General features: G+C 62.3%; 50 protein-coding genes and 1 tRNA gene (2 of these 51 only partly in view). 39 read left to right on the forward strand and 12 right to left on the reverse strand.

Features of this window, described 5'->3' with window-relative positions:
• The 13 genes from IF189_RS00720 to IF189_RS00780 all read left to right on the forward strand — a co-directional run.
• Window positions 1–67, forward strand: the 3' portion of a protein-coding gene (locus IF189_RS00720; protein ID WP_085712607.1) for an HlyD family type I secretion periplasmic adaptor subunit. 1,301 nt of this gene lie to the left of the window's left edge; only the last 67 of its 1,368 coding nucleotides appear in the window; its start codon lies beyond the left edge, outside the window; its stop codon occupies window positions 65–67.
• A gap of 370 nt (window positions 68–437) precedes the next feature.
• Window positions 438–1,334: a TauD/TfdA dioxygenase family protein gene (locus IF189_RS00725; RefSeq protein WP_064382651.1), complete on the forward strand. Its 897-nt coding sequence runs from the start codon at window positions 438–440 to the stop codon at window positions 1,332–1,334.
• Between the two features lie 18 nt (window positions 1,335–1,352).
• Entirely contained in the window at window positions 1,353–2,378 is a 1,026-nt protein-coding gene (locus IF189_RS00730) for an ABC transporter substrate-binding protein (protein ID WP_134825062.1), read from the forward strand.
• Between the two features lie 5 nt (window positions 2,379–2,383).
• A complete protein-coding gene (locus tag IF189_RS00735) occupies window positions 2,384–3,244 on the forward strand; it encodes an ABC transporter ATP-binding protein (protein WP_134825063.1) in 861 nt (286 codons plus the stop codon).
• 20 nt (window positions 3,245–3,264) lie between these two features.
• Window positions 3,265–4,131 (forward strand): ABC transporter permease, encoded by an 867-nt coding sequence (locus IF189_RS00740; protein ID WP_134825064.1) that lies wholly within the window; start codon window positions 3,265–3,267, stop codon window positions 4,129–4,131.
• A gap of 58 nt (window positions 4,132–4,189) precedes the next feature.
• A complete protein-coding gene (locus tag IF189_RS00745) occupies window positions 4,190–5,107 on the forward strand; it encodes a LysR family transcriptional regulator (RefSeq protein WP_085712612.1) in 918 nt (305 codons plus the stop codon).
• A 102-nt stretch (window positions 5,108–5,209) separates the two neighbouring features.
• Window positions 5,210–6,745 carry an MFS transporter gene (locus IF189_RS00750; protein ID WP_192552667.1) on the forward strand — a complete coding sequence of 512 codons (1,536 nt, stop codon included), beginning with the start codon at window positions 5,210–5,212 and terminating at the stop codon, window positions 6,743–6,745.
• 19 nt (window positions 6,746–6,764) lie between these two features.
• Window positions 6,765–7,835 carry an HlyD family secretion protein gene (locus IF189_RS00755; RefSeq protein ID WP_192552668.1) on the forward strand — a complete coding sequence of 357 codons (1,071 nt, stop codon included), beginning with the start codon at window positions 6,765–6,767 and terminating at the stop codon, window positions 7,833–7,835.
• Complete coding sequence (locus IF189_RS00760; protein WP_134825067.1) at window positions 7,832–9,283, forward strand: efflux transporter outer membrane subunit; 1,452 nt, start codon at window positions 7,832–7,834, stop codon at window positions 9,281–9,283. Before IF189_RS00755 ends, IF189_RS00760 begins: the two co-directional genes overlap by 4 nt.
• Window positions 9,284–9,366: 83 nt before the next feature.
• Complete coding sequence (locus IF189_RS00765; RefSeq protein ID WP_192552669.1) at window positions 9,367–10,146, forward strand: efflux RND transporter periplasmic adaptor subunit; 780 nt, start codon at window positions 9,367–9,369, stop codon at window positions 10,144–10,146.
• Window positions 10,143–11,462 carry an efflux RND transporter periplasmic adaptor subunit gene (locus tag IF189_RS00770; RefSeq protein WP_114880943.1) on the forward strand — a complete coding sequence of 440 codons (1,320 nt, stop codon included), beginning with the start codon at window positions 10,143–10,145 and terminating at the stop codon, window positions 11,460–11,462. The genes IF189_RS00765 and IF189_RS00770 overlap by 4 nt, the downstream gene beginning before the upstream one ends.
• Window positions 11,463–13,559, forward strand: a complete 2,097-nt coding sequence (locus tag IF189_RS00775) for a biotin/lipoyl-binding protein (protein ID WP_192552670.1) — start codon at window positions 11,463–11,465, stop codon at window positions 13,557–13,559.
• An 11-nt stretch (window positions 13,560–13,570) separates the two neighbouring features.
• Window positions 13,571–14,062 carry a GNAT family N-acetyltransferase gene (locus IF189_RS00780; RefSeq protein WP_413038511.1) on the forward strand — a complete coding sequence of 164 codons (492 nt, stop codon included), beginning with the start codon at window positions 13,571–13,573 and terminating at the stop codon, window positions 14,060–14,062.
• Window position 14,063: 1 nt separating this feature from the next.
• On the opposite strand, the gene IF189_RS00785 is transcribed toward IF189_RS00780, so the two are convergent.
• The 7 genes from IF189_RS00785 to IF189_RS00815 all read right to left on the reverse strand — a co-directional run bounded on the left by IF189_RS00785 (window position 14,064) and on the right by IF189_RS00815 (window position 21,911).
• Complete coding sequence (locus tag IF189_RS00785) at window positions 14,064–16,250, reverse strand: lipase family protein (protein WP_192552672.1); 2,187 nt, start codon at window positions 16,248–16,250, stop codon at window positions 14,064–14,066.
• A 12-nt stretch (window positions 16,251–16,262) separates the two neighbouring features.
• Window positions 16,263–17,087, reverse strand: coding sequence for a hypothetical protein (locus IF189_RS00790; protein WP_134825073.1), 825 nt, complete (start codon window positions 17,085–17,087; stop codon window positions 16,263–16,265).
• Window positions 17,088–17,099: 12 nt separating this feature from the next.
• Window positions 17,100–17,873, reverse strand: a complete 774-nt coding sequence (locus IF189_RS00795; RefSeq protein ID WP_134825074.1) for a hypothetical protein — start codon at window positions 17,871–17,873, stop codon at window positions 17,100–17,102.
• Window positions 17,870–18,718 (reverse strand): DUF4123 domain-containing protein, encoded by an 849-nt coding sequence (locus tag IF189_RS00800; RefSeq protein ID WP_134825075.1) that lies wholly within the window; start codon window positions 18,716–18,718, stop codon window positions 17,870–17,872. The genes IF189_RS00795 and IF189_RS00800 overlap by 4 nt, the downstream gene beginning before the upstream one ends.
• Window positions 18,715–20,784, reverse strand: coding sequence for a type VI secretion system tip protein VgrG (locus tag IF189_RS00805; RefSeq protein WP_192552673.1), 2,070 nt, complete (start codon window positions 20,782–20,784; stop codon window positions 18,715–18,717). The genes IF189_RS00800 and IF189_RS00805 overlap by 4 nt, the downstream gene beginning before the upstream one ends.
• A 169-nt stretch (window positions 20,785–20,953) precedes the next feature.
• Window positions 20,954–21,265 carry a DUF6916 family protein gene (locus IF189_RS00810; RefSeq protein ID WP_192552674.1) on the reverse strand — a complete coding sequence of 104 codons (312 nt, stop codon included), beginning with the start codon at window positions 21,263–21,265 and terminating at the stop codon, window positions 20,954–20,956.
• 58 nt (window positions 21,266–21,323) lie between these two features.
• Window positions 21,324–21,911: a phage tail protein gene (locus tag IF189_RS00815; RefSeq protein ID WP_085733413.1), complete on the reverse strand. Its 588-nt coding sequence runs from the start codon at window positions 21,909–21,911 to the stop codon at window positions 21,324–21,326.
• 241 nt (window positions 21,912–22,152) lie between these two features.
• Between IF189_RS00815 and IF189_RS00820 the strand changes: the two genes are divergently transcribed.
• From IF189_RS00820 to IF189_RS00850, 7 genes are all read left to right on the forward strand, one after another.
• On the forward strand, window positions 22,153–23,748 hold the full coding sequence (locus tag IF189_RS00820) for a glycosyltransferase family 39 protein (protein WP_134825077.1): 1,596 nt from the start codon (window positions 22,153–22,155) through the stop codon (window positions 23,746–23,748).
• 138 nt (window positions 23,749–23,886) lie between these two features.
• Complete coding sequence (locus tag IF189_RS00825) at window positions 23,887–24,732, forward strand: sulfotransferase family protein (RefSeq protein WP_085712623.1); 846 nt, start codon at window positions 23,887–23,889, stop codon at window positions 24,730–24,732.
• A gap of 53 nt (window positions 24,733–24,785) precedes the next feature.
• A complete protein-coding gene (locus IF189_RS00830) occupies window positions 24,786–31,169 on the forward strand; it encodes an Ig-like domain-containing protein (RefSeq protein WP_192552675.1) in 6,384 nt (2,127 codons plus the stop codon).
• Between the two features lie 47 nt (window positions 31,170–31,216).
• Window positions 31,217–32,731, forward strand: a complete 1,515-nt coding sequence (locus tag IF189_RS00835) for a TolC family protein (protein WP_134825080.1) — start codon at window positions 31,217–31,219, stop codon at window positions 32,729–32,731.
• Window positions 32,715–33,320 (forward strand): adenylyl-sulfate kinase, encoded by a 606-nt coding sequence (gene cysC / locus IF189_RS00840; protein ID WP_192552676.1) that lies wholly within the window; start codon window positions 32,715–32,717, stop codon window positions 33,318–33,320. Before IF189_RS00835 ends, cysC begins: the two co-directional genes overlap by 17 nt.
• The gene (locus IF189_RS00845) at window positions 33,317–34,102 is read left to right on the forward strand and encodes an aspartyl/asparaginyl beta-hydroxylase domain-containing protein (RefSeq protein ID WP_192552677.1); all 786 of its coding nucleotides are present in this window, start codon (window positions 33,317–33,319) and stop codon (window positions 34,100–34,102) included. Before cysC ends, IF189_RS00845 begins: the two co-directional genes overlap by 4 nt.
• Entirely contained in the window at window positions 34,090–35,064 is a 975-nt protein-coding gene (locus tag IF189_RS00850) for a sulfotransferase family protein (RefSeq protein WP_192552678.1), read from the forward strand. The genes IF189_RS00845 and IF189_RS00850 overlap by 13 nt, the downstream gene beginning before the upstream one ends.
• Here the strand turns inward: IF189_RS00850 and IF189_RS00855 are convergent.
• Together IF189_RS00855 and IF189_RS00860 are read right to left on the reverse strand one after the other, a co-directional pair.
• Window positions 35,030–35,788: a slipin family protein gene (locus IF189_RS00855; RefSeq protein ID WP_114880952.1), complete on the reverse strand. Its 759-nt coding sequence runs from the start codon at window positions 35,786–35,788 to the stop codon at window positions 35,030–35,032. The genes IF189_RS00850 and IF189_RS00855 overlap by 35 nt on opposite strands.
• Window positions 35,789–35,790: 2 nt before the next feature.
• Complete coding sequence (locus IF189_RS00860; protein ID WP_167748719.1) at window positions 35,791–36,342, reverse strand: NfeD family protein; 552 nt, start codon at window positions 36,340–36,342, stop codon at window positions 35,791–35,793.
• 174 nt (window positions 36,343–36,516) lie between these two features.
• Between IF189_RS00860 and IF189_RS00865 the strand changes: the two genes are divergently transcribed.
• Entirely contained in the window at window positions 36,517–36,978 is a 462-nt protein-coding gene (locus tag IF189_RS00865; RefSeq protein WP_085712631.1) for an aminoacyl-tRNA deacylase, read from the forward strand.
• A 128-nt stretch (window positions 36,979–37,106) separates the two neighbouring features.
• Window positions 37,107–37,352, forward strand: a complete 246-nt coding sequence (locus IF189_RS00870; RefSeq protein WP_065257452.1) for a DUF2789 domain-containing protein — start codon at window positions 37,107–37,109, stop codon at window positions 37,350–37,352.
• Window positions 37,353–37,355: 3 nt separating this feature from the next.
• Here the strand turns inward: IF189_RS00870 and IF189_RS00875 are convergent, their stop codons facing one another.
• Window positions 37,356–37,637 (reverse strand): type II toxin-antitoxin system RelE/ParE family toxin, encoded by a 282-nt coding sequence (locus tag IF189_RS00875; RefSeq protein ID WP_096821842.1) that lies wholly within the window; start codon window positions 37,635–37,637, stop codon window positions 37,356–37,358.
• Window positions 37,634–37,912 carry a hypothetical protein gene (locus tag IF189_RS00880; protein WP_007957667.1) on the reverse strand — a complete coding sequence of 93 codons (279 nt, stop codon included), beginning with the start codon at window positions 37,910–37,912 and terminating at the stop codon, window positions 37,634–37,636. Before IF189_RS00880 ends, IF189_RS00875 begins: the two co-directional genes overlap by 4 nt.
• 203 nt (window positions 37,913–38,115) lie before the next feature.
• On the opposite strand from IF189_RS00880, the gene IF189_RS00885 reads away from it, so the two are divergent.
• The 16 genes from IF189_RS00885 (at window position 38,116) to IF189_RS00960 (ending at window position 56,154) form a co-directional block, all read left to right on the forward strand.
• Entirely contained in the window at window positions 38,116–38,544 is a 429-nt protein-coding gene (locus tag IF189_RS00885) for a MarR family winged helix-turn-helix transcriptional regulator (RefSeq protein WP_192552679.1), read from the forward strand.
• Window positions 38,541–40,604 (forward strand): FUSC family protein, encoded by a 2,064-nt coding sequence (locus tag IF189_RS00890; RefSeq protein WP_192552680.1) that lies wholly within the window; start codon window positions 38,541–38,543, stop codon window positions 40,602–40,604. The genes IF189_RS00885 and IF189_RS00890 overlap by 4 nt, the downstream gene beginning before the upstream one ends.
• Entirely contained in the window at window positions 40,601–40,810 is a 210-nt protein-coding gene (locus IF189_RS00895) for a DUF1656 domain-containing protein (RefSeq protein WP_007957657.1), read from the forward strand. Before IF189_RS00890 ends, IF189_RS00895 begins: the two co-directional genes overlap by 4 nt.
• The gene (locus IF189_RS00900; protein WP_085712635.1) at window positions 40,807–41,691 is read left to right on the forward strand and encodes an HlyD family secretion protein; all 885 of its coding nucleotides are present in this window, start codon (window positions 40,807–40,809) and stop codon (window positions 41,689–41,691) included. Before IF189_RS00895 ends, IF189_RS00900 begins: the two co-directional genes overlap by 4 nt.
• Window positions 41,688–43,130 carry an efflux transporter outer membrane subunit gene (locus IF189_RS00905; RefSeq protein ID WP_134825086.1) on the forward strand — a complete coding sequence of 481 codons (1,443 nt, stop codon included), beginning with the start codon at window positions 41,688–41,690 and terminating at the stop codon, window positions 43,128–43,130. The genes IF189_RS00900 and IF189_RS00905 overlap by 4 nt, the downstream gene beginning before the upstream one ends.
• Before the next feature lie 93 nt (window positions 43,131–43,223).
• Complete coding sequence (locus tag IF189_RS00910; protein WP_114880957.1) at window positions 43,224–43,859, forward strand: NADH:ubiquinone oxidoreductase subunit N; 636 nt, start codon at window positions 43,224–43,226, stop codon at window positions 43,857–43,859.
• A 199-nt stretch (window positions 43,860–44,058) separates the two neighbouring features.
• On the forward strand, window positions 44,059–45,570 hold the full coding sequence (locus IF189_RS00915) for a YdgA family protein (protein WP_134825087.1): 1,512 nt from the start codon (window positions 44,059–44,061) through the stop codon (window positions 45,568–45,570).
• A gap of 258 nt (window positions 45,571–45,828) precedes the next feature.
• The gene (gene pgaA, locus IF189_RS00920) at window positions 45,829–48,312 is read left to right on the forward strand and encodes a poly-beta-1,6 N-acetyl-D-glucosamine export porin PgaA (protein WP_192552681.1); all 2,484 of its coding nucleotides are present in this window, start codon (window positions 45,829–45,831) and stop codon (window positions 48,310–48,312) included.
• 12 nt (window positions 48,313–48,324) lie between these two features.
• Complete coding sequence (pgaB, locus tag IF189_RS00925; protein ID WP_192552682.1) at window positions 48,325–50,322, forward strand: poly-beta-1,6-N-acetyl-D-glucosamine N-deacetylase PgaB; 1,998 nt, start codon at window positions 48,325–48,327, stop codon at window positions 50,320–50,322.
• Window position 50,323: 1 nt separating this feature from the next.
• Entirely contained in the window at window positions 50,324–51,679 is a 1,356-nt protein-coding gene (gene pgaC / locus IF189_RS00930) for a poly-beta-1,6-N-acetyl-D-glucosamine synthase (RefSeq protein ID WP_134825090.1), read from the forward strand.
• A complete protein-coding gene (gene pgaD, locus IF189_RS00935) occupies window positions 51,676–52,206 on the forward strand; it encodes a poly-beta-1,6-N-acetyl-D-glucosamine biosynthesis protein PgaD (RefSeq protein ID WP_114880962.1) in 531 nt (176 codons plus the stop codon). Before pgaC ends, pgaD begins: the two co-directional genes overlap by 4 nt.
• Before the next feature lie 103 nt (window positions 52,207–52,309).
• Entirely contained in the window at window positions 52,310–52,870 is a 561-nt protein-coding gene (locus tag IF189_RS00940; protein ID WP_085712643.1) for a YbhB/YbcL family Raf kinase inhibitor-like protein, read from the forward strand.
• Window positions 52,871–52,959: 89 nt separating this feature from the next.
• Window positions 52,960–54,651 (forward strand): vWA domain-containing protein, encoded by a 1,692-nt coding sequence (locus IF189_RS00945; protein ID WP_192552683.1) that lies wholly within the window; start codon window positions 52,960–52,962, stop codon window positions 54,649–54,651.
• Window positions 54,651–55,262, forward strand: coding sequence for an RNA polymerase sigma factor (locus tag IF189_RS00950; RefSeq protein ID WP_192552684.1), 612 nt, complete (start codon window positions 54,651–54,653; stop codon window positions 55,260–55,262). The genes IF189_RS00945 and IF189_RS00950 overlap by 1 nt, the downstream gene beginning before the upstream one ends.
• The gene (locus IF189_RS00955) at window positions 55,259–55,864 is read left to right on the forward strand and encodes a hypothetical protein (RefSeq protein ID WP_192552685.1); all 606 of its coding nucleotides are present in this window, start codon (window positions 55,259–55,261) and stop codon (window positions 55,862–55,864) included. The genes IF189_RS00950 and IF189_RS00955 overlap by 4 nt, the downstream gene beginning before the upstream one ends.
• Before the next feature lie 20 nt (window positions 55,865–55,884).
• A complete protein-coding gene (locus IF189_RS00960; protein WP_225739936.1) occupies window positions 55,885–56,154 on the forward strand; it encodes a hypothetical protein in 270 nt (89 codons plus the stop codon).
• Between the two features lie 66 nt (window positions 56,155–56,220).
• Here the strand turns inward: IF189_RS00960 and IF189_RS00965 are convergent.
• Window positions 56,221–56,297, reverse strand: a tRNA-Arg gene (locus IF189_RS00965).
• A 444-nt stretch (window positions 56,298–56,741) separates the two neighbouring features.
• Between IF189_RS00965 and gabD the strand changes: the two genes are divergently transcribed.
• Window positions 56,742–57,671: the 5' portion of an NADP-dependent succinate-semialdehyde dehydrogenase gene (gene gabD / locus IF189_RS00970; RefSeq protein WP_085712649.1), read on the forward strand. Its footprint extends 513 nt past the window's final position; 930 of the gene's 1,443 nt are visible here — the first part of the coding sequence; it begins with the start codon at window positions 56,742–56,744; its stop codon lies off the right edge, out of view.

A 57,671-nucleotide genomic window follows, 5' to 3' on the forward strand; every position in this document is an offset into this window, starting at 1 on the left:
GACCGTGCTGAGTTACCTGCTCAAGCCGATCATCCGGGCGCGGGCCGAGGCGTTGCACGAGCGGTAAGTCTTTATTGGCCTGACTGGCCCCATCGCGAGCAGGCCCGCTCCCACAAGGCTCTCTGGTGGAACACGATTATGTGTTCACTGCGGAACCTGTGGGAGCTGGCTTGCCAGCGATGGGGCCAGTTTGAACACTGCATCACTGTCAGTAAGTGACACAAATAGTCACTCACCATCCAGTCCATTCCTTAACAATCGCCATATCGTTATTCGCTAACGGTATTTAAATTCCGCTTCTTATAGCTATAAAGTCAGCCTCCTGCGTACCTGCCGACCAATCGGCGCGCCGCACGACACGAACCCACACGCAATCCAGCGTGAGTTTCTGATCGACGCGCGCGCCCTTGAGCGTGCCGTGCGTGGGAGATTGATTGATGTCCGCAGCTACTGCTACCCCAAGCGCCGCGACTGCCGCGCCGCAAACCTTCGAGATCCGCCCGTTCAGCGGTGCCGTCGGTGCCGAAATCATCGGCCTCGACCTGACCCGTCCGGTCAACGACGAGGACTTCGCCCGCATCCACCGCGCGCACCTAGATCATCACGTCGTGGTGTTCCGCGACCAGCGCATCACCCCGCAACAGCAGATCGACTTCAGCCGCCGTTTCGGCGTGTTGCAGATCCACGTGCTCAAGCAGTTCCTGCTGGCCAATCACCCGGAAATCCTCATTGTTTCCAACATCGTCGAGAACGGCCAGAACATCGGCCTCGGTGATGCCGGCAAGTTCTGGCACTCGGACCTTTCCTATAAAGAACTGCCGAGCCTCGGCTCGATGCTGCATGCCCAGGAGCTGCCGTCCGAAGGCGGCGACACCCTGTTCGCCGACATGCACAAAGCCTGGGACAGCCTGCCCGACGCGTTGCGCAAAGCCGTCGAAGGCCGCTCGGCTGCGCATTCCTACACCGCGCGTTACAGCGAAACAAAATTCGAAGGCAACTGGCGCCCGACCCTGACCCCGGAGCAATTGGCTCAGGTCGCGGAAGTCGTGCACCCGGTCGTCCGTACCCACCCGGAAAACGGCCGCAAGGCGTTGTTCGTCAGTGAAGGCTTCACCACCCGCATCGTCGGTCTGCCGGAAGACGAGAGCAAACAACTGCTCGACGAGCTCTACGCCCACAGCGTGCTGCCGCAGAACATCTATCGCCATCAATGGCAGCCCCACGACCTGGTGTTCTGGGACAACCGTTCGCTGATCCACCTTGCCGCCGGCTGCCCGGCGCATCTGCGCCGCAAGCTGTATCGCACCACCATCCAGGGCGACGCGCCTTTCTGATTTGCCGGAGATCCGATCATGTCCAAACGTCTTCCATTCGCGCCGCTGGCGGCGGCCATCGGTCTCGGTTTCAGCCTGATCGCCGGCAGCCTGGTGGCGCCGACCGTGGCCCACGCCGAAGGTGAAATCCGCATCGCCGAACAGTTCGGCATTGTCTATCTGTTGCTCAACGTGGTGCGCGATCAGGGGCTGATCGAGAAGTACGGCAAACAGGAAGGGCTCGACATCAAGGTCGACTGGACCCAGTTGTCGGGCGGCGCGGCGGTCAACGATGCGCTGCTTTCCGGTTCCATCGATATTGCCGGCGCCGGCGTCGGGCCGTTGCTGACGATCTGGGATCGCACTCACGGCAAACAGAACGTCAAAGCCGTGGCCTCGCTGGGCAACTTCCCGTACTACCTCGTCAGCAACAATCCCAAGGTCAAAACCATCGCCGATTTCACCGAGAAGGACCGCATCGCGGTGCCGGCGGTCGGCGTTTCCGTGCAGTCGCGCTTCCTGCAATACGCGGCCGCCAAGCAGTGGGGCGACAAGGAATTCAATCGCCTCGACAAGTACACCATCGCCGTCCCGCACCCGGACGCCACCGCCGCGTTGATCGCCGGGGGTACCGAGCTGACCGGGCATTTCTCCAACCCGCCATTCCAGGATCAGGCGCTGCAGAACCCGAACGTGCACGTGGTGCTCAATTCCTATGACGTGCTCGGGCCGAACTCGCCGACTGTGTTGTTCGCCACCGAGAAATTCCGCAACGAGAACCCGAAAACCTATAAAGCCTTCGTCGAAGCCCTGACCGAAGCCGCGCAATTTGCGCAGAACGACAAAGGTGCGGCGGCGGACACCTATATCCGCGTGACCAAGGCCAAGATCGACCGCGCCGAGCTGCTGAAAATCATCGACAACCCGCAGTTCGAATTCAGCGTCACACCGAAAAACACCTACCCGCTCGCCGAATTCCTCTACCGCGTCGGTGCGATCAAGAACAAACCCGAATCGTGGAAGGACTACTTCTTCCAGGACGCTAAACCGCTGCAAGGGAGCTGATCGAGATGAACGCCCCTTTGCAAGGCCACGCGGCCAGCAACCCGATCGCCACGGCGCAGGCGCTGTTGGCGGTCGATCAGGTCAGCCTCGAATACCGCACGCCACAACGTGTCGTGCGTGCCACCCATCAGGTCAGTTTCGAAGTCGATCAACAGGATCGCTTCGTGCTGCTCGGACCGTCCGGTTGTGGTAAATCCACCTTGCTCAAAGCCGTCGCCGGATTCATTGCGCCGTGCGAGGGCGAGATCCGTCTGCAAGGTCAGCGCGTCGACGCGCCGGGGCCAGACAGGATCGTGGTGTTTCAGGAGTTCGATCAACTGCCGCCGTGGAAAACCGTCAAACAGAACGTGATGTTTCCGCTGCTGGCTTCGCGCACCTTGAAGAAAAAGGAAGCCGAGGAGCGTGCGCTGCACTATCTGGAAAAGGTCGGTCTGGCGGCATTCGCCGATGCTTATCCGCACACCTTGTCCGGCGGCATGAAGGCGCGGGTGGCGATTGCCCGGGCGCTGGCGATGCAGCCGAAAATCCTGCTGATGGATGAGCCGTTCGCCGCGCTGGACGCCCTGACCCGTCGCAAGATGCAGGAGGAGTTGCTGCTGCTCTGGGAGGAGGTGCGTTTCACCTTGCTGTTCGTCACCCACTCGATTGAAGAAGCGCTGGTGGTGGGCAATCGCATCCTGCTGCTGTCGCCGCATCCGGGCCGGGTGAGGGCGGAAGTGCACAGTCATCAATACGATCTGCAAAGCCTCGGTGGCGTGGCGTTTCAGGAATCGGCGCGGCGTATTCATCGGTTGTTGTTCGATGAAGGGCAGTCGCCGGAAACCGAGCGCCAGCACGATTTCAACGACATTCGCATCGCTTATTGAGCCACCCGGAGGATCGCCCGATGAGCCATTCATCATCCGTACGTCAAGAATTCGAAAACGATCTGCAACCGCTGACCAGCGTCCCGGTGGAGCGCGAGCTGCCGGTGGGCCAGCGCCTGTGGCAGCAGGGCTGGCTGCGTAAAAGCGTGATCCTGATTTTGCTCGCCGTGCTCTGGGAAGTGGTTGCCCGGGTGCAGAACAACGACCTGCTGCTGCCGAGTTTCTTGCAGACCAGTCATGCGCTGTACGACGGCCTGCTCAGCGGCGAACTGCTGGGCAAGGTGTGGATTTCGCTGGTGGTGTTGCTCAAGGGTTACCTGATCGGCATCGTCCTGGCCTTCGCCCTGACCACGCTGGCGGTCTCGACCCAGTTCGGCCGGGACTTGCTGAGTACCCTGACCTCGATGTTCAACCCGCTGCCGGCGATTGCGTTGTTGCCGCTGGCGTTGCTGTGGTTCGGCCTGGGCCAGAACAGCCTGATTTTTGTGCTGGTGCATTCGGTGCTGTGGGCGCTGGCGCTGAACACTTACGCCGGGTTTCTCGGCGTCTCGGAAACCTTGCGCATGGCCGGACGAAACTACGGTTTGAAGGGCATGCGCTTCGTGCTGTTCATCCTGATTCCGGCGGCGCTGCCGTCGATCCTCGCCGGACTGAAAATCGGCTGGGCCTTCGCCTGGCGCACCCTGATCGCCGCCGAACTGGTATTCGGCGCCACCAGCGGCAAGGGTGGCCTGGGCTGGTACATCTTCCAGAACCGCAACGAGCTGTACACCGACAAGGTGTTTGCCGGTCTGGCGGTGGTGATCCTCATCGGTCTGCTGGTGGAGAATCTGGTGTTCGACACGCTGGAGCGGGTGACGGTGAAGCGCTGGGGCATGCAGCGCTGAATATTTGATCTGCTAGCATTGCGTGCGAATCAATCCTGATCAGTCACGAGTGCTCAGCATGCAACTCCCGGACATGAACCTGTTGGTCGCCCTCGACGCCTTGCTCGACGAGGGCAGCGTGGTCGGCGCCGCGCGGCGGATGAACCTCAGCCCGGCGGCCATGAGCCGCACGCTGACGCGGATCCGCGAAGCCATCGGCGATCCGATTCTGGTACGTGCCGGTCGCGGTCTGGTGCCGACGCCCAAGGCGCTGGAGTTGCGCGAGCAGGTGCGCGATGTGGTCGAGCAGGCGGCGTTGCTGTTTCGCTCGGCGGATGCCGTGGAACTGGGCACGTTGCGCCGGCGTTTCAGCATTCGCGCCAACGACTTTTTCGTTGGCGTGTACGGCGGTAAGCTGTTCGACACCCTCGATCAACTGGCGCCGCACTGTGAGTTGCGCTTCGTTCCCGAGGGTGACGGCGACGATGAAGCCCTGCGCGAAGGGCGGATCGACCTGAGTGTCAGCAACACCCGTCCGGTGACGCCGGAAGTCAAAATACAGAACCTGTTTTCCACCCACTTCGTCGGTCTGGTGCGGGAGGATCATCCGCTGCTGGATGGCGAGATTACGGCCGAACGCTATGCCGGGTTTTCCCATATAAGCATGTCCCGTCGGGGCATCGCCCGTGGTCCAATCGACACGGCGCTGAACGCTTTGGGCCTGGAACGGCGGGTGGCGGTGATCGCGCCGAGCTTCCACGCGGCGATGTTCGCCCTGCCGGACTCAGACCTGATCCTGCCGGTGCCCAAGGAAGCGTTGCTCAGCGTGCGACGGCTGGGCTTGAAACTGCGTTCGTTCGACCTGCCGATCCCGTTGCCGACACTGATGCTGACCCAGGCCTGGCACCCGCGTTTCGACAAGGACCCGGCGCACCGCTGGTTGCGGGAAACCCTGAAGACTTGCTGCGACGAAACCTGGCTGGCGGCGCAGCCCTGACGATTGCGTCTGATGCACTTATAAACTGCCAAGAAGTCAATTTTCGTCAGCACTAAGCCCTACTACCATGCTCCGGTATTTTTCCCTCCGGAGTTTGCCTGCATGACATCCCTGACGGTCACGGCGCCGATTGCCGCTGCCGCTCCGATGGCAGCCGCGCCACCGGTGTTCGGGGCGCGGATCATCATCGGCCTGGTCGGCGTGCTGCTGGCGGTGCTGGTGTCGGGTCTCAACGAGATGGTGACCAAGGTCGCCCTGGCCGACATTCGCGGCGCCTTGAGCATCGGCTACGACGAAGGCACCTGGCTGGTCGCCAGTTACACCGCGACCTCGGTGGCGGCCATGGCGTTTGCGCCGTGGTGTTCGGTGACCTTTTCCCTGCGCCGCTTCACTCTGTGCGCCATCGGTCTGTTCACCCTGCTCGGGGTGCTCTGTCCGTTCGCCCCGAACTACGAAAGCCTGCTGCTGATGCGCATCCTGCAAGGCCTGGCCGGCGGTGCGTTGCCGCCGATGCTGATGACCGTTGCGCTGCGGTTTCTGCCAGCCAATTTCAAACTGTACGGCCTCGCCGGTTATGCCCTGACCGCCACGTTTGGCCCAGGTCTCGGTACACCGCTGGCCGGGTTGTGGACCGAATACGTCGGCTGGCAATGGACGTTCTGGCAAATCATCGTGCCGTGCCTGATCGCCATGGCGATGGTGGCGTACGGCATTCCTCAGGATCCGCTGCGGCTGGAGCGTCTCAAGACCTTCAACTGGAAAGGCCTGCTGCTGGGGTTTCCGGCGATCTGCATGCTGGTGATCGGTCTGTTGCAGGGCAATCGTCTGGATTGGTTCGAGTCGAATCTGATTTGCGCGCTGCTGGGTGCCGGTTCGCTGCTGCTGGTGGCGTTTCTGATCCATGAATGGTCGCAGCCGATTCCGTTTTTCAAGTTGCAGATGCTCGGCATCCGCAACCTGTCGTTCGCCCTGATGACCCTGGCCGGGGTGCTGGTGGTGTTGCTGGCGGTGGTGCTGATTCCATCGAGTTATCTGGCTCAGGTGCAGGGTTACCGGCCGGTGCAGACCGCGCCGATCATGCTGCTGGCGGCATTGCCGCAATTGGTCGCGCTGCCGCTGGTGGCGGCGCTGTGCAACCTGCGCTGGGTCGATTGCCGCTGGGTGCTCGGGATCGGGCTGAGCATGCTGGTGCTGTCCTGCCTGGGCGGATCGCAGCTGACCTCGGTGTGGATTCGCGACAATTTCTACGTCCTGCAATGGCTGCAGATTTTCGGTCAGCCGATGGCGGTGCTGCCGTTGCTGATGCTCTCGACCGGCAGCATCCAGCCCCAGGACGGGCCGTTCGCTTCGGCCTGGTTCAATACCGTGAAAGGCCTGGCGGCGGTGGTCGCCACCGGGGTCATTGAGGCGCTGACCACCGCGCGCCTGCATTTTCACTCGACGATGCTGGTCGATCGCCTCGGCAACTCGCCGCTGGCCGCAAGCAACGACCCTGGCCTCGCCCATCGCCTGCACGAACAGGCGGTGGTGCTGACTTCTTCGGATCTTTATCTGTGCATGGCCGGCGTCGCGGTGGCGCTGATCCTGCTGATTTTCTGGCTGCCGACGCGGATCTATCCGCCTCGCGCGCCGACCTGACTGAAACAGAAGGTTTTTTATGACGACTCAAGCAAAGCAAAAACTCGCGGTGGCCGTGGCGGCCGCGCTGGCGGTCGGTGTGCTGGTGTATCTGGCGATGCCCGGCCTGTTCGGCAAGCGCACCCAGCAGAACACCAACGACGCGTTCGTCTCCGCCGACTTCACCTTGGTAGTACCGCGTGTGGCAGGGTTCATCAAGGAAGTGCTGGTGGATGACAACCAGCAGGTCAAGGCCGGGCAATTGCTGGCGCTGATCGATGATCGGGATCTGCGCGCGGCCGCCGAAGCCGCCGACGCGCACACCGTGGTCGCCCGCGCCCAATTGCAAAACGCCAAGGCCACCCTGGAGCGGCAGACCTCGGTGATCGCTCAGGCGCAGGCGTCGGTGGTCTCGGCCAAGGCTGAAATGGCCTTCGCCCAACAGGAATTGAACCGCTACAACCATCTGGCTGGCGTCGGGGCCGGCACCGTGCAGAACGCGCAACAGGCACGTACCCGCATCGATCAGGCGACTGCGCGGCTGGACACCGCTACGGCCAAACTGGCGGCGGAGCGCAAACAGGTCGAGATTCTGACGGCGCAGCGCGATGCCGCCGAAGGCAGCCTGAAACAGGCACAGGCGGCGCTGGAAATCGCCAGTTTCGAGCTGTCCTACACGCGCATCACTGCGCCTCAGGACGGCATGATCGGCGAACGTGCCGTGCGGGTCGGCGCCTATGTGACGCCGGGCAGCAAACTGCTGGCGGTGGTGCCTTTAAAGCAGGCCTATGTAGTCGCCAACTTTCAGGAAACCCAGCTCACCGATGTGCAACCCGGACAGGACGTTGTCGTGCGGGTCGACAGTCTCGGCGGCGAAGCCCTGAGCGGTCGCGTCGAAAGCATCGCCCCGGCCACTGGCGTCACCTTCGCCGCCGTCAAACCGGACAACGCCACCGGCAACTTCACCAAAGTCGTGCAACGGATTCCGGTGAAAATCCTGCTGGAGCCGGGACAGCCTTTGGCCGAGCGCCTGCGGGTAGGCATGTCGGTGGAGGCGAGCATTGATACCAAAAGCTCGGCGACATCGGTGCGTGAGGTGACGCAGCGATGAAGCGCATTCAGTCCATGACGATTGTCCTGAGCCTTTCGGCGCTGGCGGCCTGCACCGTCGGCCCGGACTTTCAGAAGCCCGAAGCCACCCAGATTGCCGAGTGGGCCAAACCCGGCAAATCCGCACCCAGCCAGGCCGTCAGCGAACCCCTGAACGAGCGCTGGTGGGAAGTCTTCCACGACGCGCAACTTTCCGCCCTGACCCAGCGCGCCGTGAGCAGCAACCTCGACCTGAAACTGGCCAGCAGCCGTCTGCAACAAAGCCGCGCCGCACGTCAGGTGATCACCGCCGACCGTTATCCAACGACCGCCGCCACCGGCAGTTATGCCCGCAAACGCAACAGCGGCGAAGGCTTGAACGACCCGTCCGGGCACAACGGCGATTCCGCTTTCAACCTGTGGGATGCCGGTTTCTCTGCTTCCTGGGAGCTGGACTTCTGGGGCCGGGTGCGCCGGGAAACCGAAGCGGCCGATGCCAACCTCGAAGTGGCGGAAAACGACCGTCGCGGCGTGCTGCTGGCGGTGCTCGCGGACACCGCGCAGAACTACATCCAGTTGCGCGGCGTGCAGAACACCCGCGCGGTCACCGAGCAGAACCTCGATGTCGCGCGGCACAGCCTGAAACTCTCGCAACTGCGGCTCAATGACGGCGTGGCCACCGATCTCGACGTGGCCGAAGCCGCCGCGCAAGTGGCGGCCATCGAATCGCGGCTGCCGGCGCTGGAGCAACGTCAGGCGCAACTGATCAACGCCATCAGCCTGTTGATGGGCGAGCCGCCGCAGGCGTTGGCCAAAGAATTATCCACAGACGCGCCAGTGCCGCAGTCGCCGCCGCAAGTCGCTATCGGCCTGCCGTCGCAACTGGCCGAGCGCCGCCCGGATATTCGCCAGGCCGAAGCCCGGCTGCATGCCGCCACCGCCAACATCGGCGTGGCCAAGGGCGATTTCTATCCGCGCATCACCCTGTCCGGTAACCTCGGCTCGCAAGCCATGCAGCTCAGTGATTTCGGTTCATGGGGCTCGCGCGCCTTCGGCATCGGCCCGCAATTCAGCCTGCCGCTGTTCGACGGCGGCCGCCTGCGCGGCGTGCTGCAACTGCGCGAAGCCCAGCAGCAGGAAGCGGCCATCGGTTATCAACAAACCGTGCTGCGCGCCTGGCACGAAATCGACGATCAACTGACCGCCTACAACGCCAGCCAGCGCCGCCGCGACAGCCTCGCCGAAGCCGTACGCCAGAACCAGATCGCCCTGCGCACCGCGCAACAGCAATACGTCGAAGGCGTGGCCGACTTCGTCAACGTCCTGACCGTGCAAGGCGCACTGCTCGCCACCCAGGAACAATGGGTGGAAAGCTCCACCGGCGTTTCGCTGGCGATGGTCGGGCTGTACCGGGCGTTGGGCGGGGGATGGGAGTCGGTGTATCCGGTGGAGGAGATGGCGCAGCGTTGATTCTCGCACTCGAATGATGGCCTTTCGCTTGACGCTAAACCCCGCTGTCGTAGACTCCGCTCATCCGTCAGGGAGTAACGGTTATGCGGCGTTTTCGTGGTTGGGTTGTCGGATTGACCTTTGTAACGTGTGCAGTTCAGGCGCAAACGCCTGTGCCAGACGATCCGCTGCAGGATAACGCCGGGGTCGCCAATGCCTCGGCCAGCAGCGAAGCACGGGGTGTGTTGCGGGCTCGGGATCAGGCGACACTGGCCAGCGAGTTGTCCGGGCGGATTGTCGAGCTGCCGTTCAGCGAAGGCGAGTCGTTCAAGAAGGGCGATACCCTGGCGAAATTCGACTGTTCGGCCTATCAGGCTCAGTTGAATGCCGCGCAAGCCGCCAGCCGTGGCGCCGGCGAAGAGCTGGCGCACAACCGGCAACTGGCGGCGCTCAATTCCGTCGGGCGTTTCGAAGTGGCCCGGGCCGAGGCCAAGGTCAGCGAGACCCAGGCGCAATCTCAGGTTTATCAAGTCCAGGTCAAACGTTGCAGTGTGGTCGCGCCGTTCGACGGGCAAGTGGTCGAGCGCAAGGTGCAACGCTACGAAAGCGTGTCGGCCGGGGCGCCGCTGCTCGATGTGGTCGACAACCGTACCCTGGAAATCCATTTGCTGGTGCCGTCGCGCTGGATGGCCAAGCTCAAGCCCGGCCAGACCTTCAGTTTCGTTCCCGATGAAACCGGCCAGCCCATCGACGCCACAGTCAAACGTCTTGGCGCGCGGATCGATGAGGGCAGCCAGACGCTGTTGCTGGTCGCCACACTCCCTGAAGCCAAAGGCCTGCTCGCCGGCATGAGCGGCACTGCGCGTTTTCCGGAGCTCAAATGAACGCCCCGGTGAGCGGCGGCGCCGAGCAGGTGTTCGCGCGGTTTCTCGATCTCGAACGGCAGACCCGCGCCGCCCGTGATGCTTCGCAACTGGCCTACAGCCTGGTCAATGACGGGCAGCCGCTGTTCGGCTATCGCCATGCGGCGCTACTGATCGCCGGAAAGGTGCAGGCCGTGACCGGTGTCAGCGCGGTGGAGCCGAATGCGCCGTTCGTGGCGTTCGTCGAGCAGGCGGTGGCGCAGCTGTTCAAGCAGGATGTACTGAAGGTGGCGCGGGTGATCTCGCCCGAAATGGTCAGTGAATCGATCCAGAGCGACTGGCGCAGTCTGTCGGCGCTGCAGGTTTTCTGGCTGCCGCTGATCGACCGCGAGGGTCAGGTGTTCGGCGGCTTGTGGCTGGCCCGCGACGTGCCGTGGAATCCTTCCGAACAGGTGCTGTTGTCGCAACTGGGCGACACCTACAGCCACGCCTGGCTGGCCCTGCAACCGCGCAAGCCGTGGCGGCTGCGCTGGACCCGCAAACGCCAGGTGGCGCTGGTCGCTGTGCTGCTGCTTGGCTTGTTGATCCCGGTGCGCCAGTCGGTGCTGGCCCCGGCGGAAGTGGTGCCCTTGGGTGGACGCGTGGTGGCGGCGCCGCTGGACGGGGTGATCGCCGAGTTTCTGGTCAAACCCAATCAGAATGTGAAGACCGGCGATCTGCTGCTGCGCTTCGAAAGCACCACCCTCAAGGCCCAGGCCGATGTCGCCGAGCGTGCGCTCGGTGTGGCCGAGGCCGAACTCAAAGCCAATTCCCAACGTGCATTCGCCGACGCCGAATCCAGTTCGCGGGTGGATCTGCTGGCCGCCCGCGTCGAGCAGAAACGTGCCGAACGGGATTACGCCCGGGAACTGCTCAACCGCAGCGAAGTGCGCGCCGAGCGCGACGGCATTGCGGTGTTCGCCGACGCCGAGCGCTGGACCGGCAAGCCGGTGCAGACCGGCGAACGGCTGATGGAAATCGCCGACCCGAACCAGGCCGAATTGCGCATCGAGCTGGCGGTGGGCGACGCGATTTCGCTGGAGCCGGGCGCCGACATTGCATTGTTCCTCGACAGCGATCCCTTGCAACGCCACGTCGCCCGACTTGAACGTTCGGCCTATGAAGCGCAGCCCACCGCTGGCGGCCAACTGGCCTATCGGCTGGATGCGAATTTTACCGACGCACCGCCGCGTATCGGTCTGCGCGGCACGGCGAAGATCTTCGGCGACCGCGCGCCGCTGGCGCTGTATCTGCTGCGTCGCCCTTTGGCCGGTCTGCGTCAGAGCGTGGGCCTGTAAATGAACCTGCCGAGCCTGCGTGCCGACCTGCAACTGTCGCCCGCGGCGCCGGCGCTGGACGGCTCGCCGCGCTGGACCCTGGCCGACCCGGTGCGCGGGCGCTATTTCAAACTCGGCACGGCGGCGATGCGCCTGTTGCGCCACTGGTCGCTGGGCGACCCCGAGCAAGTGCTGCGCGCCGCGAACCGCGAACCGGGCTTGCCGCTGGATGGCGTCGAACTGGAGCAACTGCTGACGTTCCTGCGCGGGCATGACCTGATCAGCGCCGTCGACGAACAGCAACGTGCCAGCTATCAGCTCAAGGCCCTCGCGCAACGCCAGAGCCTGTGGAAAATCCTGCTCCATCAATATCTTTTCTTTCGTATTCCATTGTGGCGCCCGGATGCTTTTCTCAATCGAGCGTGGCCGTGGCTGCGGCGCTTCGGGCCAAGGATTTTGCGCTACGGTTTTCCGGCGACCCTTGGGCTCGGGGTGTTTCTGGTGTCGCGGGACTGGCAGCGATTTGTCGGTACCTTTCCGCACCTGTTCAGCCTCGGCGGGGCGATTTCGTTCGGGGTGGCGCTGTTCTTCGCCAAGCTCTGCCACGAGTTCGGCCATGCGTTCATGGCCAAGCGTGCCGGGTGTCGGGTGCAGAGCATGGGCGTGGCGTTCATGGTCTTGCTGCCGATGTTCTACACCGATGTCAGCGATGCCTGGCGGGTCAACGACCGGCGTGCGCGGCTGCTGATCGGTGCCGGCGGGGTGCTGGCGGAATTGCTGCTGGCCTGCATCGCGTTGTTGGTCTGGTCATTGCTGCCGGACGGCCCGGCGCGCACGGCGGCGTTCATGCTTGCCAGTGCGACTTGGATCACCACACTGGTGGTCAATCTCAATCCGTTCATGCGCTTCGATGGCTACTTTCTGCTCAGCGATCTGTGGGAGGTCGACAACCTTCAGGGCCGGGCCTTTGCCTTTTGCCGCTGGCGCCTGCGTGAGTTCTTGTTCGGCTATGGCGCACCGGCGCCGGAGCCTTGGTCGCCGGCGATGCAGCGGCGTTTGCTGATCTGGGGGTATGGCTCGTGGTTATGGCGTGCGGCGTTGTTTTTCGGGATCGCGCTGGCGGTCTATCACCTGTTCTTCAAGGTGTTGGGGATCTTCCTGATGCTGGTGGAACTGGTGTGGTTCATCTTTCTGCCGATCATGAGTGAGTGGCGCCAGTGGTGGAGCCGCCGCGAACAGGCTCACGGCCCGCGCGTGCTGCTCAGCAGCCTGGCGGTACTCGGCCTGTTGCTGGTGCTGATCGTGCCGTGGCGCAGCGCCGTCGAACTGCCGACGATGCTTGAGGGCGGTCGGGCCAGCGCGCTGCATGCGCCGGTGGCGGCGCGGGTCAAAGCGGTGAAGGTTGCGGATGGCCAGAAGGTCGCTCAGGGCGATGTGCTGATCGAACTGGAGTCTCCGGATCTCGACTCGCGGCAGGCCATCGTCCGCCGGGAAATCCAGATTCAACAGTTGCTGATGCGCCGTCAGGCCGGCCGCAGCGAAACCGCCGCCGACGCCGGCATCGTCGAGCAACGTCTCGCCGAAGCCGTGGCGGAATACCGAGGCCTGAGCGCCCGACGCGAACGCCTGCTGCTGCGGGCCCCCCACGCCGGCACTGTGCGCGACTTGTTGCCGAACCTGACGCCGGGCCGCTGGCTGTCGAGCAAGGATGCACTGGCCCGGGTGGTCGAAGACGGCTCGCGCCTGCGTGGTTATGTGGCCGAAGCCGAACTGTGGCGGGTCAAACCGGGGGCCACCGGGCGGTTTATCGCCGACGATCCGATGCACCCGGCGATCACCGTGAAGCTCGATGAAATCGATACCAATGGCGTGGCCTATGTCGATCAGGAAGCCCTGACGTCCGACCATCACGGGCCGATTGCCGTACGCCGCGATCAACAGCAACGGGCGGAACCGGTGCAGGCGCAATACGGCGCGCGATTGACTACGCTGGATCAGCCACCGACGCCGGTACAGCCGTTACGCGGCGTGGTGGTTCTGCAGGGCAGCGGCGAATCGGTGCTCGGCGTGGCCTGGCGTCGGCTGGCGGCGCTGGGGGTCAGGGAAAGCGGTTTCTAGGGAGCATGAAAATGACGGAAAACCTGGCAGCGGACGGATTGGTGGTGCGGCCTTCGCGGGCCACCGACGGCCCCTTTCTGCAAAGCCTGTATCAATCGGCGCGGCCGGATCTGCAATGGGTCGACGGCGAGCAGGAACAGGTGCAGCAAATCGTTGCCCAGCAGTTTCAGGTGCAGGAGCAGGGCATGGGTGAAAACCATCCGAATGCCATGCACTACGTCGTGGAAAAACTCGGCACGGCCATTGGCGCGCTGAGCACCGATTTCGGCCCCAACGAAATCCGCGTGTTGTACATCGCCTTCATCCCTCAGGCCCGGGGCAAGGGCTACGGACGAACCGTGCTGCAAGGCGTACAAAAAGCCGCGCAGCAAGTGCGCTGCCCGGTGGCGACGGTGGTCTGGGCCAACAACCCCCATGCGCGCCAGCATTACCTGGCGCTGGGATTCACGGTGGAAGAGCGCAATCCGGCGGCGGAGCGTCTGGTGTGGTATCCACAGGGTTGAGTCAGATCATCGAGTTGATATCGAAGGTGTGCGGCGCGCCGATCTTGTGGCCGTAGAGCGTCGCCAGCAGCGGGTCGTCTTCGGCAGCGTCCGGCGCCATGGCGAGCTGTTCGGCTGCAGCGTTTTCCGGGTGCAGCTGCCAGCGCGGCAGGCTTTCGGCCAGTCGTTCCGGTTGTTCTGCCAGTTGCCCGTAAACGTCCTGAGTCGTGATGCGCCGATGGCGAAGGATTGCCAGGCGCTCACGTGTCACGCGGATTTTCTCGACTTCACGATTAAGCGCCTCAAGGGTGCCGGACTGAGTGCGCACGTAACTGTCCGGGCGTCCCGGCAGGTTGTTGCGCCGGGAGCGCAATTGGTCGGTGATGCGTTCCAGGGCCGACTCCACCACGGCAAACTCCCGTTCGGTGACCAGCGAACGGCTTGATTCCTGGGCCTCCTGCCAACGCCGCAACACCGCCCAGCACGCCGGAATGTACGCGCCGGTCATCGAGTGGTGCCCGGCGTCGAAAATCTGTTTGAGCAACGTCGGCCGATCCGGCAGACCATGCCGCTGCCGGATCGCCACGTCGCACGCGGCGTGCTGGGTAATGGTGTCGCAACCCGGCTCCCACAGGATCGAAGACACCTGCTGACGCCCGAACTCCACCGGCATGGCGTGCCGCAGGCTGCCATGGTGGTCGTAGGCTTCCCCGGTCCAGTTGGTGATACCGGCGACGAAAACCGACAGGCCTACTGGCACATTGACGAACGTCAGCGCCGCCCCGGTGCCGTAGATGTCAGCCTTGGTGTTCATCCAGCTGCCGGGCACGCTGGGCACCGGGTCGTTATGGTTGACCATGCGGTGATGCACGAGATCGGCTGCGCCCTTCACGAAGTCCGCGTCGCCGGCGCGGGGGGCGCCGTAGGTGTAGAGCTGGATGTTGTAGTTGAACCCGGCTCTTCGGCGCAGCATTTCCGAGAGCAGTAATGTGATCGCACCTCCGAGGCTGTGGCCGCAGATCAGGAGGTTTTGGCCGGTGTAGAACTTTTCTAGGTATTTGACGGTGAAGTCATAGGCTTTCTGCGCTGCTTCATAAAATCCTCGGTGTACCTGGCCGTCGCCTTCCTCGAACGGCACTTGAAGGGCGTCGGCATCACGTAGACCGTCGGCGATTATCTCGGCAGTGCCGCGCACGGCGATCAGGATCAGTTCGTCGTTGTGGGTGATGAAGGCTTGGGTGTCGGTGCTGTCTTTATTACCGATGTCGTCGAGGAAGTGGACGCTGGCCGGGTGTTCCGGATCCCGTTCAGGCGTGTACCTGTTGACTGCATAGAGGTTCGGGTCAAACGGGATGATCTCTAGCCTTCTTGAGTACGGAACATCCTCGTATAGCGGGTAATAGGCTTTGGTCTGAGCGTTGTCGACTTTCCACAGTTCCTCTCCCTTGGCCAGTGCATCGCCGAACCAGTTGCCGGCGCTGGGTTGCAGCGGAAATTTAACGGATCTGGTTTCGGCGGAAGGGACTTTGGGTTCCTGGCCGAAAGGGCAGTAACTCAGGGTTGCCATCAATGCGAGCTGGTACAGGTTGAGTGCACAGAATGCCGGAACTGTGGATAACATCGGCCGCAACGCGCGTAGCGGGCGCACTTCAAGAACGGTGTGACGTTGCGGCATCAGCGCTACGCCAAGTTTTCCGTGTTCGCGCATGATTGCAGCGCACCCGGAATCGAGGGGGTAATCGCGATAAACCTCGGGTGGCAGGTGGGAGGCATGCCTGACAAGATGACGGACTTCGACTTGAAAGTAGTCCGCACCGTCTGCGATCTCGGGTCGCTCACGCGTACGAATGGCACCCAGATTCAAGTAGCGGGTTTTCTCGGCTCGGACTTGGAGCTCGGTGATTTTGAGAGGGTAATACTGCCTTTCCATCATGCGCAGATAAACCTTTTCGTTCCCTTCGTAAGCTTGCTCGAAGAGTAGAGAAATCGGTCCGCCGAAATGGTTATCTACTTTTCCAATTCCTTTGTTATCCAGGCAGCCGGCGTATTTGTATCCCTCCGAGTCGGTTACAACGTAGGCTAAACCGGCATAGGGTTCGCCTGAGCAGTGCTCATCGACCAGCTGAAAACTTGTCCATTTTCCGCCTGTGGGGCAAGTCAACATCCGGCTGCCCAAGGGTGATTCCAAATCCTTTTCCAATAACGTCATGGCGCGATCTCCTTATTCTGCGCAGCCCGGATAGATGGTGCAGATACGGCCATTCGGCATGGTGAAAGTGCTGAAGTCGGTGTAGTTACCGCGGCAGAAAGCATCTTGGTCTTCAAACCTTTCGCCCATGCACCGTTTCCAGCCGTTTGGAAACTGAACCCATGTGTCTCTGAAGTAGGGTTTTTCCTCCCTTGCTAATTCAATTTTCATCCTCACCGTCTTACCCGGTAGTTGATCAAGGCCATAAGCGGAATAAGTCTTGCCTGTCCCACGAACCCCTTGGGCATCAGTTGTTTTGCAATCAAGAATCTTGACGATGCGGCGTTGTGCGCCAGCTGTCCGGAACCACCATTCACATTGACCGTAAAAAGTACTTTCACCTGCCTCATTGAAAGTGCCTTTGTACTGCTCCTCTATGTCGTTCCCCAAAAAGACCATGCCTTCGTCACCCCCAAAATCTCCCCGTGCTTTGTAGTAACTCGCGTTGATCTCCAGCGCGATCCTGCTGATTACCAACGGACACCCCTTAACCGTCTTGCGAATCGTGATCTCGGCATCCGGTTTGTAGTCCGTGCGCCACTTGCTGTTGAACACCGGGGCAAGGTTGTCGCGTCTGTCGAGGGTGCAGGTCTGGCCTTTCTCGGGTACGTAATAAACCGCCGCGACATAGGCAAATCCCGGTGGTAGATCGGCTGTGAATTTGAAGGTGTTGGGCGGCTCGCTCTTACAGCCTGCGATGAAGACGAGGCAGCAGCCCAAAGTTGCACCACGTCGCGCGAGTCTGGTTTTCAGGGAGGTCAGTGCAGGCGAGTACAGATCCTTTTCCAAAGACGTCATGGCGAAATCTCCTTATTCCGTGCAACCCGGATAAATGGTGCAGACCTGGCCATCCGGCATGGTGAAAGTGCTGAAGTCGGTGTAGTTGCCGTAACAAAAGGCGTACTGATCCTCAGCGTTGTCGCCCATACAGCGTTTCCATCCATTTGGTACTTTGACCCATGTGTCGCCGATGGCAGGCTTTTCTTCCTTGGCCAACCTGACTTTCAATTCCATGGTCTTGCCCGGTAGTTGTTCAAGAGTGAAGGCAGAAAATGTCTTGCCCTGCTCTCGGGTTCCTTGGGCATTGGATGAGGAGCAATCAAGAATCTTGACGATACGGCGGTTGGTCCCCACTGTGCGGAACCACCATTCGCACTGGCTGTAAATGAAGCTTTCCCCAGCATCGTTGAAGGTGTTTTTGTACTGTTCTTCCAGCACATCACGAATGATCACCATGCCTTGATCACCGCTGATGTCTCCCCAGTCCTTGCCATACGCAGAGTTGATTTCCAGGGAGATTTTTCTGACCACTAACGGACACCCCTTAACAATCTTGCGAATCGTGATTTCGGCATCCGGTTTGTAGTCCGTGCGCCACTTGCTGTTGAACACCGGGGCAAGGTTGTCGCGTCTGTCGAGGGTGCAGGTATGGCCTTTCTCGGGTACGTAATAAACCGCTGCGACGTAGGCAAATCCCGGTGGCAGATCGGCAGTAAATTTGAAGGTGTTGGGCGGTTCGGTCCTGCAGCCTCCCAGTGCCGCGAAACAGCCGATCAGACCGAGGCTTTTGAGCTGAATCTTCATGAAGGCGTCTCCCCGTTCCAGTGCTTCGAAAGCTGGTAAACCCGATCAAAGTGGTCATCCGGTGTTTCGTCCGGTCGGGCTTGCCAATGGGGCGCGGGATTCGGCGTTTGCAGGCTGTGGATCAGCAGAAACTCCAGCCGCTCCGGTGTCAGCCAGCCCCAGGCTTCGGCCTGGGTCAGTCGTTCACGGAGCCAGATTTGCGGATCCTGAATACACGCCAGCGCGGAATAAGCCTTTACATGTTCGGCCAGCAGAAAGCGGTGGGCATTGGCCAGGCGAATCTCCATGGCTTGTTCGTCAGGCATCGGTAGTTGCAGCCACGGCGGCGTGTCCGGCACGGGGTAGCTGCCCGGCGCAGGGTTGTCGGTCATCTGCCAGTGCGAGCCCTGCCAATGGCAAACGCTGATCGCCGGCCCCAGATACGCCGGCAAAGCCTCGACCGGCAGATGCTCCAGCGCCCGGGTCAGCACCCGGTTGTCGTGAAAGCGGTACAGCGCCTGATGCGGACGGACGCCGACGATCAGCCGCTCCTGCCAGTGCCGGACCCAGCTCTTCAGCTCGCCTTTTCCCAGGCTGGCCAACCACCCCCAATGGCTCTCCGGTCTGTCGAGCAGGGCGTCGAGACGGCGGTCGTCGGGCTGGTCGAAGGTGAAGAGGAACGGGCCGGTGTCGGCCAGTTCGGCGACGGCGGTTTCGCCGTAGACGCTGGCGTATTGCTCGTAACGGCTGCTCTTCAGCCAGCGCTGGCGCATGTCGCGTTCGTTCTGCGAGTCGAGGACCAGGCACAGGAGGCAACCGGCGCGGTGTTGTTCGATCAGCCAGCGTCGTACAAGGGCGTCAGTCATGCGGCGGCCTCCGGGATCGGGCACGCACCTGTGCGGCAGGCTTCGCAGATCGGGCAGAAATCCGCGCCCAGGGTTTTGCTGGCGGCCATCAATGCCTGTTGTGAGGGCGCCACCAATGGCGGCAAAGGCGCAGGCGCCGACAGGTCTTCAATACCGTCGGGCTGCAACAGCGGGGCGCGCAGGAAGGGCGCGGGCACGCCGCCGATCAGCAAGTCGCTGCTGCCGAATAGGCCGCTGTGATCGAGGACAAAATGCTCGCCACCGACTTTCAGACTGATGCTTTTTCCCGCCTCCAGCACCAGATGTTCGCCCGCGCTGAGGCACAGCTGCCCGACGGTTTCGGTTGTCAGTGATTGACCGACCCGGGTGTGGCTGCTGGCGCCGACGTGCAGGTAGTCGCTGGCCTTGAGATGGGTCTTGCGATGACCGGTGACGAGGCGGTGTTCTTCCGCGTGCAGTGCGCTGAAACTGTTGCCCTTGATGGTTTCCCGGCGTTGGTTGCCGATGTCCAGATGACTGTCGTGCTCGACCTTCTGTCGCAGGTCGCGCTGGGCGCGCAGGTAAATCTGCTCCTGGCCTGCGCGGTCTTCGATCATCAGCTCGTTGAAGCCCGTGCTGCCCGGCGAACTGCGGGAACGAAACACACTGCGGGTCTTGTGCGCCGGCAACTCGTAGGGCAACGGGTTGGCGCTGTTCGCCAGGCAACCGCTGATCACCGGACGGTCGGGATCGCCGTGGAGAAAGGTCACCAGTACTTCCATGCCCACGCGTGGGACGATCACGCTGCCGTGGGCATTACCGGCCCAGCCCGAGGCCACCCGCAGCCAGCAACTGCTCTTGTCGTTGTGGCGGCCTTCGCGATCCCAGAAGAACTGCACCTTGACCCGGCCATACGGGTCGCAATGGATGTCTTCGCCTTCCGGGCCGGTGACCACCGCTGTCTGGGTCGAACCGATGCGGGGTTTGCGAAAGCGCAACGGCGGTCGATGGATCGCCTCCCAGGGCGTTGCCGTGAAGTGGTTGCGGTAGCCCTGGATGAAGTCCTTCTCGGGATCGGCTGACGCATGATCAGCGGTCTCTTCCAGCACTTGCGGTTGCTTTCCTTCATGGCGGATTTCGGTCAGCAGCCACAAGTCGTTGAATACCGGATCGGGATGTTCGGTCAGGGACAGAAAATGCCCCGACACCAGCGCCGGTTCATTGCTGTCACCTTCGCCCAGGCAACTATCGGCGCGGTGATGTTCCAGGGCTTGCCGGACCAGCCGCTTGCCGTGCTCGCGATCGAGGTAGCGTCCCGGGTATTCGTAAACCCCGGGATCGGGCTGGAGGTGCCGATCGGGATTGTAGGCATCCGCTTCCAGCAACATTCGCGCCTTTTTAAAGTCGTAGGCGCGGCTGGAGGTGTGGTTGGGTCGGGTTTCGAGCCGGTAGTCGAATCGCTGAATCACCGGCCTGTCGGCCACCATGGCGTTGTGCGGTTTAAAGTGTGTTGGCCGAGAGAGGCGGGGAAACACGGTCTGGTCGTCGCCAAAGACCAGCAGGTGTCGGTCGCGGCTGTGCCGGAAGTGGTAATGCACGCCGTCTTCCTGGCACAGGCGCTGGATGAAGTGCAGGTCGGACTCGTTGTACTGCACGCAATATTCACGATCCGGCAACGGGTGGCCGAGCTGGAACCGGTAGCGATCGGCGTGGATGCCATGCTCTTCGAGAATCTGCGCGATGATTCGCGCAACGCTCAGGTTCTGGAAAATCCGCTGATTGACGCGATGGCGCAGATTGGCCAGGCAAGGAGCGAGGGTCAGGCTGTATCGCGTCAACCGTTCGCCGATATTGCCTCGGCCGATGTGCTGGATCTGTCCGTGTATGCCGTGGCCGTGGTCATCGAAAGCAAGAAAGGCCTGTTGGTGCATCAGGCCTGCAAGATCGGCATCCGGTCTGGTGCCCACCAGCTCGACCTTGAAGGCAAACGGCTCGCTGATGGCTTCGCTGCCGCTGAAGGACAGCACTTGAAAATCGTGTTTAAAGTCGTCGGTCGTAAGGCGAAAGCGTGCGTTGGCATTGAACATCCGTTGTTCCTCGTCCTGTGACGGATTCGGAACAACGCTAACAAGGTGAGCCGGGAAATGATGTCGGACGTTTCCCAATAAAATCGGTTGAAGAGCCCGCCCTACAAGGCCTTGGCTTTGGTCCTACATCTTTTGCCTACAAGGTTTCGCGAAGATTCTGCTGGGGGTATCAGTTGAAGGAAATACAGAAATAGCCCAACTGCGGATCCCGCCCCATCGCCGGCACCCGTGACACGAAAATGTCCACCACCCGGCCGAACTCCGGCAACTCCAGTGCGCACAGGCCGTCGACAAACTCGGTCGGCTCCAGGCTGTTGAATTCGAGGCAGAAGGGCATGCGTTCGCTGTAGCGCATTTTCGCCGACGGGACTTCTTCAAGGTGAGCGAGTTGAATCGGCAACGCCGTGCCATCCGGCAGGTGCAGCGTGCGTTGTTGCCCCAGCAACGGCTGGAGATGTTCGATCTGAACCGATTGCAGCATGGTCTGACTCCAGAGAAAAAACGAAACGTCCGGGGGCTCGGGGCCCCCGGACGATTGCTCAGTTGCGCGACGGAAAGAGGCCGTTCAGGGCAACGCTGAAGTTGAGGACCAGGAAGGGGTTCATGATGCCCAGCGGCTGGCTGCCGCCGGTGGAGGAAATGTCGCCGGTGACGGTGGTGGTCACCCCTTTGAGTGGCACCGGCGTGGCGCCCTGGGCGTCGGAATAGATGTTCGCCGAGCCGGGGCCGCCGCCGGAGGCACCGATGTAGGAATTGGTGGCAGTCGGTACGGTCGCCGGATTGCTGGCGGGTACCGCCAGCGATAAGGCCGTGTTGGCGGTGAGACCGGTCATCGCGTGGGTGTGGTTGGGCATGTTGGCAATGGTGGCGGTGACGCTTTCTGTACCAGCCACCTGACCGATGACGCGCGGCGTCAGACCCAGACCGTTGCCCTGGGCCATTGGCACGCGACCTTGCAGGTTGGGCAACTGAAAGTTGGTCGTGCCGTTGCCGCCGTAGTAAGTGCCCAGCAACGCAAACAACGCGTTGTATTGCGCAATGGAAAGGATCTGTCCATTACACAGGGCCCAGCCACTGGGAGCGAAGTTGAAGGCGAACGGTTGAATCGTACCCATAAAGACTTCCATGGTTCCTCATCCTTCTGTTATGTGGTTGGCGCGCCGCGCGTTAGCCTGTGTTGCCGGGCAGGTCGAAACGTTTTACTGACGCCTTCCATTTGCGCGGGCAGGTCACGCCAAGCCGTAGCGTAGACCCGGATCGGCGGACTTGCCGGACGTCGTCGCGGCCGCGCGTCGGCTTCGGCTCTGGCCTACAGTGTGCGCAATGAATGGCGCTGTTTTTTACTCGGAATACCGTAAGGGAAGGTTGATGGAAGCGCGTCGAGAGACTCCGCTGGGGGATACCCAGGACCCGTTTGCCGCACCGAATGCCGGTGTCCGGCGTCTGCTGCGCTGGGTTCGCCAGCAGTGGCTGATACCGATTTTGCTGTTGGCGACAGCCGTGCGGTTTTATGACCTGACCGCCGCCGCGATCTGGGGCGACGAAGGCTCCAGCCTGCTGCTGGCGCGCTATACGCTGGGCGGTATCTGGGAGCACGCGGCGTTCGATGTGCATCCGCCGTTGTACTTCATGCTGCTGCACGGCTGGATCGGACTGTTTGGCGAAGGGATCCTGTCGATCCGCAGCCTCAGTGCCCTGGCCGGTATCGCCACGGTCGGCCTGGGCATGTGCCTGGTCGATCGCCTGGCGACCCGTCGCGCCGCGATCATCGCCGGGGTGCTGCTGGCGCTGCTGCCGACGGCGGTGCGCTACAGCCAGGAAGTGCGCATGTACTCGCTGCTCGGTCTGCTGCTGGTCGGGACCACCCTGGCGTTGATCTGCTGGGTCAGACGCCCGCAGCGCCGACGGTATCTGGTGATCTATGCGCTGCTGATGAGCGCCGCGTTGTACACCCACTACTTCGCGGTGCTGGCGGCGCTGAGCCACTGGCTGTACCTGGGGCTGATCCGCCTGTTGCCGGGTTATCGCCTGCGGCATATCCAGCGCAAGGACTGGTGGCTGGCCAATCTGGCCATTGTCGCGCTCTACCTGCCGTGGCTGCCGAACCTGCTCGATCTGACGCAACACATGGAAGAGCTCAAGGTCGGTGGCGATGTGGGCTGGGAAGACCCGGTGACCCTGTCCTCGCTGCCGTCGATGATCTGGCTGTGGCTGACCCAGAACGAGGGCGATCATCTTCCGCTGCTGCTGTTCTGCGGCATGCCGCTGGGGATGCTGGCGCTGGCGGGCGTGGCCGTCGCCCGTGACCGCAGCGTGAACCATGGCAGCGTGTTGCTGGCGCTCTATACCGGTGTGCCGTTGTTTCTGGTGTTCGCGGTGTCGTTCATCAGCCCGGTGTTCATCGAGCGCTATCTGACGGCCTATGCGTTGGGCCTGCCGATGCTGGCGGCGCTGGCCATCGACCGCCTGTACAGCCGCGTTCGCGTATTGGCGCTGGCGGTGCTGGTGGCGTTTGTCGGAATCGAAATGGTCGGGGTGAACACCAACGCCACGGTCGATCCGAATGACCAGTTCAACGTGATGGTCGATCACATCAACCACCACTTCGTCAGCGGCGACCGGATCGTCACCAGCGACATGCTCTGGTACCTGAGCTACGTCTACTACAACCGCACGGATGCGCAAATCCGCTTGTATACGCCGCCTGCCGCCGACGGGCGCTCGACGCGTCCGAACCACTACGGTTTCGGCACACTGGTGTCCGATGAGGTTTATCTGGATCGTCTCGCGGATCTGCCGAAGGACAGTTCCCGGGTCTGGCTGATCGGTGACCTGGACCCGGAAGTTGCGGACCCGTTCCTGCCTCTGCCCAAGACCTGGCAGTTGCGTGATCAGTCCAATGCTGGCGGGGCGAAAGCGCGACTTTTCGTTCTGGAAAAGGACGATCGTACCAACGGAGAATGACTTAAACGCTTCACCTTACTGTTCGCGATAAGAAATGGTCTAACAAGTCCGTTTTGCTCTATGTTGATGTCAAAACACTACTAGTCGAAAGGGTATTGTTGGACTACGCTCGTCGGACAAAAGGACTTACAAAGTAAGGTGAAGGGATTGCAGCAGTTCCACTTTATCTCCGGCTTGCCGCGCTCGGGCTCGACCCTCCTTTCTGCGATCCTTTTGCAGAATCCGCGCTTCCATGCCGGCATGACCAGCCCGGTCGGCGCACTGTTTTCCGGTGTCCTTGAACAATGCAGCGCCGGCAGCGAATTCGGCGCGGTGATCGACACCGACATGCGCCGTCGCCTGCTGCGCGGCCTGTTCGATTCCTACTACGCCGACAAGGCCGACAAACCGGTGGTGTTCGACACCAACCGGCAGTGGAGCTCGCGCCTGCCGGCCATCAGCGATCTGTTCCCCAAAGCCAAGGTCATCGCCTGCGTGCGCAACGTCGCCTGGGTGATGGACAGCCTGGAGCGGCTGTACCGCGCCAACCCCTACGAAAACACCAAGCTGTTCGGCGATGCCGTCGAGCGCAACACCGTCTACAGCCGCTGCGAAACCCTGGCCCAGCGCAACCGCCTGGTGGGATTCGCCTGGGCGGCGCTCAAGGAAGCCTATTACGGTGAGCACGCCGATTCGCTGCTGATCGTCGATTACGATTTGCTGACCCAGGCCCCGGAGCGCGTGCTGCGGCTGGTCTACGACTTCATCGGCGAGCCGTGGTTCGAGCACGATTTCGAGCACCTGGCCTATGACGCGCCGGAGTTCGACCAGGCCCTGGGTGTGGCCGGCCTGCACAAGGTCAAACCCAAGGTCGCCCTGCAGTCCCGGCGCACGATTCTGCCGCCGGACCTGTTCAAGCAATACGCCGATCTGTCCTTTTGGCTCGATGGCTCAGCCAGCGCTGCCAATGTGATTCGTATGAAGTCCGACGCCGCGATCAGTTGATCGCGGCGTTTTTCATTGATGCGTTTACAACTGTTCGAGTCCGGGTGAGCAACATGTGGTGGAGCAAGCAAAAGTCGCGGGTAACCGAGGGCCAACGGACGCTGGCTGCGCCGCTGATCATGTCGCTGGAACCGCGCATGCTGTTCGACGGCGCTGTCGCGGCCACCGTGGCCGATACCGCTGCGGCCCAGCCCGACAGCCATCCCACTGCCGATGCGGCCAAGGCGCCGACCGCCGATCATCCGGTGGCGAGCAAGGACACCCACGGCCAGGCCGATGCCACGCCGGCTGCCAGCCCTGTGGCGGTGCCGGGCCAGGCCGTGGTGTTCGTCGATGCCCGGGTCAAGGATGCCGACAGCCTGCTCAAAGGCGTCGCCCCCGGCACGCAAGTGGTCAAGCTCGATGCGAGCAAGGACGGCTTGCAGCAGATCGCCGATTACCTGGATCAGCATCAGGGCATCAGTACCGTGGAAATCATCGCCCACGGCAATGCCGGTGACCTGTGGTTGGGCAACAGCTATCTGTCAGCGGACAACGTCGCGCAGCGCAGCGCGGTGCTGGCGGAAATCGGCAAGGACATGAACGTCGGCGGCGACATCCTCATTTATGGCTGCTACACCGCCGAGGGTGACCGTGGCCTGAGCTTTGTCGATTCGCTGGCGCAACTGACCGGCCGCGACGTGGCGGCGTCGAACAACCGCACCGGTGTGGGCGGCGACTGGGATCTGGAGATCGCCACGGGCAAGATCGAGAGCGCCAACGTGTTGTCGGCCCTGTCGATGAGCGAATACCAGTGGGGCCTGGCCACCTGGACCGCCACCAACAACGCGAACACCGGGGTCGGCTCGCTGCGCGCAGCGCTGGCGTCGGCGCAAAACGGCGACATCGTGACCTTCAGCACCGGCATGACGGTGCAGCTCACCTCGGAATTGCTGATCAACAAGAACATCACGGTCGACGGCGACCTGAACAACGATGGCGTCGCCGACGTCACCCTCGACGGCCAGTACAAGACCCGGGTGGTGGAAATCACTTCCGGCAGCACCGTGACCCTCGACGGTCTGGTGATTACCCGGGGCCTGGTCTCGGGCAACGGTGGCAATGGCGGCTACGGCGCAACCGGGGCCATGGGCGGCGGGATTTTCAACGCCGGCATCCTCACGCTGAACAACGTTTCGGTCACTGGTAACGCGGCAGCGGGCGGTGGCGGCGGCGGGGGAGTCACGGGCGCCAACTACGGCGGCGGTGGTGGCGGTGGCGGTGGCCTCGGCGGTCAGGGTGGTGGTCATGGCGGTACCGCCGGGCCGGGCACCGGTACGCTGGGCGGCCAGGCCGGCAGCGGCGGTGTCGGCGGCTACGGCGGCGGCTACGACGCGACGCACATGGGCGGGCGCGGCGGTTCCACCATCGGCGGCGCCGGTGGTGTCGGCGTGTCCTATTACAGTAACGGCGGCAATGGCGGCACCGCCAACAACGGCACGATTGCCATTGGCGGCGGCGGTGGCGGCTCCGGCTGGGACAAGGTCGGCGGCGTCGGCGGCAACGCGGCCGGCGGCATTTACAACGCCTCCACCGGCACCCTGAAAATCGTCGGCACCTCGGTCATCAGCAACAACATCGGTGCGGGCGGCGGCGGTGGCGGCGGCAGTGGCCAGGGCAGCAACAACTTGAACGGCGGCGACGGCGGACGGGGTGTCGGCGCGATCTGGAACCAGGGCGGCACGGTACTGATCACGGCCTCCAACTTCAGCGCCATCAGCGGTAACGCGGCGGGCAGCGGCTCCGGTGGCTCAGAACTGGGTGGTGGCGTGACGGGCTCTGTGCCCTTGGCCTTCGCGGCGATCTACAACAACGGCGGCACCCTCAACACCGCTTATGTGGAGCCACCGACCGCCACCATCGTGATGTCCGATACCGCGCTGAAAATCGGCGAAACCTCGCTGGTGACCATCACCTTCAGCCGCGCGGTAACCGGCTTCACCAACGCCGACCTGACCATCGCCAACGGCACGCTGACATCGGTGAGCAGCAGCGACGGCGGCCTGACCTGGACCGCGACCTTCACCCCGACCAACAACATCACCGACGCCACCAACCTGATCACCCTCGACAACACCGGGGTGACCGCGATCAGCGACGGCGTGGCGGGCGTCGGCACGACCAGTTCCGTCAACTACGCGATCGATACCGCACGGCCAACCGTGACCATCGTGATGTCCGACACGGCGTTGAAGATCGGCGATACCTCGCTGGTGACCTTCACGTTCAGCGAAGCGGTGACCGGTTTCACCAACGCCGACCTGACCATCGCCAACGGCACGCTGAGCGCAGTCAGCAGCAGCGATGGCGGCATCACCTGGACCGGAACTTTCACCCCGACTGCGAGCATCACCGACACCACCAACCTGATCTCCCTGGACAACACCGGCATCGCCGACCTGGCCGGCAACGCCGGCAACGGCACCACGGATTCGCCCAACTACGTAATCGATACCGTGCGGCCGACCGCGACTATTGTCGTGGCCGACAGCAATCTGGCGGCAGGCGAAACCTCGCTGGTGACCATCACCTTCAGCGAAGCGGTCAGCGGCTTCACCACCGCCGACCTGACGGTGGCCAACGGCACCCTGACCGGCCTGAGCAGCAGCGACGGCGGCATCACCTGGACCGCCACGCTCACGCCGACCAACAACATTACCGACACCACCAACCTGGTCACCCTGGACAACACCGGGGTCGCCGATCTGGCCGGCAACGCCGGCAGCGGCACCACCAACTCCAACAACTATGCCATCGATACCGCGCGTCCGACCGCGACCATCGTGGTGGCCGACAACAATCTGAAGATCGGCGAAACCTCGCTGGTGACCATTACCTTCAGCGAAGCGGTGACCGGTTTCACCAACGCCGACCTGACGATCGCCAATGGCACGCTGACAGCGGTCAGCAGCAGCGACGGCGGCATCACCTGGACGGCCACGTTCACGCCGACCGCCAGCATCACTGACGCGACCAACCTGATCACCCTGAACAATACCGGCATCGCTGACCTGAACGGCAACACCGGCACCGGCACCACCGATTCGAACAATTACGCGATCGACACCCAGCGTCCGACCGCGACCATTGTCTTGTCCGATAACGCGCTGAAAATCGGCGAAACCTCGGTTGTGACCATCACCTTCAGCGAAGCAGTGACCGGTTTCACCAACGCCGACCTGACGATTGCCAACGGCACGCTGAGCGCGGTGAGCAGCAGCGACGGCGGTATCACCTGGACGGCGACGTTCACACCGACCAGCAACATCACCGATGCCACCAACGTCATCACCCTGGACCAGACCGGCGTCTCGGATCTGTCCGGCAACGCCGGCAGCGGCACTGTGGATTCCGGCAACTACGCCATCGACACCCAGCGTCCGACCGCCACCATCGTGGTTGCCGACAGCACCCTCACGGCCGGCGAAACGACGCTGGTGACTTTCACCTTCAGTGAAGCGGTGACCGGTTTCAGCAACGCCGACATCGTGGTTGCCAACGGCACCCTGACGGCAGTCAGCAGCAGCGACGGCGGCATCACCTGGACCGCGACCTTCACGCCGAACGTCGGCGTCAACGACGCCACCAACGTGATCGGGTTGGCCAACACCGGCATCACTGACCTGGCCGGCAACGCCGGCAGCGGCACGACCAACTCCAACAACTACACCATCGACACTGTGGTGCCGACGGCGACTATCATCATCTCCGACCCAAGCCTGAAAATCGGCGAAACCTCGCTGGTGACCATCACCTTCAGCGAAGCGGTGACCGGTTTCACCAATGCCGACCTGACCATCGCCAATGGCACGCTGACAGCGGTCAGCAGCAGCGACGGCGGCATCACCTGGACGGCAACGTTCACGCCGACCACCAACATTACCGACTCGACCAACCTGATCACCCTGGACAATTCCGGGGTTCAAAACCTGTCGGGCAATGCCGGCTTCGGCACCACCGATTCGAACAATTATTCGATCGATACCCAGCGTCCGACCGCCACCATCGTGGTTGCCGACACGGCACTGGGCGTCGGCCAGACCTCGCTGGTGACCATCACCTTCAGCGAAGCGGTGACCGGTTTCACTAACGCTGACCTGATCATCGCCAACGGTACACTGAGCGCAGTGAGCAGCAGCGATGGTGGCATCACCTGGACCGCCACGTTTACGCCGGCGGCAGGGATCACCGACACCACCAACGTCATCACCTTGGACAACACAGGCATCTCCGATCTGGCGGGTAACCTCGGCAGCGGCACCACCGACTCCAACAACTACGCCGTCGACAGCCAGCGGCCGACGGCGACCATTGTCATGACCGACAGTGACCTGCGCCCAGGCGAAACTTCGCTGGTGACCATCACCTTCAGCGAAGCCGTGACCGGATTCGACAATTCCGACCTGAGCGTCGCCAACGGCACTTTGAGCAACGTTTCGTCGAGCGACGGCGGCATCACCTGGACGGCCACGTTCACACCGAACATCGGCATCACCGACCTCACCAACCTGATTGTCCTGAACAACACCGGCATCACCGACCTGGCCGGCAACACCGGCACCGGCACCACCAGTTCGGCCAACTATCAGATCCAGACCCAGGTGCCGACCGCCACCATCGTGGTTGCCGACACGTCGCTCAGGGCCGGGGAAACCTCGCTGGTGACCATCACCTTCAGCGAAGCGGTGAGCGGTTTCGACAACAGTGACCTGACCATCGCCAACGGCACGCTGACCAACGTCAGCAGTGGTGACGGCGGTATCACCTGGACCGCGACGTTCATCCCGACCGCCAATGTCACCGACGCCACCAACCTGATCACCCTGAACAATGCCGGGGTGGCCAACCTGTCGGGCAACAGTGGCGTGGGTACCACCGATTCCAACAACTTCGCCATCGACACCGCGCTCCCGACCGCCACCATCGTGGTCGCCGACAATCGCCTGGGCATCGGTGAAACCACTACCGTGACCATTACCTTCAGCGAGGCGGTTAGCGGGTTCGATCTGTCGGACATCAGCGTCGCCAACGGTGCGCTGTCGAACCTGACCAGCAGCGACGGCGGTGTGACCTGGACGGCGACCCTGACACCGACTGCCGGCATCAACGACGCGACCAACCTGATCGTCCTCGACACCGCCGGCGTTCAGGATCTGGCCGGCAACGCCGGGGCGAGCATTGCCATCTCCAACAACTACATCCTCGATGCGACCCGGCCGACGGTGAACATCGTGGTCGCCAACCCGCATCTGGGCATCGGCCAGACCACCACGGTGACTTTCACCTTCAGCGAGGCGGTGAGCAATTTCGACCTGTCGGACCTGAGCGTGACCAACGGGGACCTGAGCAACCTGAGCAGCAGCGATGGCGGCAAGACCTGGACCGCAACCTTCACGCCGACCGCGAATGTCACCGACCCGAGCAACTTCATTGCCCTGGACACCAGCAACGTAACCGACCTGGCGGGCAACGCCGGCAGCACGGTGGCGGTGTCGAACAACTACGCCCTCGACAGTGAGCGGCCGACTGCCACGGTGGTGGTCGCCAATCCGAACCTGGGCGTCGGTCAGACCTCGCAGGTGATCATCACCTTCAATGAAGCGGTGACCGGTTTCGACCTGTCGGACCTCAGCGTGGCCAACGGCACCCTGTCCAACCTGAGCAGCAGCGACGGCGGCAAGACCTGGACCGCAACCCTGACGCCGAACGTCAACGTCAACAGCGCCAGCAACGCAATCAGCGTCAACAGTGCCGGGGTCAGCGATCTGTCGGGCAACAACGGCAGCGGGATCAGTCATTCCGGCAACTATGTGATCAACACGGTGCCGGCCGTGCCTCCGACCTCTCCGCTGGTGGTGGTATCGCCGGATCCGGAGTTCCGCATCGAAGTTCCGGTCGTTTTGCCGTCGCGGGTCGACGTGCCGCTGCAACCGACCATCTTTGCGCCACCCACCGGTGGCCTCGGTTCACCGCTGACCTTCCCGCCGCTGTTCGAGCAGCGGGTGATCGGCAATGGCATCCGTCCGCTGGGCGACATTTTCATCAACCACGGCGCGTTGAGCCCGAGCTTCATTGCTCAGGTATTCACCAGCAGCGACAGCGGCGGTGATGGTTCCGGCCATGGCTTCCTCGGTTTCGGTGGGGGTGATGGCGGGGTGTTCGGCATCAGCACGCTGTCGAGCCTGTTCAACCAGGACAGCGCCGCCGAGCGGGACTCACTGAACGCTTTCGACAGCCACTCGATCCGGGGCGGCGACGTGTCCCAAGGCCTGCGCGGTGTGTTCGGCGCGCCGACCCTGGGCCAGCAACTGCAAGAGATCAAGGATAGCGAGCAGCACCGGGTGGATAACCTGGCGGCGGCTCTGCAACAGGTCGGCATCAGCGAAATGCCGGCCTGACAACACACAACAACTCAATATGTGCGGGACCTAGGGGCGATCCAGGGATGAAGAAAAGTCAGAAACTGTTCGGCGCCAGCCTGCTGGCGCTGGCGATCAGCGGATGTGCAGTCACCAGTGAACCGATCGAACGCAGCGTCAGCGAACAACGGGCCAAATCTGACCTGCAGACCATGTACAAGGGCCAGGAACCGTTGCGCGGTCCGCTGACCCTGCACCAGGCCATGGCCCGCGCCGTGAAGTACAACCTCGAAGGTCGCTTGAAGATCATGGAGGAAGCGCTGGCCAAACGGCAGCTCGACCTCGCCAGTTTCGACATGCTGCCGCGCATGGCGCTGGACGCCGGCTACGTCGGGCGCAACAACGTCAGCGCCTCCAGCAGCCAGAGCGTACGCACCGGCACCCAGTCCCTGGAACCGTCGACCTCCCAGGACCGCGACCGCAACGTCGCTGACCTGACGATGGTCTGGAACGTCCTCGATTTCGGTGTCAGCTACATCAACGCCAAGCAGCAGGGCGACCAGCGTCTGATCGTGCAGGAACGTCGGCGCAAGGTGATCAACACCATCGTTCAGGACGTGCGCTCGGCCTATTGGCGGGCGATGGCGGCCGAGCGTCTGCTCAAGCAGATCGACAGCCTGATGGCGCGGGTTGACGCTGCCCGGCGCAACAGCGAAAGCATGAGCGAGCAGCGCATCGGCGATCCGGTGCAGTCCCTCGGCTACCAGCGTTCGCTGATCGAAGCCACCCGGCAACTGGAAGAGCAGCGCCGCGCGCTGTCACTGGCGAAGACCGAGCTGGCGACTCTGATCAACCTGCCGATGGGCACCAATCTGACCTTGGCCACCGACGATGGTTATCAGATCCCGGAACTCAAGGTCGATATCGCCAAACTGGAACAGGAAGCCCTGACCAGCCGCCCGGAACTGCGCGAGCAGGATTACCAGACCCGAATCAGCGCCGCCGAAACCCGCAAGGCCATGCTGCGCATGCTGCCGGGCCTGGAGTTTTCCGCCGGCGGGCATTACGACAGCAACTCGTTCCTGGTGAACGACCGCTGGGCCGATTACGGCGTGAAGGTGACCTGGAACCTGTTCAACGTGATCTCCGCCCCGGCCGCCATTGATGTGGCCAAGGCCGGCGAAGAAGTCGCCACCGCACGCCGTCAGGCCATGTCGATTGCGGTGCTGGCGCAGTTGTATGTGGCCAACGCCAACTATCAGGAGGCGCTGCGTCAGTTCAAGACCAACCAGCAACTGTCGGACATCGACGGGCAGATTGTCGGTCAGTTGCGCAACCGTCATCAGGCGGCGGGCATCGGCGAACTGGATCTGATCCAGGGTGAACTGAACAACCTCCAGGCGGACTTGCGCCGTGACCTGTCCTACGCCGATCTGCGCAATGCCTATGGCCAGATCTTCGCCAGTGCCGGCCTCGATCCGCTGCCGGATCAGGTGCAGTCGACCGAAGTGCAGTCGATCGCCACGGCGCTGGCCAACCGCGAAGCGGCGTGGGCGTCGGGTGATATTTCGGTGCCGGTGGCCCATGCCCCCGCGAAGTGACGTGCTGGCGCCGACCGCCAGCATCAGCCGTGCACAACGCGAGGCCCGTAATGGCCATCGCGGCACGGCCGTGTTGCTGACCGGTTTGCCGGCGGCGGGCAAATCGACCCTTGCTCAGGCGCTGCATGCCGAGCTCTTTGGGCGAGGCTTGCAAAGTGTGGTGCTCGACGGCGATGGCTTGCGCGTCGGGCTCAACCGCGACCTGGGATTCACCGATGCCGACCGGCTGGAAAACATCCGCCGCGCCAGTGAACTGGCGGCGCTGCTGGTGGAGAACGGGCAGATCGTGATTCTGGCGATGATCGCGCCGCTGGTGGAGTTGCGCGAGGTGTTCGCCCAACGCTTGGGCGACGACTATCGCGAAGTCTGGTGCAGCGCCGCGCTGGCGGTGTGCGAACAGCGTGATCCGAAAGGGCATTACGCCCGGGCGCGACGCGGTGAGCTTGCCGGGTTCACCGGCGTGTCGGCGCCTTACGAGCCGCCGGCTCAGGCGTCGCTGGTACTCGATACCGGAACGCTGACGGTCGAGGCTTGCCTTGATCGTTTGCTGACCTGGCTCGGCGAATCTGCGGTGTTGCCCAGGACATGAGCCGGCCGGCGTTTTCGCGACTGCCGGTGACGGTGGATCTGCCGCTGCTGTTACAGGCACTGGCGGCGATTGAAAACGATGCCTGGCGCGGGCATTTCAACACGGCCTATTTCGCCGGCGACTGGAGTGGCGTGGCGCTGATTTCCGCTGCCGATGCGTTAACCGAATTGTCCCCCGGCACCGCCGAACCGGTACAGCGTGCGCCTTGGTTGAATGACCACCGCTGGCAGCAGGGGCTGCAGGATCTGCCGCTGGAGATCGTCAGTGCGCGACTGCTGCGACTCGGGCCCGGCGGGCAGATTCATGAGCATCGTGATTACGATCTCGACGGGCCGGACGCCGACCTGCGGCTGCATATTCCATTGCTCAGTCCGCCCGCCGTGGATTTCTGGCTCGACGGATTACGTATGCCGATGTCGGCGGGCGAGTGCTGGTTTCTCGATCTTGCGCGACCGCATCGGGTCGACAATCGCGACAGCGCGGCACGCATTCATCTGGTCCTCGACTGCCGACCCGGCGCCTGGCTGGAGCAGATGATTGCCGACGGTTTGCCGAGTACGCCGCAGCCTGATGCCGAAGATTCGGCGTTGCAGCGGTTTCAGCGTTTGCTGATTGCGGATCCTGCGTTGTCGGCGACCTTGCAGGCGCTGCGCGATCCCGAAGCGTTCATCAGCCAGACACTGGCGCTGGCCGCCGAGCGCGGCTTGTCATTCTCCCGGGAAGAACTGCACGCGGCGATGCGCAACGGCCGCCGGTCATGGAACGAGCAATGGCGAGTCTGAATCTGCACGGCTGGCTGCCGATCCGCATCTGGAAAAGTGCCGGTCAATGGCAGGTGGACTGGTGCTGGTTTGGCGACACGCCGCTGCATCAGCCGTTTTTTCGGGAGGCGGTGGAGCAGGCGCTGCAGTTGCCGTTCAATCAGGCGTTTCGCCGGCAAACTCCGTTGTCGGCACTCACGGATTGGCAGGCGCTCAGCCCCGGCCTGGCGCCAAGCGCCTTCATCCTGCATGCCTCGCGTTGCGGATCGACGCTGATCAGCCAGATGCTCGCCCGCCTCGACGATCACATCGTAATCTCGGAACCACCGCCCCTCGATGCCTTGTTGCGCAGCGATCTGCCCGCCATCGAACGCCGTGTGGCCATTGCCGGGTTGCTCTCGGCCTACGGTCAGCGCCGGCGCGGGATGGAGCAACGATTGGTGATCAAGCTCGACGCCTGGAACATCGGCGAGTGGCCTCTGCTTCACGAGTGCTTCCCTGATACGCCGTGGTTGTTTGTCTATCGCGACCCACTGGAAATCGCCGTTTCACATCTGCGTCGCCCGGGCATGCACATGGTGCCCGGCCTGCTTGGCGAGTGCGTGCTGGACGACGACCTGCCATTCGAGGGGCGCGAAGATTTCATCGCCCGCAGGCTCGGACGTCTGCTGGAGGCGGCGCGCTTGCACTGCGCTGATTTCGGCGGACTGGCGGTCAATTACAACGAGTTGCCCGAGGCGATGACGGGACGTCTGGCGCGGTTTTTTCAGCTGAATGCCGAGCAGTGCGAACAGGCGCTGACAGCTTCGGCACAACATGCGAAACAGCCGTCACAGGCGTTTGTCGCCGATGGCGAAAGCAAACGCCGCGAAGCTTCCCCGCTGTTGCAGGCGCGAGTGGAACGTTGTGCGCGAGCACCTTACGAAGCGCTGGAACGCTTGCGCGCACTCACGACTTGGCCGACAGATCCGCCATCCCCTTGAGCAATTCGATCGGCAACGGGAAGACGATGGTCGAGCTCTTGTCGCCGGCAATCGAACTCAGGGTCTGCATGTAGCGCAATTGCATGGCGCCAGGCTGGCGGCCAAGCATTTCGGCGGCCTGCATGAGCTTTTCCGAAGCCTGCAATTCGCCTTCGGCGTGGATCACCTTGGCGCGCCGTTCCCGCTCGGCTTCGGCCTGTCTGGCGATGGCACGGACCATCGATTCGTTGAGGTCGACGTGTTTGATCTCGACATTGGCGACCTTGATGCCCCAGGCGTCGGTCTGGGCATCGAGCACTTGCTGGATGTCGATGTTCAACTGTTCACGCTCGGCCAGCAGTTCGTCCAGTTCATGCTTGCCGAGTACCGCGCGCAGGGTGGTCTGGGCCAGTTGGCTGGTGGCCACCAGGAAGTCTTCGACCTGGATGATCGCTTTCTGCGGATCGAGCACCCGGAAATACAGCACCGCGTTGACCTTGACCGAGACGTTGTCGCGGGTGATCACGTCCTGCGGCGGCACATCGAGGACGATGGTGCGCAGATCGACCCGGACCATTTGCTGCACCACCGGAATCAACAGGATCAGCCCCGGCCCCTTGACCTGCCAGAAGCGCCCGAGCTGGAACACCACGCCGCGTTCGTATTCACGCAGGATGCGGAACGTCGAGCCGGCCAGGGCAATGAGCAACAGCAGCAGCGCGACAAAACCGATTTGCAGACCCATGATCACTCTCCGAGCGGTGCCGCGTCAGCCGCGGCCACTTGCAGCAACAAGCCCTTGCGCCCGACCACCCGCACCGGTTGCCCGGCGTGCAGCGGCGTGGCACTCGACACTTGCCAGCGTTCTCCTTGCAATTGCACCCAGCCATTGCGGGTGTCGGGCGACTCCACGACGGTCACGGCCGTCACGCTGCCAACGAGGCCGGCGTCGCCGCTGACCGGGTGTCGCGGCCGTGTCTTCAGGGCACGAACCAGCAACGCGATCAGCAGCAGCGCGCTGACCAGCCCGAGGCCGATCATCATCGGCACCGGCAGCTCGGCGTTACTCAGGATCAGCGCGCCGATCACGAACATGACAATGCCGCCCAGGCCAATCACGCCGTAATTGGGCAGCGCGGCTTCGGCGATCAGGAACGCGATGCCCAGGGTGATCAGCCACAGGCCGATGGGATCGACGGCGTGCAACGGGATGTCCGCAGCCAGGGACGATCCGCTCAGCAGCATCAACAGGACAAACGCACAGCGACGGATGTTCACGTGACCCTCCGGGAGAGTCATGGGGTTCTCTTATCAGTCTAGTTGAGCCTGCGGTCGGAGGAATTCTGATCAGTTCCAGCGTCGCCAGTGGGCGGATTTACCTTCATTCGCGGCTTGCCCGACTAGACTTTCCAGAACAGGAACAACGTTCATCATCGCTCGCCGCGCATTGCCCGGCGGGCACCGAGGTGCATCATGCGTATGGCAAGAAAAGTGCAAAGCAGCCTGACCCGGGCGCAATGCCAATACGACGTCGTCTCCCATCCGCACTCGAGCAGCAGCCTGGAAACGGCGCGGGTTTCGGGGATTCCGGCGGAGCGGGTGGCCAAGTCGGTGATCCTCGACGACCACCACGGGCATTACCTGATGGCCGTGCTGCCCGCCAGCCGCCATCTGGACCTGAGCAAAGTGCGCACCAGCGGCGAGTGGCAGATCACCCGCGAAAGTACCCTGGCGCATCTGTTCGATGATTGCGAACGCGGCGCGGTGCCGCCGCTGGGCGATTCCTATGGCCTGGACATGGTCATCGACCCGCTCGTGACCCGGCAGAAAGATATTTACCTGGAGGCCGGCAACCACAACAACCTGCTGCACATGAGCATGCCCGAGTTCCTGAAAATGGTGCCGCATGCCCAGGTGCGGGAGTTGAGTCAGTAGGTTTTTCAGCGTCTGTGCCGACGCCGATTGCGAGCAGGCTCGCTCCCACAGGTTCTGCAATGAATCTGTGGGAATGTGGTTTGCTCGCGAAATGTTTTTATCCACTGAATCTTCGAAGGAGCAGAACAATGGAAAATCCAACACACAGCCTCCCGTCCCTGTTCAAACAACTGGGCCTGCCCAACGACCCGGTCAGCATCGACCAGTTCATCGCCGCCCATTCCCCGCTCAAGCCCGAACTGCACCTGTGCGACGCGTTTTTCTGGACCAAGAGCCAGGCGGATTTCCTGCGGGACGAGATTCTTGACGATGCGGATTGGGCGGAAGTGGTGGATCAACTGGATGTGATGTTGAGGAAGGGGCGGGCGGGGTAGCAGTCATCGTGGTAACGGCCATAATCGAGCGGTATGGACCAATGCCAGAATCCAGGCTGCATCGTGTTCCAATTGATATACGAGCCGATAGCTTTGGTGTGGAATGACTTCTCGCGTGCCGGCAATGATACCGACTGGGCCAATTTCCGGATTCTGAGAAATTCGGGAAACCGCTTCGCTGAAGCGGTTATCCATATCTACAGCGGCTTTTGGGTTTACGGAGTGAAGATAATCCCAAATTTTTTCACGATCCTTTTTGGCGGTTTTCGTCCAGATAATCCTCATTCTTGATTGTCTGCCCGCCTGCGCCTTGCGGCGAATTCTGCTTCTACTTCTTCATTCGACAAGCCATCCCCGTCGCGTATGGCGGCTCGTGCGATATCTACCTTTCGCTGCAGAAACGCCTCGTACTCGCGAGCCTCACGTTGAGTCTGGACAAAGTGGCGCATCATTTCTCGAACGATTTGCGAGGCGGGGCGATGCGTTGCTTCAGCTTCGGCCATGAATTGCTCACGCAACTCCGGCTCCAGCTTCATTGTGAAAACGGCTTGTTTTGACATGCGAAACTCCTCAAAAAGAGATTTTGTACTGAAAAGGTATATACATCGTAAGTTCCATAAATGGAACCAAGTGATCGCTATAGCGACCAGCGGATGTTTTTGTTTCAAAACTTGACTGAATTTCCCTTCAAATGCCATATTGATAGTTAGCAAACTAACAGTGTGTGCATTCCCTCGTGCCGAATACCCTCGACGCTCTCCAGATGAACATCAGCAGTGCCATGGTGGTAGCCGCCAGGCATTGGCGGAAGATCTGCCAGACCACGCTGGTCAACTATGGAATTTCCGAAGCCTGCGCCGTCCCGCTCTTGATGATCGGGCGCCTGGGGGAGAGCGTGCATCAGGTGCAGGTGGCACAGGCGGCGGGGATCGAGAGTCCTTCGCTGGTGCGGCTGCTCGATCAGTTGTGCCACGCCGGCTACGTCTGCCGCACTGAAGACCCGCAGGATCGCCGCGCAAAATGCCTGAGCCTGACTGACACCGGCCGCGAACTGGTGCAGGCGGTGGAAGGCGAGCTGGTGCGTCTGCGTAATGAAGTGCTCGAAGGCATCGACCGGAGTGATCTGGAAGCTACGCTTCGAGTATTGAGAGCTTTCGAAGCGGCCAGTCCGCCAGCGGTGACCCATCCGTGAACGGCTTTTTTTCCGGCATTCCTCCGGCCCGGGACTGGTTCTACGGGGTCCGTACTTTCGCGGCCTCGATGATCGCGTTGTACATCGCCTTGCTGATGCAGATGCCGCGTCCGTACTGGGCGATGGCCACGGTGTACATCGTTTCCAGCCCGTTTCTCGGCCCGACCAGCTCCAAGGCACTGTATCGGGCGATCGGTACGTTCCTCGGCGCCGCTGCGGCGGTGCTGTTCGTGCCGATGTTCGTCCAGAGTCCGTATGTGCTGGTGGTGGTCATCGCGTTGTGGACCGGGATTCTGCTGTTCCTGTCTCTGCATCTGCGTACCGCCAACAACTATGCGTTGATGCTCGCCGGCTACACCTTGCCGCTGATTGCCCTGCCGGTAGTGGATAACCCGCTGGCCGTGTGGGACGTGGCGGAAGCGCGGACTGAAGAGATCTTCCTCGGCATCGCCGTCGCTGCCGTGGTCGGTGCGATGTTCTGGCCACGACGCTTGGCGCCGGTGTTCAACGATGCGATGGGCAAGTGGTTTGCCGATGCGACCACCTACAGCCTGAAGTTCCTCAGCCGCGACGTGAATCCCGAAGAAGTCACTGCCCTGCGCATGGCCATGGTCGGCAGTTTCAACAGCCTCGAATTGATGATCGGCCAGTTGCCGCACGAAGGCGCGCGGCCGCAGACGGTGCGCAACACCAAGGAACTGCGCGGGCGGATGATTCATCTGCTGCCGGTGATCGATGCGCTGGAAGATTCGCTCTACGCCCTCGAACGGCGCACCCCGGAACTGGTGGAAAAGTTCGCGCCGCTGCTCACTGCCACCCGCGAATGGCTCGGCTACAAAGACGCCGATCTCGACCGCTGGCAAGCCCTGCGGGATCAGCTCGAAGCCCTGCAACCGAGCGCCGAAGCCCTGGAAGATCGCAAACAGTTGCTGTTTTCCAACGCGCTGTACCGCCTCGGCGAATTCATCGATCTGTGGCAGGACTGCCGAAGTCTGCAGGACGCGATCCTGTGCGAACGCCAGGACAGCTGGCGCGCGGTTTACCGCCACTGGCGCCTCGGTCGTCTGACGCCGTTCCTCGACCGTGGACTGATGCTGTATTCGGTGGCGTCGACCATTCTGGCGATCATCGTCGCCTCGACGCTGTGGATTCTGCTGGGCTGGACCGACGGTGGCAGCGCGGTGATTCTGGCGGCGGTGTCGTGCAGTTTCTTTGCCTCGATGGACGACCCGGCGCCGCAGATTTACCGGTTCTTTTTCTGGACCGGGATGTCGGTGCTGTTCGCCAGTCTGTACCTGTTTCTGGTGCTGCCGAACCTGCACGACTTCCCGATGCTAGTGCTGGCGTTTGCCATCCCGTTCATCTGCGTCGGTACGCTGACGGTGCAGCCACGGTTCTACCTCGGCATGTTGCTGACACTGGTGAACACCTCGTCGTTCATCAGCATCCAGGGCGCCTACGACGCTGACTTCTTTGCGTTCGCCAACTCCAACCTGGCGGGTCCGCTGGGGCTGTTGTTCGCGTTTATCTGGACCCTGATCGCCCGGCCGTTCGGCGCCGAACTGGCAGCCAAGCGCCTGACCCGTTTCAGCTGGAAAGACATCGTCAGCATGACCGAGCCGGCGAACCTCGCCGAGCATCGGCAACTGGGCGTGCAGTTGCTCGACCGCCTGATGCAGCACTTGCCGCGTCTGGCACTGACCGGTCAGGACACCGGCATCGCCATGCGCGAAGTGCGGGTGGGGCTGAACCTGCTCGACCTGCTGGCCTACACCCCGCGCGTGACCGGAGCGCCGAATGCGTTGTTGCAGCAAGTGGTGGCCGAGGTCGGCGAGTATTTCCGCGCCTGCCTCAAGGCCGGCGAGCGCTTGCCGGCGCCGAGCCCGTTGCTGATGACCATGGACCGCACCCGTCGTGCGCTCAACGGCCACGGCGATGAAGAAACCCGACTACACCTATTGCACGCCTTGAGCGGTTTGCGTCTGGCGCTGTTGCCCGGCGTCGAATTCGTCTCCAGCGCCGAGCCCGAAGAACCGCTGCCCGAAGGAGCGCCCCTATGATCGGTGACCTGGACATCAGCGGCATCTTCCTGCCGACCCTGCTGGTGCTGATGGGCATCACTTACGTGCTGTTCGTGCTGGTACACGGCGTGCTCACACGCCTGCATTTCTACCGTCTGGTCTGGCACCGGGCATTGTTCAACGTGGCCCTCTACGCCGTGATGCTGTACGGCGTGGACTCACTCAGTCGATACCTGATGACATGAAAAAACCGTTTTTGACTATCGGTCGCGTGATGCTGACCTTGCTGATCGTGGCTTTCGCCGTCGTCGTGGTCTGGCGCATGGTGATGTATTACATGTTCGCGCCCTGGACCCGCGACGGCCACATCCGTGCCGACATCGTGCAGATCGCCCCGGACGTGTCCGGGCTGATCCAACAGGTCGAGGTCAAGGACAACCAGTTGGTGAAACGCGGCCAGGTGCTGTTCAGCATCGATCAGGACCGTTTCAAACTGGCGCTGCGTCAGGCGAAAGCGGCCGTTGCCGACCGCGAAGAAACCCTCGCTCAGGCCCAGCGTGAAGCCAAGCGTAACCGTGGCCTGGGCAATCTGGTGCCGGCGGAACAGCTGGAAGAAAGCCAGTCGAAAGTCGCCCGCGCGCAATCGGCACTGGCTGAAGCGCTGGTGACGGTGGACAGCGCCCAGCTCAACCTCGACCGCTCGGTGATCCGCAGCCCGGTGGACGGCTACGTCAATGATCGTGCGCCGCGCGCGCAAGAGTTCGTCACCGCCGGGCGTCCGGTGTTGTCGGTGGTGGACAGCAATTCGTTCCACATCGACGGCTATTTCGAAGAGACCAAACTCGACGGTATCCACATCGGTCAGTCGGTGGATATCCGTGTGATCGGTGACCGCGCCCGTTTGCGCGGGCATGTCGAAAGCATCGTCGCCGGCATCGAAGACCGTGACCGTTCGAGCGGCAGCAACCTGCTGCCCAACGTCAACCCGGCCTTCAGCTGGGTGCGTCTGGCGCAGCGGATTCCGGTGCGCATCGCCTTCGACGACGTGCCGGAAGACTTCCGCATGATCGCCGGGCGTACCGCCACGGTGTCGATCATCGATGATCAGCAGGAGCCCGCGAAATGAGCAGGGCCCTGATGATCGCAGGTCTGGGCGTGATGTTGTCGGCCTGCTCCATGGTCGGGCCGGACTATCACCTGCCGGGTGGCGCGGCGATTCAGCGCAAGGATTTTCAGGGCGATCTGGCGGTGGCCGGCAAGCCAGTGGTTTCGACTCCGGTGCCGGCGGACTGGTGGCGGTTGTATCGCGATCCGCGTCTGGACCAACTGGTGCAGCAGGCCATGGCCTCCAACACCGATCTGCGGGTGGCGGCGGCGAACCTGTCGCGGGCCCGTGCCCAGGTCGATGAAGCCGAGGCGGCCGGTGGCTGGAGCGGCGGCGTGAAAATGGGCGCCCAGCGCTTGCAGGAGTCTGGTCAGGCGTTCCTGCTACCGGAGAAAGTCCCGGTGGCCAACGTCGCCGACATCGGTATCAGCGCGTCCTACCAGTTCGACCTGTGGGGCGTCCTGCAGCGCGGGATCGAAGCGGCGAAAGCCAACGCCGACGCGACCCAGGCCGCCGCCGACACCGCGCGCATCACCCTGGTCGCCGATGTGGTCCGGGCTTACACCCAGGTCTGTGCGGCCAACGAAGAACGGGAAATCGCCCAGCACTCCCTCGACCTGCAATCCCAGAGCACCACGCTGATCCAGCGCCTGCGCGATGCCGGGCGCGGGGACGAAACCCAGGTCACCCGTTCGCAGACCCAATTCAAGTCCCTGCGCGCCGACCTGCCGCGCTATGAAGCGGCGCGTCAGGCCGGGTTGTTCCGTCTGTCGATGCTGCTGGCCAAACCGGTCGATCAATTACCGGCCGGCACCGCGACCTGCGCCGAACTGCCGAAAATCGCCCAACTGGTGCCGGTCGGCGATGGCGCTGCGCTGCTCAAGCGCCGTCCGGATATCCGCCAGGCCGAGCGTCGACTGGCGGCCGCGACCGCCGGGATCGGCATCGCCACCGGCGAGCTGTACCCGGACATCAGCATCGGCGCGACCATCGGCACCGTCGGCATTGTCTCCGACCTTGGCGACCCGTCGACCAACCGCTGGGGCTTCGGTCCGTCGCTGAGCTGGAAGGTGCCGACCAACGGCGCCCGGGCACGGATCCGTGAAGCCGAAGCCTCGACTCAGGGCGCTTTGGCACATTTCGACGGCGTAGTGCTCAACGCTATCCGTGAAACCCAGACCGGTCTGGCCCAGTACACCGCGCTGCTGCAACGCCGCGATGCCCTGGCCGATGCCGAGCAGTCGGCGAAGCTGGCGGCTGACCAGACTCACCGCTTCTTCCAGGCGGGCCGCGAGTCGTTCCTCGCCGACTTGCAAGCCACTCGCACCTACACCGATGTCACCGCGCAACTGGCCGCTGCCAACACTCAGGTTGCCATGAGCCAGATCGATTTGTTCCTCGCCCTGGGCGGCGGCTGGGAAAGCGGACGAACGCAAGCCTCGAGCGCCAGCAAACCCTGAGGCCATTGCTATGCTTTGAAGTGTTGGAGGGGCGCCCTGAGCAAGGCGCCTTTTCAGTGCACATTGCTAGCGCAGGTCTAGGGGAAACCAATAATGAAAAACCCTTACGCTCTCGGCTTCTGGTGCGCCCTGGTCGCACTGGTGCTGCTGTCTGCCACCTATTTCTACGGCATCATGCTGGCCCATCAGATCGACAAGGCAATGGTCTTCCTCGACAGCGCGACCGCGTTGATCGCGGTGATGGCGATCGTCGTGGTGGCCTGGTCGTTGGTGCAGGTGCAAAAGCTCAAGAAAAGACAGCTTGAACAAAGCAAGACCCTGCTGCTGATCTGGGACACCAAAGTCGCGCTGCGCAAAGTCGAAACCGTGTTCGATCGCTACTTCTGGGGCAGCTACTGGCAACCCGGACGCACCTTCGCCGAGGTCATGGGCGAACTCACCGGCACCCCGCTGGAAAAAAGCCTCGAAGCCCTGAAAAAACAATGCCTGGAACTCGACAGGCAAGTCGCCGATGACGGCTGGCACTGGCTGAACAACGCCCGTGAATTGTCCGACGTCGCGACCGCGATGGCCCGCGAGCGCTATCAGCTGGATTTCTGTGACCCGCGCGGCGACGGGCCGGGCGGGGCGGTGATTGACCGGGATTTCGAGGTGCTCGTGTACACCTGGACCGCGCGGCTGAAAAGCTTCGATCATCAGCTCGACGAGATCGAGGTCCAATATTCCTGATCCCGAAAAGATCGCCAAACCCGGCGATCTTTTTGTTTGTCCATGTCCCGTGGACACTCTTTAACCTTTAAACATTGGGCCGTCCCGCGCGGCCAGTGCTAATCTCCACCGCTAAATTCAGCGGAGTCGAGCCACGGCCCGGTCACGGGTTCACGGAAGACGACCATACATTCAGCCACGGAAATCGATCAGGTCATTCATGAATAAATCAGCAGGCGTGCTTCTCGGAATCGTTGTTGCCATCGGCGCCATCAGCGTCGGCGGGGCCTGGTATACGGGCACCAAGATTGAAGGCGTGCTCAACAACGCCGTCGTCGACGCCAACAAAGAGCTGCAGACCGCCATGGCCGGTTCCAACGGCAGTGCGTCGCTGGAGCTGGTATCGCTGGAGCGTCACACCTTCAGCAGCACCGCGCACTATCGCCTCAAGGGCGAAGGCGAGATGTTCGGTGAAGCGCCGGTCGAGCTGCTGTTCGTCGACCACATCGAACACGGCCCGCTGCCGTTCTCGCGTCTGGTCTCGCTGAAATGGCTGCCGGTCATGGCCACCAGTCACTATGAGCTGGAAAAGACCCCGGTCACTGAAAAATGGTTCGCCGCCACCAAGGGCGCTGCGCCGCTCAAGGGTGTGGTCAACATTGGTTATGACCAGTCCACCACTGGCAACATTGAACTGCTGCCGCTGGAAACCGCGCTGGACGACAAGTCGAGCCTGAAGTTTTCCGGCCTGAACATGGACATTTCCGCCAGCGCCCAGGCGCAGAAGGTCAAGGCCAACGGCTACATGGACAGCCTGCACCTGACCACCGTGGCTGAAGACCAGGCGCCGGTGCAGATCGAACTCAACGGTCTGACCCTGGCCAGCAACCTGAACAAGAGCAGCTACGGCTACTACACCGGCGAGAACACCCTCGAGCTGACCGGCAGCAAGACCACTTTCGGTGCTAAACAGTTGGTGCTGGGCGTGAAGAACTTCGAGATGAAGAACCTCACCGAAGAGAACGGCAGCAACGCCTCCGGTCGTGCCGACTACAAAATCGGTGAAGTGACCCTCAACGACAAGAAAATCGGCTCGGCCAACCTGGCCATGAGCCTGAAGAACCTCGACATCCCGTCGGCCCTGTCGCTGATGCAGATTTACCAGACCAAGCTGCAGCCGTACGAAAAAGCCGCCGCCGAAGCCACTGCCGCCGGCCTGCCGGCGCCCGAGCTGAACCTGACCGAAGCCGAGTCCGCCCAGGTCAAGGCTGACATGCAGAAACTGCTGGCCGCCGGCCCGCAACTGGCGCTGGAAGACCTGTCGCTGAAAACCGCCAACGGTGAAAGCCGTGCCAATCTGGTGCTCGACCTGACCAAACCGGCCTCGATGGATCTGCCGCCGGATCAACTGGGCAAGCAACTGATCGCCCTGCTTGACCTCAATGTGCTGGTGTCCAAGCCGATGCTGGTGGATCTGCTCAGCGTGCAGGCCCAGATCGACGGCCAGACCGATGCCAAAGCCATTGTTGACCAGGCCAGCGCCGCCGCCGACATGTTCTCCGGCATGGCCGTGGGTTCGCAGCTGGCAACGCTGGATGGCACCAATGTGACGACCAAGTTGCACTACGCCGCCAATCAGGTGGAGTTCAACGGCCAGAAAATGACGGTCGAGCAGTTCGTCGGTTTCCTGATGAGCAAATTTGCCGGCGTCAGCGTCAGCCAGGAACAGTAAAACCCCGCGCAACACCTCAGCGCCCGGCCTTTGCCTCCCGCAAACGCCGGGCGTTTTGCTGTCTGGAATCTGCGTTTGCGGCGAGCCCCCGCGTTTTCAGTCACGAATCTGAACAAATATTGTGTTCTGAATATTGGTCTACGCTTGCGTGCAAGACTGCTTGGATTAGCTTGGCCGAGTGATACCGACTTGGCCTCCGTCACGAATCGGGCAAGGGGGGGCGTAGCTACCCGGCTGGCCATGTAAGGATGCTGACGAATGCCGCGTATTGATGTTCCCGTATTACATCGTGGTTTACGCCCTTTGTTTCGAGTCGCGCTGTGCAGCCAGTTGCTCTGGCCCGCATTGGCGCTGGCCGATACGCCCTATGATCAGATGGTGCGTGATGCGCGTGCCGGGCAGACCACGCCTGCACTGAACGTGCTGCGTCAGGTTCCGCCGGGCCAGTCGACCACCGGGCAGGTCAGCGATCACCTGCAAATCGCCAGTTGGGCCGGGCTCGATGCCGAAGTGGTCAAGGTTTATGAAACCGAGGGCCGCAACCGTGTCCTGCCTGTTCAGGCCCTGACCGCCACCGCTCGCGCCTATCGCAATCTCAAGCGTTGGGATCAGGCCACCGAGGTCTACAACAAGGCCCTGGCGCTGGAGCCGAACAATGCTGACCTGCAACTGGGTCTGGCGTTGACCCAGGCTGATTCCGGCAAACCCGATGAGGCCGTGACCCGCGCCAAGGCATTGGTTGCCGCCAAGCCTGACGATCCATCCCGCCGTCTAGCACTGGGCTACGCCCTGACCCGCGCCGGCAAACAATACGACGCACTGTTCGAATACGATCAAGCCTTCACTCGTGCCGGCAGCAAACCGGAAGTCGCCCGTGAATACGTGGTCGCCCTGCAAAAGGCCCGTCTGCCCGAGCCTGCACTGCGCCTGGCCAATCAACGGCCGGGATTGATCGATCCGGTGACCCTGCGCCGTCTCGAAGGCGATCTGGCAGCCGAACGGGTGCGCCTTGCCGAATTCGCCACCCGCAGCGAAAAAGAACGCTACGTGATCGCCGACCGCGCACTGGCCGACTACGACAAACTGCTCGCCACCTGGACCCCCGACGCCAGCGCCCACGATGACGTGACCCGCTGGCGCATCGACCGCATGGGCGCCCTCAAGGCCCGGGCGCGCACCGCTGACGTCATCACCGAATACCAGAAGCTGCAAGCCGAAGGCGTGAAGATTCCGACCTACGCCCTGCGCTGGGTGGCTGCGTCCTATCTGGATCAGCGGCAACCGGAAGTCTCCACCGACCTGTATCGCCAGGTGCTCTCGGCGCCGGACGCCGATGCCGGCGATCGCCTCGAAGACACCACTGCGCTGTACTACTCGTTGCTGGAAAGCGACCGGGCGGAAGAGGCGCGCAAAGTCGCCGAAGACCTGGCCAAAAACGAGAAACCGCGCGTCGAGCTCAAGGGTTTGCCGATCGGCAACCCCAGCGACGACTGGATGGACGCCCAACTGCTGTCGGCCCAGGCCGCCGGCACCTACGGCGCTGACCTGCCTCATGGCGAGGATCGCTTGCAGACGCTGGTCGATCAGGCGCCGGGCAATATCGGCTTGCGCCTGTCCCAGGCCGATCTGTACCTGGCCCGCCAATGGCCGCGCCGCGCCGAAAGCCAGCTCAAGGAAGTCGAGAGCATGGTGCCGCGAGACATGGGCCTGGAAGTCGCTCAGGCCCGCACTGCCATGACCCTTCAGGAATGGCGGCAGATGGATGCCCTGACTGACGATGTCGTCGAGCGTTTCCCGGACAACCGCCAGGTGCAGCGAGCGGCCCGCGAGCGTGAAGTGCATGACATGTCCGAGCTGCGCGTCGAAGCCTACGGCGGCAAGGCCAATGGCGGCAGCGGTGGTAATGCCGGTGCGGTCAGCGGCAGCCGGGACTTTGGCATCCAGAGCACGCTGTACAGCCCGCCGATCGATGAAGACTGGCGCGTTTTCGCCGGCGTCGGCTATGCCACCGGTGATTTTGCCGAAGGCACCGGCAATCACCGTTTCCAGCGTGTCGGTCTGGAGCGACGCACCCGTGACATGACCCTCGAAGCGGAAGTCTCCAACCATTCCTACGGTTATGGCGACAAGCAGGGCGCCCGTCTGGCGATTGCCCGGGATATCAACGACAACTGGCAGTACGGCGGCAGCCTTGAATACCTGTCGGCCGACACCCCGTTGCGGGCGTTGAACAGCAACATCAAGGCCAACGGCGGCAGCGGTTTCATTCGCTGGCGCGCCAACGAAAGCCGCGAGTGGAAACTGTCGGTCAGCCCGTCACATTTCAGCGACGGCAACAACCGCGTCGAAGCCTTGCTGACCGGACGCGAGGGCGTCTACAGCACGACTCATGTGCAGGTCGATGCCGGTCTGGAAGTCAGCACCAGCCACAACTCGAATTCCGAAGACGTGCCTTACTACAACCCGAAGGCGGACTTCAGCGTGATGCCGACGGTCAACGTCAACCACGTGCTCTACCACCGCTACGAAACCTCCTGGAGCCAGCAGTTCCAGGCCGGTGCGGGTACGTACAGCCAACGTGACCACGGCACGGGCGGCATGGCGATGCTCGGCTACGGCCAGCGTTATGCCTGGAACGACGTATTCGAGGTGGGCGGTTTGTTCAGTGTGATCAACCGGCCCTACGACGGTGATCGGGAAACCGATCTGCGTCTGCTCGTCGACCTCACTTTCCGCTTCTAGAAGAGTTTGAAGATGCCTTTGATTTCGCGTTTCATCCTTCTGCTGGGAGTGCTGCTGGTCAGCGCCTGCGCCCAGCAAGCTCCGGCCTTCGCGCCGCCGTCCGAGCGTCCGCTGGCGGCCAATGAAAAACCATGGCCGAAAAACCACGTGCTGGGCATTGCCTACCACGACATCGAAGACCGTGATCCCGATCAGGCCGTGGTGGCGGTGCGCACCGAGCGCATGATCGAGCAACTGGCGTGGCTGCGGGAAAACAACTACAAGCCGGTGACGGTCGATCAGATCATGGCCGCGCGCAAAGGTGGGCCGGAACTGCCGCCCAAAGCCATTCTGCTCAGCTTCGACGACGGCTACGCGAGTTTCTACACCCGTGTGATGCCGGTGCTGCGCGCCTATAACTGGCATGCGCTGCTGGCACCGGTGGGCGTCTGGATCGACACACCGCTGAATCAGCCGGTGGATTTTGCCGGTACCCCGCGTCAGCGCTCCGACTTCCTGACCTGGGATCAGGTGCGCGAAATCTCGCAATCCGGCCTGGTGGAAATCGCCGCCCACACCGACGCCAGCCACAAGGGCATCCTCGCCAACCCGCAAGGCAACCTGCAGCCGGCGGCCGCGACCCGGCGTTACGATCCGGTGACCAAGCGCTATGAATCCGAGGCGGATTTCCAGGCACGGATTCGCACCGACGTGGCCACCATCTCGGAAAAAATCCGCAAGGCCACCGGCAAGAAGCCACGGGTCTGGGTCTGGCCCTACGGCACGGCGGACGGTACTTCACTGACTGTGGTCAGCGAGCAGGGCTACGAAATGGCCCTGACCCTCGACGACGGTCTCGATGCCCTCGACAACCTGATGAGCAGCCCACGATTCCTCGTCGCGTCCGACCCGGATGGCGAGCACTTCGCCAACAGCATCGTGGCGGTGCAGTCCGACTTCGCCATGCGCGTGGTGCATGTGGATCTGGACAACGTCTATGACCCGGACCCGGCGCAGCAGGAAGTGAACCTCGGCAAGCTGATCCAGCGCATGGCCGACATGGGCGCCAACACCGTGTTCCTGCAAGCCTTCGCCGATCCGAAAGGCGATGGCCTGGTGCATTCGCTGTATTTCCCCAACCGCCACTTGCCGGTGCGTGCCGATATTTTTGACCGTGTCGCCTGGCAGCTGCGCACCCGGGCCCACGTGAAAGTGTTCGCCTGGATGCCGGTGCTGAGCTTTGCGCTGGATTCGAAGCTGCCACGGGTCACCCGCTGGGACCCGAAGACCGGCACCACGTCGGTCGATCCGGATCAGTACAAGCGACTGTCGCCATTCGACCCAGAGGTGCGGCGGATCATCGGTGAGATCTACGAAGACGTGGCGCGCCTGACTTCGGTCGACGGCATTCTCTACCACGACGACGCCGTGCTGTCGGATTTCGAAGACGCCAGCCCCGAAGCGTTGAAGGCCTATGCCGCTCACGGTCTGCCGGGCTCGATTGCCGCCCTGCGTGACGATCCGGCGGCCATGCAGCGCTGGACGCGATTCAAGAGCCGCTACCTGATCGACTTCACCAACGAACTGACCGCCAAGGTCCGGGCGATCCGTGGCCCGCAGGTGCTCACCGCGCGCAACATCTTCGCCGAGCCGATTCTCAACCCCGAGAGCGAAGCGTGGTTCGCGCAGAACCTCGACGACTTCCTCGTGAGCTACGACTGGACGGCGCCGATGGCCATGCCGCTCATGGAAAAACAGACCCATGCGCAATCCGGCCCGTGGCTGGAAGAGCTGGTGGCGAAGATCAAGCAGCGCCCCGGTGCGCTGGATCGCACGGTGTTCGAATTGCAGGCCCGGGACTGGACGAAAAAGGACCAGGCCGACATCGACGGTGCACAACTGGCCGACTGGATGGGCCGTCTCAAGCGTCAGGGCGCGACGAGTTTCGGCTACTACCCGGACAACTTCCTCGAGAACCTGCCGGACCTGGAAACGGTGCGGCCAGCGCTCTCCAACAAATGGAACCCATGACATGCTGGATAGACTGCTGGCCCTGCTTGTTCTGGCGATCGTCCTTGGCGTCCCGCTGGGGCTGATCTTCCTGGTCACCGGGCAATTCCTGATGGACTTCGTGTTCTTCTACCCGCTGTTCATGTCCGGGTTGTGGATTTCCGGCGGCCTGTATTTCTGGCTGCATTGGGAGCGGCACTGGCCGTGGAAAGACGACACGCTGCCGCCACCGCTGGAAGGCGAACCGCTGATTTCGATCCTGATCCCTTGCTACAACGAAGGCGACAACGCCGCCGACACCATTCACGCGGCGCTGGCCCAGCATTACCCGAACATCGAAGTCATCGCGATCAACGACGGCTCCAAGGACAACACCGCCGAGGTGCTGGATGCACTGGCCAAGGAAGACCCACGGCTGCGGGTGCTGCACCTGGCGGAAAACCAGGGCAAGGCCGTGGCCCTGCGTATGGGCGCCATTGCTGCGCGCAGTGAATATCTGGTGTGCATCGACGGTGACGCGCTGCTGGCGCCCAACACCGCTGCTTACCTTGTCGCGCCAATGCTCGACAATGCGCGGCTTGGCGCGGTGACCGGCAACCCGCGAATCCGCACACGTTCGACGCTGGTCGGGCGGGTTCAGGTCGGCGAGTTCTCGTCGATCATCGGGCTGATCAAACGCACCCAGCGGGTGTTCGGGCGGATCTTCACTGTGTCCGGGGTGATCGTCGCGTTCCGTCGCACGGCGCTGAACCGGGTCGGCTACTGGAGCCCGGACATGATCACCGAAGACATCGACATCAGCTGGAAGCTGCAACTGGACCACTGGAGCATCTTCTACGAGCCCCGCGCCCTGTGCTGGATCCTGATGCCGGAAACCCTGCGCGGCCTGTGGAAGCAGCGCCTGCGCTGGGCCCAGGGCGGTGCCGAGGTACTGTTCAAGAACATTCGCGGGATCTGGCAGTACCGTCACCGTTATCTGTGGCCGTTGCTGTTCGAATACTGCCTCTCGACCGGCTGGGCGTTCACCTTCCTGTTGTCAGTGATCTTCTGGGGGATGGGCAAGTTCATGGTCATGCCTGAAGCCATTGCCGTGCATCACCTGATGCCGCCGGCCTTTACCGGGCTGCTGCTGGCGTTTGTCTGCCTGGTGCAGTTCGCGGTCAGCATCATCATCGACCGACGCTATGAGCCGGGTCTGGGCAGAACCATGTTCTGGGTGGTCTGGTATCCGTTGGTGTTCTGGTTCATCAGTCTGCTGACCACGCTGGTCAGCTTTCCGAAGGTGCTGTTCGGCCAGCATCAGAAGCGTGCGCGCTGGGTCAGCCCTGACCGGGGCATCAAACCGGCAGGCGACGACGAAGAGGAGGTCATCAAATGAAAATCATCCGGACCCGCCAGCGGCCATTCCTGGTGGTGATCGACGTGATCCTCACGGTGCTGGCCTGGGTTGGCCTGCTGTATCTGCTGGTGCGCGGGCTGTGGCCGCTGATTGAAACCCACGCTGGCGGGCCGCGCATCGACAATTCGGCGTTCGAAGCCCTTGGCACCTTGCAGATCTATATGTGGGTGGCGCTGGTCAACGCCGTGATCCTGATTTCCTGGGCCCGTTATCAACAGCGCAAGAGCCGCAGTTTCGCCCAGCGTCGTCTGGCCGCCCCGGTGGTCGACGATGACGGCCTGAGCAAAAGCTTCAAGCTGTGCGATGACCGCCTGCAGAAGCTTCGCAGCCCGGGCGTCATCACCATCCACAACAATCAGGACGGTGATGTCAGTCATGTGGTGCCGCACCTGTGGCCGGTAGAGCCGGCGGAACTGCCGCCACCGCTGGCGCCGCTGGAGCATCCGCGGGTGATTTTTCTGCACGCCGAGGACGACGATAACCGTGAGCCGACGAACCGTCTGTAAGCGCGGTGATACCAATGGGCGTCATTTGCCACTGCCACGGCACGAACGGTACAGCTATAGTCTGCAGGCCGAAGACGGCCCAACTGCACAAGGTGCTCCCGGAATGACCCGATTGACCTCTCTCAACCCTTGGCTGGCGGCCGTTGCCGTCGCCCTTTGCGTGCAGTTTCCGGCGCAGGCCCAGGAGCGTTTCACCCTCAGCATTCCCGGTGTTTCGGACAACCGTCTGTTCACCGCGGCGGCAGCCAGTGACGCTGCCGGTTGTGGCGGCAAGAATCTGTCACCGGCGCTGAGCTGGAACGCCGGCCCGGCCGCCACCCAGAGCTACGCCATCGTTATGCACGATCCGGACGGCCAGAAAGGCCTGGGCGTCGATCACTGGGTTCATTACGGCATCAAGGCCACGACCCGGCAGATCCCGGCCGGCAGCGGCACCAAACCGACCTTCGAAGGCCTGGGCGGCACCAACAGCAAAGGCACGACCACTTATGTCGGGCCGTGCCCGCCGACCGGCGACAGCGCGCACCACTACATCATCCAGATCTACGCCCTGGATCTGGCTCCCGACGCCTTGCCGGCCGGCCTGACCCGCGCCCAGTTGCTGGAAAAAATCAAAGGCCATGTGCTGCGCAACAGCAGTGCAGTACGGCGTTATCACCGCTGAAAATAATTTCGGTGGCGTTTAACCCGAACTGAAAGGGCTGTCCGTCTCAGAGGTTGAATGGATCAATTCTTCCTCGAGGTCAGCCCCCCATGTCTCTTCCTTCGACGCTTCTGCGACCCCTGGCTGCCGGTGTGCTGTTGGCCATCGCCGGTTGTGGCATTTCCTCCAGCCCGGAATCCGCCGCCGTGCGGCCACCGGCACAGCCCCTCTCCAAACCCGTAGCGCAACAAGAGAGGGTCATGGCCGATCATTCTTTGGCCAAGCGCAGTGCAATGGCGGCGCCAATGACCAGTTTTGCACCGATGCCCGCCGGGGAAAGTTATCCACAGGACTATCGCGCCGAGCCGCGCGAGCAGTACGAAACCCTGGCCGATAACCCGATTCACAGCGTTGCCGAAACGCCCGTCTCGACCTTCAGTGCCGATGTGGATACCGGCGCCTACGCCAACGTCCGCCGTCTGCTGAATCAGGGTCGTCTGCCGCCGGAAGGCGCGGTGCGGCTGGAGGAGATGGTCAATTACTTTCCCTATGACTATGCGTTGCCCACTGACGGATCACCATTCGGCGTGACCACTGAACTGGCCGCTTCGCCCTGGAACCCGCACACCCGGTTGCTGCGCATCGGCATCAAGGCGTCAGACCGCTCGGTGGCGGAACTGGCCCCGGCCAACCTGGTGTTTCTGGTAGATGTGTCCGGCTCGATGGATCGTCGCGAAGGGCTGCCGCTGGTCAAAAGCACCCTGAAGCTGCTGGTCGATCAACTGCGTGAGCAGGACCGCGTTTCGCTGGTTGTGTATGCCGGCGAATCCAGAGTGGTGCTGGAGCCGACGTCCGGACGGGAAAAAGCGAAAATTCGCACAGCCATCGAGCAGTTGACTGCAGGAGGCTCGACCGCGGGAGCCTCCGGCATCGAACTGGCCTACCAAATGGCGCAACAAGCCTTCATTCCCAAAGGCATCAACCGCATCCTGCTGGCCACCGACGGTGACTTCAACGTCGGCGTCAGCGACTTCGACAGCCTCAAGCAAATGGCTGTGGATAAACGCAAGACCGGGATTTCCCTGACCACCCTGGGATTCGGTGTGGATAACTACAATGAACACCTGATGGAACAACTGGCGGACGCCGGTGACGGCAACTACGCCTACATCGACAACCTGCGTGAAGCGCGCAAGGTCTTGGTGGATCAGTTGGGTTCGACCCTCGCCGTGGTGGCGAAAAACGTCAAATTGCAGGTGGAATTCAACCCGGCGCAGGTCAGCGAATACCGGCTGCTCGGCTACGAAAATCGCGCACTCAAGCGTGAGGATTTCAGTAATGACAAGGTCGATGCCGGTGAAATCGGTGCAGGCCATACGGTTACCGCGCTGTATGAAATTGTCCCCACAGGCGAGAAGGGCTGGCTGGAGCCACTGCGTTACGGAAAAACCGATGCAGTGTTTTCCGAGAAGAAAGGAGAACTGGCGATGCTGCGTGTGCGATATCAGAAGCCTGAAGGTGGGAAAAGTCTGCTGATCGAACGGCCGATTGCCAGTCAGGTTGCGCCCGCCAGTGAAGACCTGCGTTTTGCCGCCGCCGTCGCTGCGTTTTCCCAGCAACTCAAGGACGGCCGCTACACCGGTGATTTCAGCCTCAAGGACACCGAAGCGCTGGCCCGAGGTGCCCGTGGCGATGACCGCTTCGGTCTTCGCAACGAGTTCGTGCAACTGGTGGAACTGGCGCAGAGCCTGCGGACTTCGACTGCGTCCAACACGATGCCGACCGAGCGACGGATTGAATAGTGAGCCGCCTGAAGGGGTTTATCAGTCAGCTGTTTGCCAACGCCGACAGCCTTGAGGCCAGCAGCGACGAATCGCTGCTGGCCCGATATCGCGAGGGTGACGGCAAGGCGTTCGAGATCTTGTACGCCCGTCATCGCCAGAGTCTGTACCGGTTTCTGCTCGGGTTGAGCGGCAAGCCGGAGCTGGCCGAAGAGGTGTTTCAGGAAACCTGGATGAGCCTGATCCGCAGCGCCAGTCAGCCACAAGGTCGGGCGACTTTTCGTACCTGGTTGTTCCAGATTGCCCGCAATCGACTGATCGATCACTGGCGCAAGCATGGCGCCCATCAGCCGCTGCATGACAGCTACGACGAACAGACCCATGCGGTCAGTGATGATGCGAGCGACCCCGAACATCTGTTGAGTCTTAGCCACGACAGCCTGCGCCTGGACCGCGCGTTGCAGACCCTGCCTGCCGACCAGCGCGAAGTGTTCCTGCTGCGCGCCCACGGCGACCTCGACCTGGCGCAAATCGCCAGCCTCACCGAAACACCGCTGGAAACCGTCAAGAGCCGCTTGCGCTACGCCCAGCAAAAACTGCGTCGGCTGCTGGCCGAGGAGGTACTGACATGACGGACACCCGCCAGACACCCGAAGAGCAACTGCTCAAGCATTATCGTGAGCAACAGAACGGCGAGCCGCCGGCGAAGCTCGACGCAATGATTATCAGCGCCGCGCATCGCCAGATTCCGGCACCGAAACCGAGCCTGTGGCAGCGCTGGCTCAAGGCTTGCCAGAGACCGCGCTATCAGGTGGCTTTCGCCAGTCTGGTCGGCATCGCGCTGATGCTGTCGCTGGTGCATCGCGCACCGGAACCCGTGGCCCATTACGATTTCGCCCCAGCCGCTAAACCGGCCGCGCCATTGGTCCGCAAGGAGGCCATCGAATCCCGGACCTCGTCAGCCCCCGCAGGCGCGCTGTCCGCGCCTGCGCCGATGGCAGAAATGGCTGCGCCGATGCAAAGCGAATCGATCAGCGCCGACACGGCTGACGAAGCCAAAGCCAGCAAGCGCGCCGCCGCACCGGCCAATGGGCTCGACGAGCAACTGCGCGAAGTCCTGCGCCTGCGCGAATCCGGTCAATCACAGGCTGCCGATACCCTGTACAACAATCTGCACAAGCGTTACCCGAGCGTGAATCTGGACCTGCGCCTCGAACAAATCCGCCAGAACTGACCGGTTGATCACCCAGCCATTTGGCATTGCCCCGCAAAAACGCGCACTATCGGGGCATTGCCGATGCGCTGGAGGATGCCGTGGCCCAAAAAATCGACCGCATCGCCCAAATGCTCAACTGCCCGGTCAAGGGTGAGGAACTGCGGCGAGCCGTGACCGAGAGTCGCAAGGAGTTTCTTCTGGCCAAGCAGGCAGAAGAAGATCTGCAGGACGACGTTCTTGATGATGAGTGGATCGAGGACGACGAAGACGATGATGAATACGACGAGTTTGACTGGACGACGGAGTGATTCGCCAACCAGCAGGCACAAAAAAGCCTCAGACCTTTCGGCCTGAGGCTTTTTCGTTTCTGTTCATGGCGCACCAGGCGGGATTCGAACCCACGACCCCTGCCTTCGGAGGGCAGTACTCTATCCAGCTGAGCTACTGGTGCAGCGGGCGACATCATACCTAGGTCGGCTCGGGGCGTCCATGCCGGGTTTTGGCGCTTATTGTCAGTGCGCGTGTCGGTGGAAAACGCTGCATTCCATAAAGCTGTAACGTCCTGCAAAAGGCTCGCTTGGCGCTTTGGCGGGACTGAACTAAGGTTTCGTTGCGGCTCAGGCTTGTTGCTCGTTGATCTGAAAAGTCCGGCAAAAGCGGCGTTTTTGTTCTTTTTTTCGAACGACCTATTGTCCTTTACCCCCTTTGATCCTAGGATCCGTTTGAGATTTCAAACGCTCTTTGATCGGGTGCCGAGCCGCACGTGTTTGCAACCGTGCACTATTCAGGTGCTTGAGCCCGGTGAATGATTTCCCTGACGGCAGCCTTGCGAGGCGCCTTTCTACAATCATAATTTTGCTCCGCGCTGGCCGCGGTGCTGTTAAGGAAAGCCGACATGCAGCTTAAAGACACCCAGTTGTTCCGCCAGCAAGCCTTCATCGATGGCGCTTGGGTCGACGCGGACAACGGTCAGACGATCAAGGTCAACAACCCGGCCACCGGCGAAATCCTTGGTACCGTGCCGAAGATGGGCGCTGCCGAAACCCGCCGCGCGATTGAAGCCGCTGACAAAGCGCTGCCGGCCTGGCGTGCACTGACCGCCAAGGAGCGTGCAGGCAAGCTGCGTCGCTGGTTCGAGCTGATCATCGAGAACCAGGAAGACCTGGCTCGCCTGATGACCCTGGAGCAGGGCAAGCCACTGGCCGAAGCCAAGGGCGAAATCGTCTACGCCGCTTCGTTCATCGAGTGGTTCGCCGAAGAAGCCAAGCGCATCTACGGCGACGTGATTCCGGGCCACCAGCCTGACAAGCGCCTGATCGTGATCAAGCAGCCGATCGGCGTGACCGCTGCCATCACCCCGTGGAACTTCCCGGCGGCGATGATTACCCGTAAAGCGGGCCCGGCCCTGGCCGCCGGTTGCACCATGGTGCTCAAGCCTGCGTCGCAAACCCCGTTCTCCGCTTTCGCCCTGGCCGAACTGGCCCAGCGCGCCGGCATCCCTAAAGGTGTGTTCAGCGTGGTGTCCGGCAGCGCCGGCGACATCGGCAGCGAGCTGACCAGCAACCCGATCGTGCGCAAACTGTCCTTCACCGGCTCGACCGAAATCGGTCGTCAGCTGATGTCGGAATGCGCCAAGGACATCAAGAAAGTATCCCTGGAACTGGGCGGCAACGCGCCGTTCATCGTGTTCGACGACGCGGACCTGGATAAGGCCGTCGAAGGCGCGATCATTTCCAAGTACCGCAACAACGGCCAGACCTGCGTCTGTGCCAACCGTCTGTACATTCAGGACTCGGTCTACGACGCGTTCGCCGAGAAGCTGAAA

The sequence above is a fragment of the Pseudomonas sp. IzPS59 genome, from assembly GCF_014863505.1.
Lineage (GTDB): Bacteria > Pseudomonadota > Gammaproteobacteria > Pseudomonadales > Pseudomonadaceae > Aquipseudomonas > Aquipseudomonas kribbensis.

Coding starts and splice junctions, on each gene's coding strand:
- IF189_RS00725 (WP_064382651.1), top strand. CDS start 438: ATGTCCGCAGCTACTGCTACCCCAAGCGCCGCGACTGCCGCGCCGCAA.
- IF189_RS00730 (WP_134825062.1), top strand. CDS start 1,353: ATGTCCAAACGTCTTCCATTCGCGCCGCTGGCGGCGGCCATCGGTCTC.
- IF189_RS00735 (WP_134825063.1), top strand. CDS start 2,384: ATGAACGCCCCTTTGCAAGGCCACGCGGCCAGCAACCCGATCGCCACG.
- IF189_RS00740 (WP_134825064.1), top strand. CDS start 3,265: ATGAGCCATTCATCATCCGTACGTCAAGAATTCGAAAACGATCTGCAA.
- IF189_RS00745 (WP_085712612.1), top strand. CDS start 4,190: ATGCAACTCCCGGACATGAACCTGTTGGTCGCCCTCGACGCCTTGCTC.
- IF189_RS00750 (WP_192552667.1), top strand. CDS start 5,210: ATGACATCCCTGACGGTCACGGCGCCGATTGCCGCTGCCGCTCCGATG.
- IF189_RS00755 (WP_192552668.1), top strand. CDS start 6,765: ATGACGACTCAAGCAAAGCAAAAACTCGCGGTGGCCGTGGCGGCCGCG.
- IF189_RS00760 (WP_134825067.1), top strand. CDS start 7,832: ATGAAGCGCATTCAGTCCATGACGATTGTCCTGAGCCTTTCGGCGCTG.
- IF189_RS00765 (WP_192552669.1), top strand. CDS start 9,367: ATGCGGCGTTTTCGTGGTTGGGTTGTCGGATTGACCTTTGTAACGTGT.
- IF189_RS00770 (WP_114880943.1), top strand. CDS start 10,143: ATGAACGCCCCGGTGAGCGGCGGCGCCGAGCAGGTGTTCGCGCGGTTT.
- IF189_RS00775 (WP_192552670.1), top strand. CDS start 11,463: ATGAACCTGCCGAGCCTGCGTGCCGACCTGCAACTGTCGCCCGCGGCG.
- IF189_RS00780 (WP_413038511.1), top strand. CDS start 13,571: ATGACGGAAAACCTGGCAGCGGACGGATTGGTGGTGCGGCCTTCGCGG.
- IF189_RS00785 (WP_192552672.1), bottom strand. CDS start 16,250: ATGACGTTATTGGAAAAGGATTTGGAATCACCCTTGGGCAGCCGGATG.
- IF189_RS00790 (WP_134825073.1), bottom strand. CDS start 17,087: ATGACGTCTTTGGAAAAGGATCTGTACTCGCCTGCACTGACCTCCCTG.
- IF189_RS00795 (WP_134825074.1), bottom strand. CDS start 17,873: ATGAAGATTCAGCTCAAAAGCCTCGGTCTGATCGGCTGTTTCGCGGCA.
- IF189_RS00800 (WP_134825075.1), bottom strand. CDS start 18,718: ATGACTGACGCCCTTGTACGACGCTGGCTGATCGAACAACACCGCGCC.
- IF189_RS00805 (WP_192552673.1), bottom strand. CDS start 20,784: ATGTTCAATGCCAACGCACGCTTTCGCCTTACGACCGACGACTTTAAA.
- IF189_RS00810 (WP_192552674.1), bottom strand. CDS start 21,265: ATGCTGCAATCGGTTCAGATCGAACATCTCCAGCCGTTGCTGGGGCAA.
- IF189_RS00815 (WP_085733413.1), bottom strand. CDS start 21,911: ATGGAAGTCTTTATGGGTACGATTCAACCGTTCGCCTTCAACTTCGCT.
- IF189_RS00820 (WP_134825077.1), top strand. CDS start 22,153: ATGGAAGCGCGTCGAGAGACTCCGCTGGGGGATACCCAGGACCCGTTT.
- IF189_RS00830 (WP_192552675.1), top strand. CDS start 24,786: ATGTGGTGGAGCAAGCAAAAGTCGCGGGTAACCGAGGGCCAACGGACG.
- IF189_RS00835 (WP_134825080.1), top strand. CDS start 31,217: ATGAAGAAAAGTCAGAAACTGTTCGGCGCCAGCCTGCTGGCGCTGGCG.
- cysC (WP_192552676.1), top strand. CDS start 32,715: ATGCCCCCGCGAAGTGACGTGCTGGCGCCGACCGCCAGCATCAGCCGT.
- IF189_RS00845 (WP_192552677.1), top strand. CDS start 33,317: ATGAGCCGGCCGGCGTTTTCGCGACTGCCGGTGACGGTGGATCTGCCG.
- IF189_RS00850 (WP_192552678.1), top strand. CDS start 34,090: ATGGCGAGTCTGAATCTGCACGGCTGGCTGCCGATCCGCATCTGGAAA.
- IF189_RS00855 (WP_114880952.1), bottom strand. CDS start 35,788: ATGGGTCTGCAAATCGGTTTTGTCGCGCTGCTGCTGTTGCTCATTGCC.
- IF189_RS00860 (WP_167748719.1), bottom strand. CDS start 36,342: ATGACTCTCCCGGAGGGTCACGTGAACATCCGTCGCTGTGCGTTTGTC.
- IF189_RS00865 (WP_085712631.1), top strand. CDS start 36,517: ATGCGTATGGCAAGAAAAGTGCAAAGCAGCCTGACCCGGGCGCAATGC.
- IF189_RS00870 (WP_065257452.1), top strand. CDS start 37,107: ATGGAAAATCCAACACACAGCCTCCCGTCCCTGTTCAAACAACTGGGC.
- IF189_RS00875 (WP_096821842.1), bottom strand. CDS start 37,637: ATGAGGATTATCTGGACGAAAACCGCCAAAAAGGATCGTGAAAAAATT.
- IF189_RS00880 (WP_007957667.1), bottom strand. CDS start 37,912: ATGTCAAAACAAGCCGTTTTCACAATGAAGCTGGAGCCGGAGTTGCGT.
- IF189_RS00885 (WP_192552679.1), top strand. CDS start 38,116: ATGAACATCAGCAGTGCCATGGTGGTAGCCGCCAGGCATTGGCGGAAG.
- IF189_RS00895 (WP_007957657.1), top strand. CDS start 40,601: ATGATCGGTGACCTGGACATCAGCGGCATCTTCCTGCCGACCCTGCTG.
- IF189_RS00900 (WP_085712635.1), top strand. CDS start 40,807: ATGAAAAAACCGTTTTTGACTATCGGTCGCGTGATGCTGACCTTGCTG.
- IF189_RS00905 (WP_134825086.1), top strand. CDS start 41,688: ATGAGCAGGGCCCTGATGATCGCAGGTCTGGGCGTGATGTTGTCGGCC.
- IF189_RS00910 (WP_114880957.1), top strand. CDS start 43,224: ATGAAAAACCCTTACGCTCTCGGCTTCTGGTGCGCCCTGGTCGCACTG.
- IF189_RS00915 (WP_134825087.1), top strand. CDS start 44,059: ATGAATAAATCAGCAGGCGTGCTTCTCGGAATCGTTGTTGCCATCGGC.
- pgaA (WP_192552681.1), top strand. CDS start 45,829: ATGCCGCGTATTGATGTTCCCGTATTACATCGTGGTTTACGCCCTTTG.
- pgaB (WP_192552682.1), top strand. CDS start 48,325: ATGCCTTTGATTTCGCGTTTCATCCTTCTGCTGGGAGTGCTGCTGGTC.
- pgaC (WP_134825090.1), top strand. CDS start 50,324: ATGCTGGATAGACTGCTGGCCCTGCTTGTTCTGGCGATCGTCCTTGGC.
- pgaD (WP_114880962.1), top strand. CDS start 51,676: ATGAAAATCATCCGGACCCGCCAGCGGCCATTCCTGGTGGTGATCGAC.
- IF189_RS00940 (WP_085712643.1), top strand. CDS start 52,310: ATGACCCGATTGACCTCTCTCAACCCTTGGCTGGCGGCCGTTGCCGTC.
- IF189_RS00945 (WP_192552683.1), top strand. CDS start 52,960: ATGTCTCTTCCTTCGACGCTTCTGCGACCCCTGGCTGCCGGTGTGCTG.
- IF189_RS00955 (WP_192552685.1), top strand. CDS start 55,259: ATGACGGACACCCGCCAGACACCCGAAGAGCAACTGCTCAAGCATTAT.